The 50,784-nt window shown below is 70.0% G+C and carries 41 protein-coding genes and 1 pseudogene; 21 read left to right on the top strand and 21 right to left on the bottom strand.

Going from position 1 to position 50,784, the window contains the following annotated elements:
- From MKK67_RS05020 to MKK67_RS32530, 6 genes are all read right to left on the bottom strand, one after another.
- Positions 1 to 1,290, bottom strand: a 1,290-nt coding sequence (locus tag MKK67_RS05020) for a methyl-accepting chemotaxis protein (RefSeq protein ID WP_243962561.1), incomplete at its 3' end; no start/stop codon positions are given.
- A 69-nt stretch (positions 1,291 to 1,359) separates the two neighbouring features.
- Complete coding sequence (locus MKK67_RS05015; protein ID WP_243962556.1) at positions 1,360 to 3,285, bottom strand: methyl-accepting chemotaxis protein; 1,926 nt, start codon at positions 3,283 to 3,285, stop codon at positions 1,360 to 1,362.
- Between the two features lie 174 nt (positions 3,286 to 3,459).
- Complete coding sequence (locus MKK67_RS05010) at positions 3,460 to 5,628, bottom strand: methyl-accepting chemotaxis protein (RefSeq protein ID WP_243962555.1); 2,169 nt, start codon at positions 5,626 to 5,628, stop codon at positions 3,460 to 3,462.
- Positions 5,629 to 5,646: 18 nt separating this feature from the next.
- Complete coding sequence (locus MKK67_RS05005) at positions 5,647 to 6,108, bottom strand: chemotaxis protein CheW (protein ID WP_243962554.1); 462 nt, start codon at positions 6,106 to 6,108, stop codon at positions 5,647 to 5,649.
- Positions 6,108 to 8,186 carry a chemotaxis protein CheA gene (locus tag MKK67_RS05000; protein ID WP_243962553.1) on the bottom strand — a complete coding sequence of 693 codons (2,079 nt, stop codon included), beginning with the start codon at positions 8,184 to 8,186 and terminating at the stop codon, positions 6,108 to 6,110. Before MKK67_RS05000 ends, MKK67_RS05005 begins: the two co-directional genes overlap by 1 nt.
- 400 nt (positions 8,187 to 8,586) lie before the next feature.
- The gene (locus tag MKK67_RS32530; protein ID WP_313898999.1) at positions 8,587 to 9,666 is read right to left on the bottom strand and encodes a methyl-accepting chemotaxis protein; all 1,080 of its coding nucleotides are present in this window, start codon (positions 9,664 to 9,666) and stop codon (positions 8,587 to 8,589) included.
- Positions 9,667 to 10,151: 485 nt separating this feature from the next.
- On the opposite strand from MKK67_RS32530, the gene MKK67_RS04990 reads away from it, so the two are divergent.
- The 4 genes from MKK67_RS04990 (at position 10,152) to MKK67_RS04975 (ending at position 13,078) form a co-directional block, all read left to right on the top strand.
- Entirely contained in the window at positions 10,152 to 10,445 is a 294-nt protein-coding gene (locus MKK67_RS04990) for an STAS domain-containing protein (protein ID WP_243962552.1), read from the top strand.
- Between the two features lie 21 nt (positions 10,446 to 10,466).
- Entirely contained in the window at positions 10,467 to 10,832 is a 366-nt protein-coding gene (locus MKK67_RS04985) for a response regulator (protein WP_243962551.1), read from the top strand.
- Positions 10,833 to 11,458: 626 nt separating this feature from the next.
- On the top strand, positions 11,459 to 12,550 hold the full coding sequence (locus tag MKK67_RS04980) for a sensor histidine kinase (RefSeq protein WP_243962550.1): 1,092 nt from the start codon (positions 11,459 to 11,461) through the stop codon (positions 12,548 to 12,550).
- A gap of 96 nt (positions 12,551 to 12,646) precedes the next feature.
- On the top strand, positions 12,647 to 13,078 hold the full coding sequence (locus MKK67_RS04975; protein ID WP_243962549.1) for a SufE family protein: 432 nt from the start codon (positions 12,647 to 12,649) through the stop codon (positions 13,076 to 13,078).
- Between the two features lie 563 nt (positions 13,079 to 13,641).
- Here MKK67_RS04975 and MKK67_RS04970 read toward each other — a convergent pair.
- The 3 genes and pseudogenes from MKK67_RS04970 to MKK67_RS04960 all read right to left on the bottom strand — a co-directional run bounded on the left by MKK67_RS04970 (position 13,642) and on the right by MKK67_RS04960 (position 15,328).
- Positions 13,642 to 14,486: pseudogene (locus MKK67_RS04970) on the bottom strand (DUF6456 domain-containing protein).
- Between the two features lie 90 nt (positions 14,487 to 14,576).
- Positions 14,577 to 14,789 (bottom strand): hypothetical protein, encoded by a 213-nt coding sequence (locus tag MKK67_RS04965; RefSeq protein ID WP_243962567.1) that lies wholly within the window; start codon positions 14,787 to 14,789, stop codon positions 14,577 to 14,579.
- A 119-nt stretch (positions 14,790 to 14,908) separates the two neighbouring features.
- Positions 14,909 to 15,328, bottom strand: a complete 420-nt coding sequence (locus MKK67_RS04960) for a MucR family transcriptional regulator (RefSeq protein WP_243962548.1) — start codon at positions 15,326 to 15,328, stop codon at positions 14,909 to 14,911.
- 394 nt (positions 15,329 to 15,722) lie between these two features.
- Here MKK67_RS04960 and MKK67_RS04955 point away from each other — a divergent pair, with 394 nt between their 5' ends.
- The 3 genes from MKK67_RS04955 to MKK67_RS04945 all read left to right on the top strand — a co-directional run bounded on the left by MKK67_RS04955 (position 15,723) and on the right by MKK67_RS04945 (position 19,857).
- Entirely contained in the window at positions 15,723 to 17,858 is a 2,136-nt protein-coding gene (locus MKK67_RS04955; RefSeq protein WP_243962547.1) for a S9 family peptidase, read from the top strand.
- 317 nt (positions 17,859 to 18,175) lie between these two features.
- The gene (locus MKK67_RS04950; protein WP_243962546.1) at positions 18,176 to 19,135 is read left to right on the top strand and encodes an aminoglycoside phosphotransferase family protein; all 960 of its coding nucleotides are present in this window, start codon (positions 18,176 to 18,178) and stop codon (positions 19,133 to 19,135) included.
- Positions 19,136 to 19,218: 83 nt separating this feature from the next.
- Positions 19,219 to 19,857: a VOC family protein gene (locus tag MKK67_RS04945; RefSeq protein WP_243962545.1), complete on the top strand. Its 639-nt coding sequence runs from the start codon at positions 19,219 to 19,221 to the stop codon at positions 19,855 to 19,857.
- 258 nt (positions 19,858 to 20,115) lie between these two features.
- On the opposite strand, the gene MKK67_RS04940 is transcribed toward MKK67_RS04945, so the two are convergent.
- Positions 20,116 to 23,562, bottom strand: a complete 3,447-nt coding sequence (locus MKK67_RS04940) for an AsmA-like C-terminal region-containing protein (RefSeq protein ID WP_243962544.1) — start codon at positions 23,560 to 23,562, stop codon at positions 20,116 to 20,118.
- 175 nt (positions 23,563 to 23,737) lie between these two features.
- On the opposite strand from MKK67_RS04940, the gene MKK67_RS04935 reads away from it, so the two are divergent.
- The 7 genes from MKK67_RS04935 (at position 23,738) to MKK67_RS04905 (ending at position 31,151) form a co-directional block, all read left to right on the top strand.
- A complete protein-coding gene (locus MKK67_RS04935) occupies positions 23,738 to 26,101 on the top strand; it encodes an ATP-dependent helicase (protein WP_243962543.1) in 2,364 nt (787 codons plus the stop codon).
- A 1,021-nt stretch (positions 26,102 to 27,122) separates the two neighbouring features.
- Positions 27,123 to 27,839, top strand: a complete 717-nt coding sequence (locus MKK67_RS04930; RefSeq protein WP_243951244.1) for a PhoH family protein — start codon at positions 27,123 to 27,125, stop codon at positions 27,837 to 27,839.
- Positions 27,840 to 27,971: 132 nt separating this feature from the next.
- Entirely contained in the window at positions 27,972 to 28,193 is a 222-nt protein-coding gene (locus MKK67_RS04925) for a hypothetical protein (protein WP_243951246.1), read from the top strand.
- 145 nt (positions 28,194 to 28,338) lie between these two features.
- Complete coding sequence (locus MKK67_RS04920; RefSeq protein WP_243951248.1) at positions 28,339 to 28,623, top strand: accessory factor UbiK family protein; 285 nt, start codon at positions 28,339 to 28,341, stop codon at positions 28,621 to 28,623.
- 290 nt (positions 28,624 to 28,913) lie between these two features.
- Positions 28,914 to 29,423: a YbjN domain-containing protein gene (locus MKK67_RS04915; RefSeq protein ID WP_007569163.1), complete on the top strand. Its 510-nt coding sequence runs from the start codon at positions 28,914 to 28,916 to the stop codon at positions 29,421 to 29,423.
- The gene (proC, locus tag MKK67_RS04910) at positions 29,420 to 30,250 is read left to right on the top strand and encodes a pyrroline-5-carboxylate reductase (RefSeq protein ID WP_409568366.1); all 831 of its coding nucleotides are present in this window, start codon (positions 29,420 to 29,422) and stop codon (positions 30,248 to 30,250) included. Before MKK67_RS04915 ends, proC begins: the two co-directional genes overlap by 4 nt.
- A 94-nt stretch (positions 30,251 to 30,344) precedes the next feature.
- On the top strand, positions 30,345 to 31,151 hold the full coding sequence (locus MKK67_RS04905; RefSeq protein ID WP_243962542.1) for a TetR/AcrR family transcriptional regulator: 807 nt from the start codon (positions 30,345 to 30,347) through the stop codon (positions 31,149 to 31,151).
- 225 nt (positions 31,152 to 31,376) lie between these two features.
- Here the strand turns inward: MKK67_RS04905 and MKK67_RS04900 are convergent, their stop codons facing one another.
- On the bottom strand, positions 31,377 to 33,380 hold the full coding sequence (locus tag MKK67_RS04900; protein ID WP_243962541.1) for a methyl-accepting chemotaxis protein: 2,004 nt from the start codon (positions 33,378 to 33,380) through the stop codon (positions 31,377 to 31,379).
- 411 nt (positions 33,381 to 33,791) lie between these two features.
- A complete protein-coding gene (locus MKK67_RS04895; protein ID WP_243962540.1) occupies positions 33,792 to 34,229 on the bottom strand; it encodes a histidine kinase in 438 nt (145 codons plus the stop codon).
- Positions 34,230 to 34,459: 230 nt separating this feature from the next.
- On the opposite strand from MKK67_RS04895, the gene argJ reads away from it, so the two are divergent.
- From argJ to MKK67_RS04880, 3 genes are read left to right on the top strand one after another with little or no spacing between them, the layout of a single operon-like run.
- Positions 34,460 to 35,710: a bifunctional glutamate N-acetyltransferase/amino-acid acetyltransferase ArgJ gene (gene argJ, locus MKK67_RS04890; protein ID WP_243962539.1), complete on the top strand. Its 1,251-nt coding sequence runs from the start codon at positions 34,460 to 34,462 to the stop codon at positions 35,708 to 35,710.
- Positions 35,707 to 36,426 (top strand): SIMPL domain-containing protein, encoded by a 720-nt coding sequence (locus MKK67_RS04885; RefSeq protein ID WP_243962538.1) that lies wholly within the window; start codon positions 35,707 to 35,709, stop codon positions 36,424 to 36,426. Before argJ ends, MKK67_RS04885 begins: the two co-directional genes overlap by 4 nt.
- Complete coding sequence (locus MKK67_RS04880) at positions 36,423 to 36,851, top strand: (deoxy)nucleoside triphosphate pyrophosphohydrolase (protein WP_243962537.1); 429 nt, start codon at positions 36,423 to 36,425, stop codon at positions 36,849 to 36,851. The genes MKK67_RS04885 and MKK67_RS04880 overlap by 4 nt, the downstream gene beginning before the upstream one ends.
- Positions 36,852 to 37,208: 357 nt before the next feature.
- On the opposite strand, the gene MKK67_RS04875 is transcribed toward MKK67_RS04880, so the two are convergent.
- The 4 genes from MKK67_RS04875 to MKK67_RS04860 form a co-directional block, all read right to left on the bottom strand.
- Positions 37,209 to 38,186 (bottom strand): Gfo/Idh/MocA family protein, encoded by a 978-nt coding sequence (locus MKK67_RS04875; protein ID WP_243962536.1) that lies wholly within the window; start codon positions 38,184 to 38,186, stop codon positions 37,209 to 37,211.
- A 31-nt stretch (positions 38,187 to 38,217) separates the two neighbouring features.
- Positions 38,218 to 38,625 (bottom strand): DoxX family protein, encoded by a 408-nt coding sequence (locus MKK67_RS04870; protein ID WP_243962535.1) that lies wholly within the window; start codon positions 38,623 to 38,625, stop codon positions 38,218 to 38,220.
- A gap of 36 nt (positions 38,626 to 38,661) precedes the next feature.
- Positions 38,662 to 39,309, bottom strand: a complete 648-nt coding sequence (locus MKK67_RS04865) for an alpha/beta hydrolase (protein ID WP_243962534.1) — start codon at positions 39,307 to 39,309, stop codon at positions 38,662 to 38,664.
- A gap of 62 nt (positions 39,310 to 39,371) precedes the next feature.
- Positions 39,372 to 40,298, bottom strand: coding sequence for a ring-cleaving dioxygenase (locus MKK67_RS04860; RefSeq protein ID WP_243962533.1), 927 nt, complete (start codon positions 40,296 to 40,298; stop codon positions 39,372 to 39,374).
- A gap of 123 nt (positions 40,299 to 40,421) precedes the next feature.
- On the opposite strand from MKK67_RS04860, the gene MKK67_RS04855 reads away from it, so the two are divergent.
- Together MKK67_RS04855 and MKK67_RS04850 are read left to right on the top strand one after the other, a co-directional pair.
- A complete protein-coding gene (locus MKK67_RS04855) occupies positions 40,422 to 41,342 on the top strand; it encodes a LysR family transcriptional regulator (protein WP_243962532.1) in 921 nt (306 codons plus the stop codon).
- Between the two features lie 482 nt (positions 41,343 to 41,824).
- Complete coding sequence (locus MKK67_RS04850) at positions 41,825 to 42,517, top strand: GntR family transcriptional regulator (RefSeq protein WP_243962531.1); 693 nt, start codon at positions 41,825 to 41,827, stop codon at positions 42,515 to 42,517.
- A 715-nt stretch (positions 42,518 to 43,232) separates the two neighbouring features.
- On the opposite strand, the gene MKK67_RS04845 is transcribed toward MKK67_RS04850, so the two are convergent.
- The 4 genes from MKK67_RS04845 to MKK67_RS04830 are packed head-to-tail and all read right to left on the bottom strand — an operon-like array spanning position 43,233 to position 46,426.
- Entirely contained in the window at positions 43,233 to 43,811 is a 579-nt protein-coding gene (locus MKK67_RS04845; protein WP_243962530.1) for a GbsR/MarR family transcriptional regulator, read from the bottom strand.
- Positions 43,812 to 43,867: 56 nt separating this feature from the next.
- The gene (locus MKK67_RS04840) at positions 43,868 to 43,990 is read right to left on the bottom strand and encodes a DUF2474 family protein (protein WP_147856215.1); all 123 of its coding nucleotides are present in this window, start codon (positions 43,988 to 43,990) and stop codon (positions 43,868 to 43,870) included.
- Positions 43,990 to 44,997, bottom strand: a complete 1,008-nt coding sequence (cydB, locus tag MKK67_RS04835; protein WP_243962529.1) for a cytochrome d ubiquinol oxidase subunit II — start codon at positions 44,995 to 44,997, stop codon at positions 43,990 to 43,992. The genes MKK67_RS04840 and cydB overlap by 1 nt, the downstream gene beginning before the upstream one ends.
- 10 nt (positions 44,998 to 45,007) lie before the next feature.
- Positions 45,008 to 46,426, bottom strand: a complete 1,419-nt coding sequence (locus MKK67_RS04830) for a cytochrome ubiquinol oxidase subunit I (protein ID WP_243962528.1) — start codon at positions 46,424 to 46,426, stop codon at positions 45,008 to 45,010.
- Between the two features lie 237 nt (positions 46,427 to 46,663).
- Between MKK67_RS04830 and MKK67_RS04825 the strand changes: the two genes are divergently transcribed.
- Complete coding sequence (locus MKK67_RS04825; RefSeq protein WP_243962527.1) at positions 46,664 to 47,890, top strand: pyridoxal phosphate-dependent aminotransferase; 1,227 nt, start codon at positions 46,664 to 46,666, stop codon at positions 47,888 to 47,890.
- A gap of 262 nt (positions 47,891 to 48,152) precedes the next feature.
- On the opposite strand, the gene MKK67_RS04820 is transcribed toward MKK67_RS04825, so the two are convergent.
- Positions 48,153 to 49,079: a dihydrodipicolinate synthase family protein gene (locus MKK67_RS04820; protein ID WP_243962526.1), complete on the bottom strand. Its 927-nt coding sequence runs from the start codon at positions 49,077 to 49,079 to the stop codon at positions 48,153 to 48,155.
- 652 nt (positions 49,080 to 49,731) lie between these two features.
- Between MKK67_RS04820 and MKK67_RS04815 the strand changes: the two genes are divergently transcribed.
- Complete coding sequence (locus MKK67_RS04815; RefSeq protein WP_243962562.1) at positions 49,732 to 50,508, top strand: amino acid ABC transporter substrate-binding protein; 777 nt, start codon at positions 49,732 to 49,734, stop codon at positions 50,506 to 50,508.
- Positions 50,509 to 50,784: the final 276 nt, after the last annotated feature.

Below are 50,784 nucleotides of genomic sequence, written 5' to 3'. Positions count from 1 at the left end.
CGCCATCTCCTCCATGGAGGCCGAGGCCTCTTCGGTGGAGGCGGCCTGCTCGGTCGAGCCCTGCGACAGCTGCTCGGCCGAGGACGACAGCTCCTGCGAGCCGGCCGAGACGTTGCTCGAGGCGAGGATGACCTGGCCCACGACCTCGCGCAGCTTCAGGTTCATCGCCTGGACGGCGCGCAGCAGGTCGCCGATCTCGTCGCGGCTGGACGCGACCACGTCCTGCTTCAGGTCGCCCTCGGCGACCCGGCTCGCGGCGTCGACCGCCCGATTCAGACCCCGGGAGATCGAGAGCGACAGCCAGATCGCCATGGCGAGCCCGATCGCCACCGCGCCGGCGATGACGCCGACGAGCAGCAGCCGGGTGGTCTCGTAGGCGGCCTGGGTGTCGCGGACGAAGTTCTGGGCCACGTCCTCCTCGTAGGCGCGCAGCTTCGCGGCCTCGTCGGTGACCGCCGCCCGGGCCTGGGTGAACGGACCCACGATGATCAGCAGGGCCTTGGCGTCGGTGTTGGCCAGGCCGAGGGTGAAGATCCGCTCGCCGATCGGCTCCCAGGTCTTGACCGCGGCCGCGATCGCCTTGACCCCGTCGAGGAAGCCGTCGGCGCGGGCGGCCTCGGTGAGGCGGACGAGATCCTGATTGAGCTGGCGGCGATGCTCTTGGTACTCGCTGGCGAACTTGGCGAGCATCGCATCGTCGCTGATCATGACCTCGCGGTAGATTTCGGCCAGGAGGCGGGTCACCCGCAGCTCGATCGCGTCGACCAGGCGGCGGTTCTCCACCGACAGGTCCTGGCGGGCGGCCAGTTCCTCGATCCGGGCCATCACGGCCCCGTAGGCGGCCATCTGCTCATTGCCGGCGATGCCGATGGCATTGTTGTTGCCGTTCTTGGCCGACAACTCCAGGCTCTTGGCGGCGATCTCGTTCAGCTTGTTCCAATGATCCTGCAGGGTCTTGATCCGGGCGCGCTCCTCCGGCGAGGCCCGGTCGATGAACTCCGCCAGGAGTGCCCGGAACCGGCCGTCCTGGGCCTTGAAATCGAGGGTGAGCTGCGCCCGCCCGGCATCGGTCGGCTCCAGCAGGGTGCGGTTCATGATGCGCGCCGCCTCGACCGCCATGGTCTCGACGCGCAGGACGCGCTGGACCTGCGCGAACGGACCGGTCGCGAAGGCCTGCATGCGCTCGTTGGAAGCGCCGAGGCTCGCGATGGCGAGGTAGCCGGCCCCGCCCAGGAGGACGAGGATCAGACCGAAACTCAGAGCCAGTTTGGCTCGGATCGTGAAACGCATGGGTCAGCCTGCTGGGTGAAACTGGAACTGCGCCGCGCGGGCTGAACCCCGCGCGGGAAGCGGGGCCGCTCAGGCGGCCCGGATGAAGTCGGCGTCGCGGGCGTCGCCCTCGCCCATGTCGAGGGCGAAGCCGCCGCCCGGGGCTGCGGCGGCCCGGCTGCCGCGGGCCTTGCTGAGCTTGGCCTTGGCCGGAGCGGCCGCCGGCGCGCCCATCCGGGCCGCGGTCGCCCGCAGCTGCGTCGCCGCCACGTCGATCCGTGCCCCGGTGTCCTCGATGCGGAAGTAGGCGATGGTCGCCTGCAGCCGCTCGGCCTGGGTCGCCAACTCCTCCGAGGTCGCCGAGACCTGTTGAGAGGCGCTGGCATTCTGCTGGGTGACCTTGTCGAGCTGCTGGATCGCCTGGTTGATCTGCGTCGACCCGACATCCTGCTCCCGGCACGCCGCCGAGATCTCTTCCACCAGCAGCGCGGTCTTGCGGATATCCGGCACCAGCCGCCCGAGCATCTCGCCCGCCTGCTGGGCCGCCTTCACGGTGTCGACCGACAGGGTGCCGATCTCGGCCGCGGCAGCCTGCGAACGCTCGGCGAGCTTGCGCACCTCCGAGGCCACCACCGCGAAGCCGCGGCCATGCTCCCCGGCCCGGGCCGCCTCGACGGCGGCGTTGAGGGCCAGGAGGTCGGTCTGCCGGGCGATCTCCTGCACGATGGTGATCTTCTGGGCGATGGTCTGCATCGCCTCCACCGCCTGTCCGACCGCGATGCCGCTGGCCTCGGCATCCTTGGCCGATTGCCGCGCGATCGCCTCGGTCTGGCTGGCGTTCTCGGCGTTCTGCTTGACGTTGGCGGCCATCTCCTCGACCGAGGCCGAGGCCTCTTCGGTGGAGGCGGCCTGCTCGGTCGAGCCCTGCGACAGCTGCTCGGCCGAGGACGACAGCTGCTGCGCGCCCGCCGAGACGTTGCCGGCGGCGGTGGCGGACTCGGTCACCACGGCGCGGAGCTTGTCCAGCATCTGCTCCAGGGCGATGCCGAGGACGTCCTTGTCGGACAGGCGCTTCGCCTCGACGGTCAGGTCGCCCGCCGCGATCGCCGTGGCGACGCCGGCGAGCACCTGCAGGTTGTCGGTGGTCGCACGGAGATTGGCCTGGACCTCGCTGCTGAGGCCGCCGAAATCCTTCGACAGCGTCTTGGTGAAATCGCCCACCGAGGCGGCCGCCAGGACCTCCGAGATCTCCCGGAAGGCCTGCTCCACCGCCTGGGCGGTGCCCTGGATCCGGCCGACTTCGTCGAGGCGGCCGGTCTCGAACGGCGTCGCCAGGGTCGCCAGGCGGGCGCTGATCGCGGTCACGGGCTTCGCCACGGTGCGGACCAGAAGCAGGCCGATGGCGATGGCGATCACCAGGTTGGCCGCGATGCCGAGCAGGATCATCTGCGTCGAGGTATCGAAGGCGGCGTTCTGCGCGTCCTGGCGGGTGCGCATCAGCGTGTTCTCGACGCCGACCAAATCGGCGACCTCGGCGCGCAGGCCGTCCATGGCCTCCTTGCCGGCGCCGGCGATCTCGGTCTGGCGCGCGGCCTCGCGGGTCTCGGGGCTGGCCATGGCGGCGATGCCCTTCTCGGCGACGCCGTTGTGCCAGGCCTCGGCCTGCCGGTGGATCTTTTCCAGCCGCTCCTGCTGGGCCGGGTTGTCGGAGGTCAGCTCCTTGGCCTGCCGCCAGGCGGTGTTGAACGTCTCCCAGCCCTTCTGGTAGGGCGCCAGGAACTTGGCGTCCCCGGAGAGCAGGAAGCCGCGATAGCCGGTCTCCTGGTTGACCATGCCGGACAGGGCGCGGTCGGCGGCGTCGATCACCTTGATGGTGTGGTCCGTCCAGTTCACCGACTGACGGATCTCGGAGGATTTCCAGTAGACGACGCCGTTGATGCCGAGGCCGACCAGCAGCATCAGCGTGAAGGCCAGAAACAGCTTTCGCGGTATCGAGATGTTGTCGAGCATGTTCATGGCCTTGTCCTTCGAAGCGGGGATCTCGGTCGGGAGCACCCTGCGGCTGGTGTGGTCCGGGCGAACCCGGATGCGGATCGGATCGGGGCTGCGCCCATGGGCGCAGGTCGGTTGGTGCGAGGGCCATCCCGGAAACCAGATCCGGGACGGCGCCCTCGGTGTCGGGTCGGCCGCTCAGGCGGCGCGGATGAACTCCGCATCGCGGGCGTCGCCGTCGCCCATTTCGAGGGCGAAGCCGCCGCCCGAGGCCGGGAGAGCCCGGTCGGTGCGGAGTTTCGCCTTGGCCGGAGCGGCCGCCGGCGCGCCCATCCGGGCCGCCGTCGCCCGCAGCTGCGTCGCCGCCACGTCGATCCGGGCATCCGCCTCGTCGATGCGGAAGTAGGCGATCGTCGCCTGGAGCCGCTCGGCCTGGGTCGCCAGCTCCTCCGAGGTCGCCGAGACCTGCTGAGAGGCGCTGGCGTTCTGCTGAGTCACCTTGTCGAGCTGCTGGATCGCCTGGTTGATCTGCGTCGAGCCGACATCCTGCTCCCGGCAGGCCGCCGAGATCTCTTCCACCAGTTGCGCGGTCTTGCGGATGTCCGGCACCAGCCGCCCGAGCATCTCGCCCGCCTGCTGGGCCGCCTTGACGGTATCGGCCGACAGCGTGCCGATCTCGGTGGCCGCCGCCTGGCTGCGCTCGGCGAGTTTTCGGACTTCGGATGCCACCACCGCGAAGCCGCGGCCGTGCTCGCCGGCGCGGGCCGCCTCGACGGCGGCGTTGAGGGCCAGCAGATCGGTCTGGCGGGCGATCTCCTGCACGATGGTGATCTTCTGGGCGATGGTCTGCATGGCATCGACCGCCTTCCCGACCGCGACGCCGCTGGCCTCGGCATCCTGGGCGGATTGCCGCGCGATCGCCTCGGTCTGGCTGGCATTCTCGGCGTTCTGCTTGATGTTGGCCGCCATCTCCTCGACCGAGGCGGACGCTTCCTCGGTGGAGGCGGCCTGTTCGGTCGAGCCCTGGGACAGCTGCTCGGCCGAGGACGACAGTTCCTGCGAGCCCGCCGAGACGTTCCCGGCCGCGGCGTTCGCCTCCGTCACCACGGCGCGGAGCCGCGCCAGCATCGTCTGCAGGGCGAGACCCATCGTGTCCTTGTCAGAGAGCGGCTTGGCCTCGACCGTGAGGTCGCCCCCCGCGATCGCGTTGGCGAGGGCGGCGGTCTGCCTGAGATTGTCGGTCATCCGGTTCATGGCGGTGATCAGGTCGCCGATCTCGTCGTTCGATTTGACCGCGATCGTCTGGCCCAGATCGCCGACCGCGACGGCCTCGGCGAGCGACACGGCCCGCGCCATCCCCCGGGCGATCGAGACCGCGAGCCACCCGGCGATGCCGAGGCCGAGGAGGAGCGCGCCGGCCAATGTCGCCAGCATCAGCGTCTGGCTCTCCTGCGACGCCGTCTTCGCGTGCTCGACCGCCTCCGCCATCTGGCGGCCCTGGTAGTCGGACAGGAGGTCGAAGGCCTGGTTGGTGGCGATGGACGCGGCGCTGTACTCGCCCGACACGAGCTCGATCGCGTGGATGGGTGCGCCGGGCTCGATCGTGGCCAGGGCCCTCTGGAATGAGGCGGCCCAGGTCTCGAAGCTCTTCCGGACCGCATCGGTGGGAACCTTCAGGGCCGCGCCGACCCGGAGCAGGTTGTCCAGGCTGCGCCCGATCTCGTCGCGCAACTGCTTGGTCGCCGTCACGTGCTCGTCCAACCCGGCGACGCTGACCGCGCCCGTCGCGGCTTGCAGCCGGCCCCAGGCCCGTTCGAGGGGGATCTGGAAGGCCAGCACCGCCTTGATCAGATCGATCGAACGCTCGTCGGCCTTGGCCGTGAGCGCCTCCAGTTCCGTCCGCAGCACAGCCATGGCCGGGCGACCCACGCCGAGGATCTCCGCCCAGGCCCGGGCATTGGCATTCATCCGGGCCAGATCCACGATCCGGTTGCCCAGAGCGACCTGCTTCTCATACTTTTGGTCGAGATCCTGGACGAGCCGGGCACCCTCGTCGGTCGTGGCACCGACCTTGACCTTGGCGATGATCTCCTGCGCGCGCTTGCGGTTATCGAGGGCGCGCTTGAGCGAATCCGCGATCTGGGCGTCGTTGACGGTGATCACCGCCGTGCGCAGGTTGGAGGTGCTGCGGATGGTACTGCCCTTGGCTTCCAGCACCAGGGCCTGCGTCTCCGCGCGGCCGCGGAGGAACGCCTGGCTCCTGTCCGCCGCCACCAGGCCCTGGTAGCCCACCCCGCCGGCCAGGCCCGCGAGAATCAGCAAGGCGCCGAACCCGCCGGCCAGCTTGGCCTTGATCGAAACCCGCATCGCTTCAGTCCCTGCCGATCAATTCAAGATTGCTTGCATGTCCGGGATGATGACGAAGTCATCCCCGGACTTGACGATCGAGCGGATGTATTCGGGCCGCCACGACGTGCCGATCTTCGGCGCCGGCTGACGGGTCTCCAAGGCAACCGCGGTGACCTCGAACACCTTGTCGGCCACGAGCGCGACCAGGGTCGGATCGCCGTCGAGATCCAGCTCGATCACCACGAAGCGGGTGTCCGGCGTCGCGGCCTCCATCGGCATGCCGAAGCGCTCGCGGATATCGGCCAGCGGCACGACGTTGCCGCGCACGTTCACCACATGGCCGAGATGGGGCCGCGCCCCGGCGACCCGGGTGGTCGGGATCGGGTCGATGATCTCGCGCACCATCCCGGCCCCGAGCGCGAAGATCTCGGGGCCGATACGCATCATCACGACCTGCAGGGCGTGGCCCTGCTCGATGGCCTCGACGAAGTCGGTCATCACGCCACCTCACGGTAGTCGCGCAGCCCGTCCGGGGCGGCGCTGATCTGTCCACCGGCCATCAGCTGGGCCGGATCGATGATCAGGGCGGCGGTGCCGTCGCCCAGGATCGTGGCGCCCGAGAAGGTCGTGACGTCGGCGTGCAGCTTCGACAGCGACTTGATCACCGTCTGGTGGTTGCCGAGGATCTGGTCGGCCACGAGCCCGAACCGGGCCTCGCCCACCGAGACGATGATCACCTTCTGGTACGGGTCGGGCTCGCCGGTCGCCTCGAACAGGCTGCGCAGCCGCAGGAACGGCACGAGGTCGCCGCGGATATTGAGGAAGTCCCGGCCGCGCTCGCTGCGCCCGCTCGCGGGCAGCTCGACGCATTCCTCCACGGCCGCCAGCGGCAGCACGTAGCGGCCGTCGCCGACCCGGATCAGCAGGCCCTCGATGATCGCCAGCGTCAGCGGCAGGCGCAGCACGACGGCGGTGCCCGCCCCCGGCTCAGTGGTGATGTCGATCGAGCCGCGCAGGGCCTCGATGGTCTTCTTGACCACGTCCATCCCGACGCCGCGGCCCGACAGGGCCGAGATCTGCTGCGCAGTGGAGAAGCCGGGTGCGAACAGGAACTGGTAGACCTGCTGGTCGGTGAGCGGGATGCCGGGGGCGACCAGCCCGCGCTCCTCGGCCTTGGCGCGGATGCGCGCCACGTCGAGCCCGGCGCCGTCGTCGCGCACGGTGACGAGGACCTGGGCGCCGACATGCTCGGCGGCGAGCGAAATGCGCCCGGTCGCGTCCTTGCCGGAGGCGGCCCGGTGGGCCGGGTCCTCGATGCCGTGATCGATGGCGTTACGGATCAGGTGCACCAGCGGATCGGCCAGGCGCTCGATCACGGTCTTGTCGAGTTCGGTCTCCTCGCCGTCGGTGACGAAGGTCACGGGCTTGCCGAGATCCCCCGACAGGTCGTGGACCAGGCGCCGGAACCGGCTGAACAGCGCCCCGATCGGCACCATCCGGATGCTCATGGTGGTGTCGCGCAGCTGTGCCGACAGCCGCTCGATCTCCTCCGCGATGGTGTGGAGCCCGCCATCGGCGTGCAGGCCGGCGAGCTGGCTCAGCCGGGCCTGGGCGATGACCAGCTCGCCGACCCGGTCGAGCAGCTCATCGAGCCGCTCGGCCTCGACCCGCATGGTGCTGGACCCGCGCGGCTCGGAGTTGCGGGCCGGGCCCCGGCGCTCCGCCTCCGGCTTCGGGGCGGGCGGGGTCGCGGGCTTGACGGCGGGCGCCGGGGCGGACCGCTCCGGGGCCGGAACCGGCACGGGCGCCGCGACGATGGCAGGCGTGGGCGCGGGTTCGGGCGCCGGCTCGGGGGCGTCCAGCGGCGCCAGGCTCAGGACCATGTCGTCCCGGACGAACAAGAAGACGTCCTCGATCGCCTCCCGGGTCGCGGACCCGCGGAGCGTCACGTCCCAGCCGAGCGCCAGGCTCTCCGGGTCCAGGGCGGCGAGGTCGGGCAGGTCGGCCAGCCGCGGCACCACCGTGCAGGGGCCGAGATCGCGCAGCTCATCGAGCAGCGCCAGCGGGTTGGTGCCGTTGCGCAAGACCTCCGGGGCGAAGGCGATCCCGATCCGCCACCCTTCGGGCGCGGCGTCCAAGCTCGGGGCTTCGGGTTCTAGCTCTTGGGGTTCTAGCTCTTGGGCGATCTGGGGCTGGGCCGAGGCCCGGTTCACCAGGCGCTCGAGTTCGGCCAGGATCGCCTCGCCGATCACCGGGGCGGTGGACTCCGGATCCTCGATCAGCGTGCGGATATAATCCTTGGCCGAGAGGGACACGTTGACCAGATCGGCGCTGATCGGGACCTCGCCGCGCCGGACCAGGTCGAACGCGGTCTCGAAATCGTGCGTGAAGGCGGCGACCCGGTCGAAGCCGAACATCGCCCCCGATCCCTTGATCGTGTGCAGCGCCCGGAACGCGGTGTCGATCAGCGCCGAGTCGCCCGGCCGGTCGCCGAGGTCGAGCAGGGTGGTCTCCAGCCGGTCGAGAAGCTCGTTGGCCTCCGCCAGGAACACCTCTCGCGGATCATGGTCAGTCATCGTCGAGCAGATCCAGTTGTGCCGTCTTCCGAGGCATTCGGGCGATTACCGGCCCGTGAAGCCGCCGACCGGAGGCTAGATATCGCGATCAACCGGGTTGACGCCCGATCGGCACCAAACTCGGTCTACCGATCGGGAATCACCATACTTTAAACCCCTTAAGAAAAGAAGTCCTAACGTCGTTAAAAAATCCGCCTGATCGGAACTTTCCCGAAGAAACTTCGTAACGCACAGCGATAAGATCTGTACTTTTTCGCAAAGACTCGAAGTTTCTAGTTCGCCGATCCGGCACAATATCGATTGTGCACAAATGAACCACCGGATGTTCCGGTATTTGCGCTACAATACCTGAAGTAGATCCAACCAATAATGACGCCGGATGGCGAAAACTGGCACCGACCTAAAACAGATCGATCCCGGCGAGCGGGTCGTCGTCGTTTTCCTCGGCCGGCGCCGCCGTTCCGAGCAGGCGCCGGGACATCCGCTCCCGGACCTCCCCGAGGGTGCAGCCGGCGATGGTGGCGGCGATCCAGTCCAGTTCCGGCCCGGCGGCGTCGGCGGGGCGCTCCGGGGCGGCCCGCAGCGCCCGCAGGATCGCCTGGAGGTTCTGCATCCGCTGCTTGGCGAGATCCTGGAACTGCATGGCCACGATCGCGCCCGAGACGTCCTGGGTGATCGCCTCGGTGGTCTGCACGGTCTGGGTCAGCACGCCCGCGAAGCGCGAGCTCTGCTCGACCAGGGCCTGCATCACCAGGCGCACCCGGGCGTCGGCGTTCCGGCTCTCCTCCGACATGTCGATGGTGGCGATGTCGTGCAGGAGCGCGTGGCTGCTGCGCAGGCCGCCGGCGATCGAGCCGATCTGCTGCTTGATCACCCCGGAGAGCGTGTTGATCGTGCCGGCCAGGCTGCGCACCTCGTCGGCGACCACCGCGAAGGCTTTTCCGGCCTCCCCGGCCCGCGCCGCCTCGATCTTGGCGTTGAGCGCCAGCAGGTTGGTCTGGCGGTTGATCTTCTCGATCTCGGCGATGCTGCCATCCACCGAGGACAGTTCGCCCAGCACGCCGTTCAGCGCGTCCTCCATGGTGGCGCCGCGCGACGACATGAACCCGATCCTGTCGTTGAGCATCGCCAGGATCTCGCCGAGCGCCGCCGCGACCTCGGCCAGCGGCCGCTCGGCGCCGTCGATCCGCACCGATTGGATCGACGTCACCAGCCCCTGCACGATCTCGGACTGGCCGCGGGTGGTCGCCGCGATGCGCTGGAACCGCTCCGACAGGCCGTGCACGTCGGTCTCGACATCCGCCGAGATGATCCCGAGTTCGTCGATCAGCGCGTCCAGGGTCTTGCGCTGGACCTCCGACAGGCCGAGCCGGGCCTGAAGAATATCGGCGGCCCCGAGCGGGTGCTGCGGCGCAGCCGGCTCGGCGGCGGGCGGGACCCCGGCCAGGGCGAGCGCGCCGCGCGCATCCGATGCATCCACGTGCTCCGACTTCAGAGTCGCGCGCCCCCAAAAGACCATCGATCTGTATTCCTCGGACTCGGCCAGCTCTCGCCGGGGACAGGCTCGAATTGACGGCCGTGAGCCGCCGGTTTCTAAGCCGGGCATCTGAATGAACAGTTATGCCGCATTCTATATGTGGAGCGCGTGACGCGATTTCTGCGATCCACCGCGCGCAAACATCGCTCCTAGACTTCTACACGCGAATATAAATGCATATCGCATATCCGTTCGTACGTTCGATCGAATATCAGTTGTTTCCGATCCACGGTCTGAGCCGACCCCCGTACAATCTACTCAATACAAAAAGGCCTTCCGGCAGCCGACGAGCAGTTTTCAACAGGAAACGTTGGATAAAGCCTCGGACCTGCTGGGTCCTTATGGTCTCTCAAGGGAAACTTAACAGGACCGACTCTTAAAGCGGTCGACTGCAGCCAGTCTGGCCGCGCACCAGCAGCAGATTCCTCATGGCCGAACCTGTCACCCTCACGATGCCGCCGGATTGCACGCTCCGGACGGCGCAGGCGCTCCAGGCCGACCTGCTGGCGGCGCTCGACGGCGCGTCCGGCCTGGCGCTGGATTGCGCGGCGATCGAGACGGTGGACGTCACCTTCGTCCAGCTCGTCGTCGCAGCCGCCCGGTCGGCCGCGCCGCGCGGCGTCACACTCGACCTGATCAACCTGCCCGACATCGTGGCGGCGGCCTTCCGGCGCGCCGGCTTCGCGCCGCACGCGCCGTTCGAGACCGCACCCGCTCACTGATCCCAGAACCGGATTTTATTCATGGCCACTGTTCTCGCCGTCGACGATTCACCCAGCATCCGGCAGATGATCAAGATCGTCCTGGGCCCCGCCGGTCACACGGTGATCGAGGCCGAGGACGGCGCCCAGGGCCTGGCCAAGGCCAAGGCCGAGGCGATCAACTTGGTGATCACCGACCTCAACATGCCGGTTATGAACGGCATCGAGATGATCAAGCAGCTGCGCACGGTGCCGTCCTGCGCGGGCGTGCCGATCCTGTTCCTGAGCACGGAATCGGACGAGGCGATCAAACAGCAGGCGAAATCCGCCGGCGCCACCGGCTGGATCACAAAACCGTTCAAGCCGGAGCAGTTGCTGGCGGTGGTGGCGAAGCTGATCCGCGCCTGAGCGGGCGGCGCCGCAGCGCAGGAAACATCACGTCTCCCCTGTGCCGCGCGGGCTGCGATGTTCACGCATCGTCTTCGGCGAAGCGCGACGTGCTCGCCTCCCCTTGTGGCTACGGGCTACACAGGTTTGAGGCACAGGCGCTGTTGCAGGCCGCGACGCGCCCCCTCTCCCGTGCGGGAGAGGGTTGGGGTGAGGGACCAGGTCTTTCCGGAGAGGTCTTATCCCTCACCCTGTCCCTCTCCCGCACGGGAGAGGGGACCCGAGCCTTCTGCGCCTACGGTATGAAAGCGGCTACGGTCGAAACCTGTGTAATCCTTAGACCCTGTTGGGAGGGAAAACGCGTGGTGTTTCGAGCGCCTGCGGGCGAGCGAAAGCGCGCCCGCAATGCCGAAACCAAGAATCCGGTCCCGCCGCAGATGATCTGCAATAACCGGTGCAACCCACGCTACAGACCTCAAAATCCCCTCTCGAAACCCGGTCTCGTCCCTAAAATCAGATCCGCGTGTGGATGAGCACGGCAGCGGCAACGTGGGACCGGAACGGGACCCCCACCGGCACGTTGACCGGCGCCATCACGATGCAATCACGGCGTCTCACACAGTTCGGCACAGCGGGTCGGGTACAGAATGGGCGGTCAGCCACCAGGGTCCGGAACGGCTGCGCCGCAGGCGACGGCCCCGGCTGGGGAGTCGAGCCAGGGGCCTGGGGCGGCCGGGACCATCGCGCTGAGCGACAGCTTCCGGCGCTTCGCCGACGTGGTGCCGCTGATGCTGTGGCGCTCGGACGAGAACGGCCACGCCGTCCACCACAACGAGTGCTGGCTCGACTTCACCGGGCGTCCCCTCGAGGAGGAACTGCGCCTCGGCTGGCGCAGCGGCCTGCATCCCGAGGATTTCGAGCGCCACGCCCGGATCGTCGCCGAGGCCTTCGCGGCCCGGACGCCGTTCACCGTGGAGTTCCGCCTGAAGCGGCATGACGGCGTCTACCGCTGGCTGCTCGACACCGCCCGGCCGCTGGTCGAGGACGGGCGCTTCCAGGGCTATCTCGGCTCCTGCTTCGACATCACCGACCGCAAGCATGCCGAGGAGCATATCGAGCAGGCGCTCGCCGAGAAGGAGGCGCTGCTCGCCGAGGTCTACCACCGGGTGCGCAACAACCTCCAGGTGATGGTCAGCCTGATCGGCCTCTACGGCCGGGCCGCCCCGGACCCGTGCCGCGGCAGCTTCGAGGCGCTCGGGCAGCGGGTGCGGGCGATCGCGCTGGTGCAGCAGCACCTGCACGAGGCGCCCCATATCGCCTCGATCGACCTGCACGATTACCTCCACCGCCTGGCCTCGGGCCTCGGGCAGCTGCGGCGGGCCGGGCGGATCAGCGTCCAGGTCGGCGGGTCCGGAACCGGGCTGGTCGAGCCGCGCACCGCCAACGCGCTCGGCATGATCGTCGCCGAGATCGTGGCCGAGTGCCTCGACGCCACCGCCGAGCACGTCGCCTGCTCCATCGCCATCGAGATCGAATCGGCCGAGGGCCACCCGTTGCGCGTCTCGATCGTCTCCGGGGTCAGCGAGATGGCCGCCACCGGCCGGTCCAACATCCCCAAGCTCGGGCCGCGCCTGATCGCCGCCTATGCGGCCCAGGCCGAGATCCGGGTGAGCGGCGATGCCAGCATCGCCGAACCGCTGATGCTGATCCTGCCGCCGACGCAGCCCCCGGAGCCGTGAGCGCCGGCGCCGCGCCCCCTGGTGCTTCGCGATGGAGTCGCCAGATCTTTGCCGGGGCCTTATAGCGGCCCCGGCCCATTCCAGATCCGGTCCACCATGGTTCCCCCAATCGACACCATCGTCGAGAACTTCGCCTTCATCGACGATTGGGAAGAGCGTTACCGCTATCTCATCGAGCTCGGGCGCGCCCTGCCGCCCGCCGACCCGGCGCTGCATGCCGAGACCAACAAGGTCCAGGGCTGCGCCAGCCAGGTCTGGATCGACCTCGACGTCGACCGCTCGGATTCGGAGCCGCGCCTGCGCATGCGCGGCGACAGCGACGCCCACATCGTGCGCGGCCTGGTGGCGCTAATGATCGCGCTGTTCGACGGCAAGCCGCTCCGCGAGGCCGCCGAGACCGACGCCTTCGCGCTCTACACCAAGCTGGGCCTGGGCGAGCACCTGACCCCGCAGCGCTCCAACGGCGTCCGCGCCATGGCCGACCGGGTGCACCGGGACGCGGTGCGGTTTCTGAAGGTCGAGGGGTAGGAGGCGGGGCCAGACGGCGATCCGTTCGACGGGGTGCTCCCACCTACGCCCTCATCCCTACGGGCTACACAGGTTTGAGGGGGAGGCGTTGTTCCAGATCGCGACAGGCCCCCTCTCGTGTGCGGGCTAGCGGATTCACCCATCGGGGTCGGCACGATACGCTGGAGACACCGCGACTCTCCCTCCCCCCTCTGCGGGGGAGGGTGGCCCCCGAAAGGGGGTCGGGAGAGGGGAGCGACGGTGCAGGATCGGGCTTTGCCCGTCATGCCGGTCGCGCCTTGTCCTGAACCCGGGCTCCCCTCTCCCGACCCTCGCTGACGCGAGGCCCACCCTCCCCCGCAGAGGGGGGAGGGAGACGCGCCTGGATCCGACCGTTCCTTCCATCCGGCTACGATGTGTGAACGTCGTAGCCCGCACGGGATAGGGGACCCGCGCCTTCTGCGTCCACGGTATGATCGCGGCTACGGTCGAAACCTGTGTAGCCCGTAGCCCTCATTCTGGAGTGCCGCAGCGGAGGCCTCAGGGGATTGGGTTGGCGTGCGGCCGGACTCGGCCCCCTCCCCTCACGCCCGCCACAGCCGCAACCGCCCGTGATCCGGCCTGGTCGCCTCGCGCGCCAGGCCGTAATGCTCGGCGAGCCGCCCCAGGGCGATGCGGGCCACGACCTTGGCCGAGCGGGCCGGCCAGCGGCGCTCGGCCTCGATCCGCTCCAGGCCCTTGAGGAAGCCGCACAGGTCGATCAGCAGGCCCGACAGGTCGCTGCCGACCGCGTCGAGGGCGCCGCGGACCCGCTGGCGTGCGGCGATCACCTGATCGGAGGCGGCGGCCGGGTCGCGGGCGCCGCCGCCGTCGACCCGGGGGGCGCCGAGCTCGATCCCCATCCGGGGCAGCATGGCGGCCGTGGTCATGTCCCGGCGCAGCCGCTCGCCGGCCTCGAAGGCGGCCGGGTCGATCAGCGGCGTGCCGTCCCCGTTCCGGCGCCGGACCATCCAGGCCAGGGGATTTTCCGAGGCGTTCCGCAAAGCCGGCTCCGGGGCGCCCCCTGGATCACGGTCAGGTCGTGGTGCTGGGCGAGATAGGCCATCCCGTCCGGGGCCTGCTGGCGTCGCAGACGCGCCTGTCCCGCCGGGCTGATCGTCAGCTTCGCGCCGGCCGGGTCCCAGGCGGCGAGGTCGGCCTCGACCAGCGCCCGGCCGGCTCTGTCCGAAAACCGCCCGCTGCCCACCGAGACCCCGTCGCCGCCCCGCCGGACCAGCAGGCCGTCCTCGGTCAGGGGATCGGGTCGGGCATAGGCCCCCGCCTCGCCAAGCCGCGTCAGCAGCCGCGCCGCCTCCGGCGCCAAGGGCGCTCCGGCGGCCGCGCCTTGTGCCGCAGCCTTGGGCCGCCTCGCCTTCGCCGGTTTGTTCATGTTTTGTTCCAATCGCGATACGCGGCTTCGCAGCACCGGCGTAACGCAGGATCGGTCACGATGTCAAGGCTTTTTTACCTATAACCGGATTCAGGTCCGGCTCGGCCTGGTCGGTGGCTGGCGAAGGATTTCGGCGATCTCATCCTCGGACTTGCCGCGGACCGCGTAACCCAATTCTTCGAAGCGATCGATCAGCGCGGCGCTGTCGGCGGCAGACCGCGCGGCCCATTCGGAGAGCGCGGTGTTCATCCGCTGGATATCCTCCGCGGGATTACCATTCTGCGGGTCTGGAAACGCAGTCATGCTCAGCACCTCAGAGCCGGACGGAGTTGCGACCGCATCGCACGAAACGCGCCATCGCATCTCAACGCCCGACATCGTCCCGGTATCCCGCGACGCCCCGAGGGTCCGGTCCGGTACCGTCAGGCGGCGTCCCGGAGCCCGTCCGGACGGCCCAGCCCGATCGCCTTGGCGAGTTCGGAACGGGTCTTGGCGTAGTTCGGCGCCACCATCGGGTAATCGGCGGGCAACTTCCACTTTGCGCGGTATTGCTCGGGGCTCATCGCGTATTTCGACCGGAGATGCCGCTTGAGCGACTTGAACTTCCGCCCGTCCTCCAGGCAGACGATGTAATCCGCCGTCACCGAGCCCTCGACCGGCACGGCCGGCTCCGCTGGTTCCGCCGCCCCAGCGTGGCTCTCCGCGACCCGCTTCAGGGCGGCGTAGACGTCGCCGAACAGCGCCCGCAATTCGCTCACCGGAATGGCATTCTTACGGACATAGGCAGCCACGACGTCGGCCGTCGCACCGACGAGGTCGATCGTTTTCTCGTTCTCTCTCACTACAAGACCCCCCGGTTTCAGAAATAGCGTGCGTCCCGCTCCAGCCCTGATCGTTCCAAGCATTGTCCGACGCCCACATCGGGACAAAGTGGTACCCGGCGCGAGCAAGCGACCCCGAGCAGCGCGTGCACCAATCGATCCCGTGTAGACAGGTACAACAGGACGACTTGTATTACAAGTTAGAACGACATTACCGGGGATCGACGCCTCCGTCCGTACAGGGATACTTCCATCTCAAATTTTCTATCCATAAGTAGATGGAGATATCCTTCTTACTAACTTAAAGTTATGCCCCTCGGGGCTCCGGCCGGTTCCGGAGTCGCGGCGGCTTGCGTCGCGACCTCCGGCGGGACACATCCCCAGACCGGACGGAGAGAACCCGGCGGGAGATACGATGACGGAGATCGGGCGCGGCTTTCTTGCAAACCGGACCGGGGCACCGGTGGCCGAGATCCGGCCGCGGCGCTTCAGCGTCCACGGCCGGGAGATCGTCGACGACTACGCGTGGTTGAAGGCGGAGAACTGGCAGGCGGTCCTCAAGGACCCCGCCGCCCTCCCCGACGACATCGCCGCCTACCTCAAGGCCGAGAACGCCTACGCCGAGGCCGCCCTCGCCGGCGCCGCCGACCTGCGCAAAGCTCTGGTCTCCGAGATGCGCGGCCGCATCCAGGAGGACGAGAGCGGCGTGCCCGATCCCGACGGGCCCTACGCCTATTACACCCGCCACCGCGAGGGCGGGCAGCACCCGCTGGTCTGCCGGCGGCCATCGACCTCGCCGAACGTGCCGGATTCCGGCCCCGACCGGGACGAGACGATCCTGATCGACGGCGACCGCGAAGGCGAGGGTCTGCCGTTCTTCGAGATCGCCGCCGCGGTCCATTCCGACGACCACGGGCTGCTCGCCTGGAGCGCCGACACCAAGGGCTCGGAACTCTACACGATCAAGGTCCGCGACCTCGCCACCGGCCTCGACCGCGACGACCGGGTCGAGGCGACCTCCGGCGAGGCGGTCTGGGCCGCGGACGGGCACAGCTTCTGGTACGTGGCCCTCGACGCCAACCACCGGCCCGCCAAGGTGATGCGCCACCGCCTCGGCACCGCCCAGGCCTCAGACGAGACGCTCTACTCCGAGCCGGATGCCGGCTACTTCGTCCATATCGGCCGCACCCAGTCCGGCGCCTTCCTGGACGTGACCGCCAGCGACCACGAGACCTCCGAGGTCCGGCTCCTCGACCGGCACGCGCCGTCGGCCGCCCTACGGCTGGTGCAGCCCCGCGAGCCGCTGCTGATCTACGACGTCGAGCATCGCGGCGACCGGCTCTACATCCGCACCAACGCGGACGGCGCCGAGGACTTCAAGATCGTCACCGCCCCCCTGGACGATCCGGGCCGGGCCAACTGGACCGACCTCGTGCCCCACCGGCCGGGGGTGATGATCCGCCACCTGCACCTGCTGGCCGGCCACCTGATCCGCCTCGAGGTCGAGAACGCCCGGCCCCGGATCATCGTGCGCGACCTGACTGAGGGCGAAGAGCACGCCGTCGCCTTCGCCGAGGAGGCGTACGCGCTCGGCCTGCGGGGCGGGCACGAATTCGACACGGCGACGATCCGGTTCGTCTACTCGTCCATGACGACGCCGTCCGAGACCTGGGACTACGCCTGCGACAGCCGCGACCGGACCCTGCGCAAGCGCCAGACCATCCCGAGCGGGCACGACCCGGCCGCCTACGTCACCCGCCGGCTGTTCGCCACCACCCCGGACGGCGAGCAGGTGCCGATCTCGCTTCTGCACCGCCGGGATCTGGCGCTGGACGGCTCCGCGCCGCTGCTGCTCTACGGCTACGGCTCCTACGGGACACTGATGCCGGCCGGGTTCCGGACCAACCTCTTGAGCCTGGTCGATCGCGGCTTCGTCTACGCCATCGCGCATGTCCGCGGCGGCACCGAGAAGGGGTGGCGCTGGTATCTCGACGGCAAGCGCGAGAAGAAGCCCAACACCTTCACGGATTTCATCGCCTGCGGGCAGGCTCTGATCGCGGCCGGCTATACGGCGGAGACGCGCATCGTCGCCCATGGCGGATCGGCCGGCGGCATGCTGATGGGCGCCGTCGCCAACCTCGCCCCCGAGCTGTTCGCCGGCATCGTCGCCGACGTGCCGTTCGTCGACGTGCTCAACACCATGCTGGACGCGGAGCTGCCGCTCACCCCGCCGGAATGGCCCGAATGGGGCAACCCGGCCGAGAGCGTCGCGGCCTTCGAGACGATCCTGTCGTATTCGCCCTACGACAACGTCGCCGCCAAGGCCTACCCGGCGATCCTGGCGCTCGGCGGCCTCACCGACCCGCGGGTGACCTACTGGGAGCCGGCGAAATGGGTCGCCCGCCTGCGCGCCACCATGACCGGCGGCGGCCCGATCCTTCTCCGGATCAACATGGAAGCCGGCCACGGCGGCGCCGCCGGCCGCTTCGACCGGCTGGAGGAGGTGGCGCTGATCTACGCGTTTGCGCTGATGGCGGTGGGGAAGGCTTAGGGAGGCGTCTGACTAGCCTCTCCCACCCAAGCCCTCATCCTGAGGTGGCGTAGCGAAGCGAAGCCCTCGAAGGAGCCCTCCAGCCAGCCGCGCGATCCCTGGAGGGCTCCTTCGAGGCCCAGCGATCTTCGATCGCCGGGCACCTCAGGATGAGGGGAAAGTTGGGATACTCGTCGTCAGAGCCGTCATGCAGCAGGGATCGCGCGCACACATAGGCACTCAGAGCATGACATCCGACGCTCGACACCGTCCGCGGTGAGTGATTTGCTGCCGGTCCGCCCTCAGGTAGAGCGGAATGTCACGGCTGTAGATCAAAAATGATCGCGTTTCCCGTCATCGCCGACAAGCAGGCTTTCGCAAGCTGGCGTGCGGCGCCCAACAACTGGCACACCCTCGTCAACGCCATCGCGCGGGCGTCGAACGTTGTTGCGGACGAGATCACACCTTTCCAGACCGGAACAAATCTCGTCGTCGGCTTGAATGACAGCTTAATCCTGAAACTCTTTCCGCCGATCTACCACAGTCAATTCATCTCCGAGCGCGCGACGCTCCGTCTCTTGAGCGGAAAACTCTCCGTGCCCATTCCTCGGCTCGTCGCCGAGGGCGAGCGGAGCGGCTGGTCCTACCTCGTCATGACCCGCCTGCACGGGATTCTCGGGTCGGAGGCTTGGCCGACCCTGTCCGAGTCCGAGAAGGTGCGCGTCCTCGCGGAGATCGGCCGTACGATCGCGGAGATGCAGGCGGTCCCGCCCGGTGACCTCGCGGCCATCGAACCGACATGGCCGGACTTCGTCGCGAGGCAGGTGACGGGTTGTATCGAGCGGCATCGTCGGCAGGGCCTCGCCCCGAACCTCCTGGCCGATCTCGATGAACTCCTCCGGCAAGTCCCCTCTGTGGTCCCGCTCGATGCCCCGCCGGTGATCCTCACGGGGGAGTGGATACCCGAGAACTTTCTCCTGGCGGAAACAGACGGCCGATGGCATCTCGCGGCGCTGATCGACTTTGGCGACGTGATGACGGGCTGGCGCGAGTATGACCTCCTCGGCCCCAGTGCCTTCATGTGCGCCGGCCTGCCCGGTCGCGTGGCCAGCCTCATGCGCGGGTATGGCCTCCGACCGGATGCCCTGGATGCCGCCATGCGGCGGCGTCTGCTGACGCTGATGCTGCTGCATCGCGCGAGCGATTTGCGGCACATCGATATCGACGGGTGGGAGGCGAGGGCCGGCCGGTTGGTCGATCTCGAAAACGTCGTGTGGCCCGTGGACCGTGGACGTTAGAAGATTTGTTCTGAGGGAAGAGCTCACTCACGCAAGAACCGCGATGGATCGGAAGCGGATGCCGCCGCCCACGGTAAACAACGATGCTTAAGCTCGATCACCTCACCGTCATCGCTCCAACCTTGTCGGAGGGCGTCGAGCATGTTCGTGCCTGCCTCGACATCGACGTGCCATTCGGGCAGCGGCACCCCTCCATGGGGACCCACAACCATCTGTTACAACTCGGTGACCTGATCTACCTGGAGATCGTTGCGATCGATCCCGATGCCGAGCGTCCCGACCGCGCCCGTTGGTTCGGCCTCGACGACCGCCTGCGGGTCAGACGGGATTGGGATGCTGGCCGCCGCCTCCGTGGCTGGGTCGCGAGAACCGATGACATCGACCGTGTGCTCGAAGGCCGCGAAGCCATCTTCGGCCGCAAGGTCGGGCTGCCGATCGATGCCCCCGCGTTCGACTTCACGATCCCGGACGATGGCTCCCTTCCCATGGATGGCGGCGCTCCCTCCATCATCGACCGGCGGGGCAGGCCCCGCGCGATGGATGCCATCGCCGATCGCGGCGCGCGTCTAAAGGGGTTTACGCTCGAACACCCTGAGGCCGCTCTCATTGCAGCCCTGTTGCAGGACTTGGCCATCGATCGGGCGCCGGTTGTCACCCAGGAGGCGGTGCTTCGGTATCGTGCGCAGATCGAGACGCCGGGCGGTCTCAAGGAGTTGGCTTGAACCGTCCGCCTCGGACCACGGCACACGACAGGGGCTGGCTTGATCTTGATCGGCGCCGGTCCACCCCAACCCCTCATCCTGAGGTGCGTCCGCGCAGCGGACGCCTCGAAGGAGCCCTCCAGTCTGCTCGCGATCCCTGGAGGCCTCCTTCGAGGCTGCTGCGCAGCACCTCAGGATGAGGGGAGAGATTGGGATGTCCGTAACGTAGGCCGCTGCCCTTCGGGATTGCGCGCGTCCGTTACGCGGTCGAATGGCCTTTCAGGGCCTGGCCGGAGACGGCTGAGTCCCCTCCGTTCCGCCAGGCGTCGCCTCACCCTCGCTCTGGGCCCGCCCCCTTGCCTGCCGGGCAGCTTCCTCCGCGGCGGCCTTGTCGGCGGCGGCTTTGAGGGCGGCTGCGCGGGCGCGGTCCATCTCGATCCGGGCCCGGCGGCGCTGGCGCTCGACCTGGTCGGCCTCGGTCAGCTCGATGGTCTCCAGCTCGCGCTGGAGCACGAAGGCGGCGAGCCCGTTCGACAGGGCGCCGACATTGAGCACCCGCTCGGGCGCCCCGAGCGAGCCGGTGAAACCGAACTGGACGGACGGGGCGCCGGCGCTCCAGCCCCGCGGCACCGGGCCGCCGGACAGGAGCCCGCGGGCGTCGAGGCGCTGGCTGCGCAGATCGTAGCCGAGGGTTCCCGACCAGCGCGCGGCGCCGAAATCCAGGCCGAGGGGGCCGGCCCGCATCTGGCCGCCGACGATGGTGGCCGGGCTGCTCGCCGGGGCCTTGGCCTGCGCGCCCCCCTTGGCGAGTTCCTCGGCGACCAGCGCCTGGAGCCGTCCCTCCCGCAGGGGATCGTCGATCTCCACCGCCCGGGCCAGGGCACGGCCGAGGGCCGACGGATCGGCCTCCGGGACGCTCAGGTCCTTGAGGGTGAGGCTGCCGCTGCCGGAGAGGTTGTCGGTAAGGCCCGGGGCGGTCTCGGCCGTGGTGGCGAAGCGCAGGGAGGCGGTCAGGCGCCCGCCGATCGGGCCGCCCCCGGCCAGGGCGGCGAGCGCGGCATCGTCGAGGGCGCCCTCCCCGGAGACCGACGCCTCGGATCCCCGGCGGCTGATCGTGGCCGAGCCGGCGATCCGCCCGCCCGCGAGCTTGCCCGTGATGTTGCGCAGGGTCAGGGCGCCGTCGGCAAGACCCAGGGCGAGGCTCGCCTCCGTGGCCGTGAGCCCGCGGCCGAGATCGAGGCTGGCGATCCGGGCATCGAGCGCGACGGGTGCCAGCGCTTGCGGCGCGGGTCCGAAGCGGTCGACCTTGGCCGCGTCCGGCGGCAGCACGAGGGCGGCTGCCAGTTGCGGCACCGACAGGCGGTCGAGGCTGAGACGACCGCGTAGCGCCCCGCCCGGCGCCCGCAGCAGCCGGCCGGTCAAGGCCGCGCCCGCGATCCTACCCGCGGTGTCGGCGGCGATGTCGCCCCCGTCCTTGGCGAGCGACAGGGTCAGGTCGGCTGGCCAGGCGCCCGGGGCGAGGCGCGCGGCGCCGGCCAGGGTCAGGAAGGGGCTGAGGTCGGCGGTGTCGGCCCGGATCTCGCCGGCACGCGGCAGCGCGTCGGCGCCGACCAGGATCGGCCGGCCGGTGGCGAGCTTCAGGCCGGCGATGGTGCCGTTGATGGTCAGCGCGAGGGTGTCGGCATCCGGCCGCTCGGCGCCCAGGTGCAGCTCGGCGGGCTGTTGCAGGCCGGCGATGTCGGTGCGTCCGAACCAGACGCCCGCCCGGGGCGCGGTGAGCGTCGCGGTCCCGCCCTCGATCCGGGTGCCGCGGCTCGCGAGCGTCAGGTCGAGGGTGCCGCCGCCGGCATTGCCCCGGGCCTGGCTGCGCAGGGCATCGGCTGCGCCGCCCTCCCGGTCCAGGGTGACGGCGAGGTCGAGGGGCGCCTCGCGCAGGAAGGCGGGCAGCAGCCGGATCTCGCCGACCCAGACCCGTTCGAGCAGGCCGAGCAGCGGCGCCGCCACCGGGGCCTTCAGCCGCCCGGAGACCCGGCCGGTCCCGTCCGCGCCGATCCGCCCGGACAGTTTCGCGCTCGCCCCCGCGAGATCCGTCACGTCGAGGCTGTCGACCACGAGGCTCGACCCGTCCGACTGGATGCTCGCCGCGATCGTGCCGTTGCCCGAGCCCGCCGGCCCGTAACGCACGTCCTTGGCCTCGAGGGTCAGGGCGAGGTCGTGGTCGCGCAGGCTGCCGAGGGTGGTCCCAACCGGCGGCAGCGCGGCGATGTCGATGCCGCTGGCGCGGATCTGGGCGTCGAACCGCCCGCGCGCTCCCGCCTCCGCGGCGGTGTAGCGGGCGTTGCCGGTGATGCGCGCAGGCCCCAGGCCGAGGCGCAGGTTACGCAGGGACAGGCTGGAGGCCGCCGCGGACAGGTCGGCCGCCGCCTCGATCCGGCGCCCGTCGAGGAGCGCGGTCAGCGGCCCCTCCAGCCCGAGCCGGCGCAGGTAGCGCCCGAGGGGGTCCGAATCGGCGGCGGTCAGCGCCACCGGGCCGGTGAGGCGGAACGGCGCCGCCTCGATCTGCCCGCTGACATTCAGGGCCGCGTCGCCCGGCCCGACCGCCGATAGGCGGCGCAGCAACAGGCCGCCCGCGCGCTCGACGGTGCCGGCGAGCGCGAGGTTCGACCATTCCTCGCCGCCGAGCACCAGGGTGCCCACCGCGAGGTCGAGGTCGAGCATCGCCGGCAGGCCGCGCCCGAGATCCGGGACGCCGCGGGCGATCAGGTTCTGGCCCTCGGGCGAGGCCAGGAAGGCGTCGAGGTCGAGGCGGCCGTCCAGGTTCAGGCCGGCGCGCCATTGGCGCAGGTCGAGCCGGCCGGTGCCGCCGAAGCGGAGCGCGCGGCCGCCCGGATCGATCGCCAGCTCGACACCCTCGAACCGGACCTGGGTGCCGCGGGCCTTGAACGTGCCGCCGAGGGAGTACGGCAGGTAGGCGCCCGCCGCCTGGGTCGGCGGCCCGACCACCAGGCGGGCCGAGCCCTCGGATTCGATCAGCGCCGCCCCGTCGGCCTCGTTCGGCACCAGGCCGAGGCGGGCATCCGCCTCGAAGCGGGGATGCGCGTCGCCGCCGCCCGCGATCTTCACCGCGAGCCGGCCATCCGCCCCCGGCGTGCCGCTCACCGCCCGGAACGGGACGCCGCCGCTCGTGCCCTCCACCCGCCAGGGGCCGACCAGGGCGGGCGCCTGGAGGCGCAGGTCCTGGACGTAGAGCTGGTCGGTCCGGCCGGTGGCCGGCACCTGCGTGGTCACGAGGAATTGCTGGACGTGCAGGTCCTCGATGGCGAGGTCGCGGGCGCGCAGGGCCTCGCCGAGATCGGGGGGGATCCGCAGGGCGTCGCCCCCGGCCACCGGGAGCTTGATCTCGGCGCGGCCGATCCGTGTCTCGGTGAAGCGGAACTCGCCCTTCAGGAGCGGCGCCAGGGCGATCTCGGCCTTGACGAACCGGGCGTCCAGGCTCGGCCGGTTCGGGTCGGTGCCGAGATGCAGCCGGTCGATCCGCAGCCGCGGCGAGGGCAGGAGCCGGACCTCGATCCGGCCGTCGGTTCGGGCCGGCACGCCCAGGGACCGCGTCAGCCCCCGATCGACGAGCGCGCGCTGGGCCTGCCAATCGATGATGGGCGGGACGGCCAGAGCCGCGACGAGAACCAGGATGACGGCGCCCGCCAGCGCGGTCAGAAGATCACGCACGCTACCCGTTCCGCGAACCACCCCGCGCGGTCGCGGCACCGTGATGCCCCGCCGTCGCGTGCCCCCCTGGGCAAGCCGAGATGGGCCATAGCACGATAAGTCCCGGACGGCGCCAGACGCGGCACCGGGACCGAATGGCCTCGACGCCGTTCGCGATTTGGTCCAGGGAAGCGGAATGCAGAATGGCCCGCACGCGCAGCCCGCCGGGGACGGCGCTCCAACCTCCATCGCCGCCCGCGCCATGGGCGCCCTCCGGCGGGACGCCGCCGCCTATCTCGAAGGGCTCAACCCCGAGCAGCGCCGCGCCGTCGAGGCGACGGAAGGCCCGGTGCTGGTGCTCGCCGGCGCCGGCACCGGCAAGACCCGGGTGCTGACCACCCGGATCGCCCACCTGATCGCAACCGGCCGCGCCCGCCCCTACGACATCCTGTCGGTGACCTTCACCAACAAGGCCGCCCGCGAGATGAAGCTGCGGATCGGCGCGCTGATCGGCCCGGCCGGTGAGGGCATGCCCTGGCTCGGCACCTTCCACGCCATCGGCACCAAGATCCTGCGCCGCCATGCCGAGCTGGTCGGGCTGAAATCCGACTTCACGATCCTCGGCACCGACGACCAGCTGCGCCTGATGAAGCAGGTTATCGCCGACCAGAACATCGACGAGAAGCGCTGGCCGGCCCGGGCGCTCGCCCACACCATCGACGGCTGGAAGAACCGCGGCCTCTCGCCCGAGCAGGTGCCGCCGGGCGAGGCCTCGTCCTTCGCGTTCGGCAAGGGCGGCGCGCTCTACACCGCCTACCAGGCCCGGCTCGCGACGCTGAACGCCGTCGATTTCGGCGATCTTTTGCTGCTCTGCCTCAAGCTATGGCGCGAGAACCCGGACATCCTGGCCAATTACCAGGACCGGTTCCGCTACATCCTGGTGGACGAATACCAGGATACGAACGTCGCCCAGTACCTGTGGCTGCGGCTGCTCGCCCAAAGTCGAAAAAACATCGCGTGCGTGGGCGATGACGACCAGTCGATCTACGGCTGGCGCGGCGCCGAGGTCGACAACATCCTGCGCTTCGAGCACGATTTCCCGGGCGCCGTGGTGGTGCGCCTGGAGCGCAACTACCGCTCCACCGGCCATATCCTGGCCGCCGCCTCGGGTCTGATCGCCAAGAACGAGAGCCGGCTCGGCAAGACCCTGCGCACCGAGGACGAGCCGGGCGAGCGCGTCACCGTCACCGGCGCCTGGGATTCCGAGGAGGAGGCGCGCCAGCTCGCCGAGGCGATCGAGTCGCTCCAGGCCAAGCAGCATCCCCTGTCGGAGATTGCCGTGCTGGTGCGGATCTCGGCGCAGATGCGCGAGATCGAGGATCGCTTCGTCCAGCTCGGCCTGCCCTACCGGGTGATCGGCGGCCCGCGCTTCTACGAGCGGGCCGAGATCCGCGACGCGCTGGCCTATCTGCGCGTCACCATGAATGTCAGCGACGACCTCGCCTTCGAGCGGATCGTGAACACGCCCAAGCGCGGCCTGGGCGACGCCACCCTGCAGCAGCTCCACACCTACGGCCGGGCCAACCGCCTGCCGCTGCTGATCGCCGCCCAGCGCCTGTGCGAGACCGACGAGCTGAAGCCCCGGGTCCGCGCGACCCTGCGGGCGCTCACCGAGAGCTTTTCGCGATGGGCTCGGCTCATCGAGACACAGCCGCACAGCGAGGTCGCCCAGACCATCCTGGAGGAATCCGGCTACACCGAGATGTGGCAGAAGGATCGGTCCGCCGACGCTGCCGGCCGCCTGGAGAACCTGAAGGAATTCGTCCGCTCGATGGAAGAGTTCCCCGACATGGCGGCCTTCCTGGAGCACGTTTCCCTGGTGATGGAGGCCTCCGAGGCCGAGGGCGCCGAGCGCGTCTCGCTGATGACGCTCCACGCCGCCAAGGGCCTGGAATTCGACACCGTGTTCCTGCCGGGCTGGGAGGACGGCCTGTTCCCCAACCAGCGGGCGCTGGACGAGAGCGGCCGGGCCGGATTGGAAGAAGAGCGGCGCCTCGCCCATGTGGGGCTGACCCGGGCACGCAAGCGGGCCAAGCTGTCCTTCGCGGTCAACCGGCGGATCCACGGCCTGTGGTCCTCGACCATCCCGTCCCGGTTCATCGACGAATTGCCGGAGACCGCCGTCGACGTGGTCGAGGCGCCCGCGCATTTCTCGGCCGGCGCCTCCCGGTTCGACCGCAACCCGACGCCGTTCGGATCGAGCTACGGCACGCCCGGCTGGCAGCGCGCCCAGGCCAACACCGCCGCGGGCGCCGGCAACCGGTCCGGCTTCGGCAACGGGCCCGGCGGCCGGGCCGGCGGCCCGCGCCAGATCGAGGGCGAGCTGATCGCCAAATCGACCGGCGCGCCCTCCGCGTTCCAGGACGGCCAGCGGGTCTTCCACATGAAGTTCGGCCCCGGAACCGTCGCCGGCGTCGACGGCAACAAGCTCACCGTCGACTTCGACAAAGCCGGCCGGAAGATGGTTCTCGACAGCTTCATCCAGGCTGGATCAAGCTAGTCCCGCCGATCAAGCCCGGACGTTCCAGGGTGGCAGGGTCGGCCGGCTTCGCCCGTGCGGGCTTGCGGAGTCACGCATCGCAGTCCGGATCCTTCTCGGCGACAAGAGACGTCGCATCGCGGCAGACACGCGCTCTCCCTCCCCCGCAGAGCTACGATGTTCACACCTCGGCTAGCGAAAGCCGCGACGCGCCCCCTCTCCCGTGCGGGAGAGGGTTGGGGTGAGGGACCAGGGTCTTCCGGAGAGGTCGCATCCCTCACCCTGTCCCTCTCCCGCACGGGCTACGGGTTACACAGGTTAGAACTTTCATCTCTCCCCGGCGCGGAAAGCTCAGTCTTGTTCTTCAAGCGAAGGCTTGACCGATGCCGCCACGCACCGTCATCCCGGGGCCGCGCAGCGGAGCCCGGGATCCAGAGACGCCAACGTGCCAACCTCTTGCACCGACGGCCTTTCTGGATTCCGGGCTCGCCTGCGGCGCCCCGGAATGACGGCGCGGGTTCTCAGGTATGGAGTATCAATCCTCGGGAGATGAATCTTCCAACCTGTGTAGCCCCAAGCCCGCACGGGAGAGGGGACCTGCGCCTTCTACGGCTCACGAAACAACCACAACCCCGTATCGTCCGTCGCCACTGGGAAGGGGAGAGCGCGGTCCACCGTCCACCGGCCGATCTGTGAGGGAAGCGAGGTCGTGCCGGATGCTGCGCCCGCCCGTATCCCCGGTCATCGGCCTGATGCCATCTTGCCAGGGTCGCGGCTTTTTCCGCACCGCAGCACCAATCGTCACCCCCTGGTCACACCTGCCGCGCAATCGTCGGGTGCGAATCACGTTGGTGCGCCGCTTGCACTGCGTATTCGACCCCGGGCGAAGCGGCGTGACGCTCTCCACAGGCGAATAGCACGGGGCGGAACCTTCGGCATGGCGCCGGAATTAGTTTCGCAATAGAGTAGATCCGGGAGCAGTTAGGTAAACGGCAGTTCATCGACAGATCCAGGTTGGCAAGTCCCGTTGGAGTGTTGATCCATGAAGCGACGCCGCACACGACTTGAACTGGTTGAAGACCGCACGCCCCGTATTCACCGCACCCGCTTCGACGAAGAGCGCAACCTCAGCCCCATCCAACCCCTCACCGACCGCCAGGCCGAATATCTCGACGCCCTGGCCAGCTCCGCCCAGGTGATCGTCCTTGGCCCCGCCGGCACCGGCAAGACCTACATCGCCGGGACCCGCGCCGCCGACCAGCTCCGCCAGCGCCGCATCTCCAAGGTCGTGATCACCCGCCCGAACGTGCCCTCGGGCCGCTCGCTGGGCTTCTTCCCCGGCACCCTGGAAGAGAAGATCGCCCCCTGGGTCGCCCCGCTCACCGAGGCCATGAAGGAGCGGATGGGCCAGGCCGCCTTCGAGATCGCGCTCAAGACCGGCGATATCGAGATCGTGCCGTTCGAGGTGATGCGCGGCCGCACCTTCAAGAACTGCCTGGTGATCCTCGACGAGGCGCAGAACACCACCACGGCCGAGATCAAGATGTTCCTGACCCGGATCGGCGACGATTGCCAGGTCATCATCAACGGCGACGTCTCCCAGACCGACCTGCGCGAGACCTCGGGCCTGCGCACGGTGATGCACCTGATCAAGAGCCGGATGATGCCGATCCCGGTGGTCGAGTTCACCCGCGACGACATCGTCCGCTCCGGCATCTGCGCCGAATGGGTGAAGGCGTTCGAGGAAACGAATCTCTAATCCAGAAGTTGTTGGCGGCGGACCCTCACGGGTCCGCCGTGCCTTCACCGGCACGAGACGACTCTCCGAACCTCCCGTTTGGGAGGATGAACCGGGCTTCACGCCCGGCTACCAGAGAATTGGAGTCTCCTCGTGAGGAAACTGACCTTCGCCTTTGCCGTGCTGGCCTCGATCGGCGGCGCCGCCCTCGTCCAGCCCGCCAGCGCCGCCCCCGGCCTGCCCTCGGGGATCTCTGCACCCGACTCCGTCACGCAGGTCCGCATGCACCCGATGGAGCGGCGCATGATGCATCGGCGCATGCACCGCCGGATGATGCATCGGCGCATGCATCACCGCGGCATGCACCGGATGTGATGTTCAAGATGCGGGGCCTTCGGGCCCCGTTTCCTTGTGCGGATCGCTTTGGGCGTTGCTCCGCACCCCGCAGATTCCTATCTCGTCACCCTGAATCGCGCAGTCAGGCGGCCGAAGCGGCAGCCGGCCGATCCGGGAGACCACGATGCCCCCCTCGAACCGACTGTTCGACGATCTCGCCCGCCTGATGACCGACGCGGCCGGCGCCGCCCAGGGCGTGCGCCGCGAGGCCGAGACCGTGGTCAAGGCGCAGGTCGAGCGCCTCGTCCGCGATCTCGACATCGCCTCCCGCGAGGAGCTCGACGTGCTGCGCGATCTGGTCACCAATCTCCGGACCCAGAACGAGGCGCTCACCGCCCGGGTGGCCGCCCTTGAGGCGAAATCCGGCACCGCCGGGGCCGGCGCCGCGGGGCTCAGCGAAGCGATCTGAGTCCGCGCGGCAACGCATCAGGCTTTTGCACAGGAAGCACGACGGATGATTTCGTTTCCTGTTCACCGAGCGTGACCTGCACTTTGTGTCGCGAGTCACGGCCGGTCTATAGTCGGGCATAGGGTGATTCGACCGCTGCGGGGCGATGTCCGCGGAGCTTCGACAGTCGATCGCGTCACCCCCGGCCCGTCTCTGACGGTCGTATCAAGTTCTCGGAGTGTTCTCACACTCTCTCGCGCGTCCCCGTCACGTCGGGCTGGATCGATTCCGGACCGTCCTTTTGGATCGTCATGCCGCTTCTCCACGTCGACTTCCACGACCCTGACCGGAACGAGCATCCGCTCGACGTCGTCGAGCGTCTGGCGTCCCTGCGCGACTGGATCTTCGACCGGGCCGAGACCGACGAGATGTCGATCACAAGCCCCGGCCGCTGGACCGACTACCATGTCGCCTTCACCTGGATCGAGGACGTGGAGGCCCTGCACGTGGCCTGCGCCTTCGACCTCAAGGTGCCGGAGCGGCAGCGGACCGAGGTGCTTCGGCTGATCGCGATGATCAACGAGCAGCTCTGGATCGGCCATTTCGACCTGTGGTCGAGCGACAGCGTGGTGATGTTCCGGCACGCCCTGCTGCTGGCCGGCGGCGCGGTGCCGACCCATCCGCAATGCGCCACCATGATGAAGACCGCCGTGGATGCCTGCGAGCGCTACTTCCAGGCGTTCCAGTTCGTGCTCTGGGCCGGCAAGAGCGCCCGGGAGGCGCTGGACGCCGTGCTGTTCGAGACCGAAGGCGAGGCGTGACGGCGGCCCCGAACGCGGCACGGATGCCGGCCTCCCTGGTTCTCGCCGGGGCCGGCAAGATGGGCGGCGCGATGCTGGCGGGCTGGCTCGATGCCGGCCTCGACCCCCTTTCCACCACGATCGTCGACCCGGTGCCCGCCCGCGCGATCGTGGACCTGTGCGCGCAAAGCGGCATCCGACTCAATCCGACGGATCCCGACCCCGGGGCGGTGTTGGTCCTGGCGATCAAGCCGCAGGGTCTGGAAACGGCAGCCCCAGGACTCGATCGGCTCGTCGGCCCCGACACGCTGCTGGTGTCGATCCTGGCGGGCAAGACCATCGCCGACCTGCGCACCCGGCTGCCCCGGGCCCGCGCTGTGGTCCGGGCCATGCCGAACCTGCCGGCGAGCATCGGCCGGGGTGCCACCGGCGCCTGCGCGAGCCCCGAGGTGACGCCGGCCCAGCGCGACGCGGCCGATGCCCTGTTCTCCGCCAACGGCACGGTGGCCTGGCTCGCCGACGAGGGGCAGATCGACGCCGTGACCGCGGTCTCGGGCTCCGGGCCGGCTTACGTCTTCCTTCTGGTCGAGGCCCTGTCCGAGGCCGGGATCGCCGCTGGGCTCGAGCCGGCGGTGGCGCGGACTCTGGCACGGGCCACGGTCGCGGGCGCCGGAGCACTCCTCGACGCCAGCCCGGAAGAAGCCGCCGACCTGCGCCGCAACGTCACCTCCCCGGGCGGGACCACGGCGGCGGCCCTCGACGTGCTGATGCGCCCGGACGGATTGACGCCTCTGATGCGTGAGGCCGTGACGGCGGCCAAACGCCGGGCGGCCGAACTCGCCGGCTGACATCCGTGCGGCATCGCCGCGCGACGGGTCTGCCCATCGCCGCCCACATCCCTACATGAGGCTCGGACGACCGACAGGAGCGGGCGACAGACCCATGACCGACAGCAGAGCCCCGTCGAAGCGCACCCGCAAGGCTGCGGGTGCCGTGCAGGACGACGCGACCCAGGCCGGGCCGGCCCGGGAGACGCCGACCCCGGAGTCGCCGGCCCAGGCCGAGAGCCCGCCGAAGCTGCCGCCCCGGGAGGCCGCGGTCGAAGCGCTGATGCGGCTCGCCGCCGAGCAGCCCTGGAACGACATCGAGATCGGCGACATCGCCCGCGAGGCCGGCCTGTCGCTTGCCGAGTTGCGCGACCTGTTCCCCTCAAAGGGCGCGGTGCTCGGCGGCCTCACCCGGATCATCGACCGCAAGGTGCTGGAGGGCGACAGCGCCGGCCTCGAAGAGGAGCCGACCCGCGAGCGCCTGTTCGACGTGCTGATGCGCCGGCTCGACGCGATGACGCCCTACAAGCCGGCGCTCCGCCGGATCGCCTACGCGCTGCGCGGCGAGCCGCTGTCGATGCTGGCCCTGAACGGCGTGATGCTGAATTCCCACCGTTACATGCTGGCGGCGGCCGGGATCGACACCGAGGGGCCGCTGGGCCAGCTCAAGCTTCAGGGCGTGGTGATCGCCTTCGCCCGCGTCACCCAGGTCTGGCTGGACGACGACGATCCGGCCCTCGCCCGGACGATGGCCAAGCTCGACAAGGAGATCCGCAAGGGCGAGCGCCTGATGGAGCGCGCCGAGGATGCCCGGCGGCTGACCGCGCCGCTGCGCGCCCTGGGACGCTCGCTCCTCGACCGCCGCCCCCGCAGACGCCGCGAGCCCGACGGCGACGAGACGGATCCCGCAGCAGCGATTTAACGCTTAGGACACGACGCGTCTCCGCGGCCCCCACGCCTATCCCATCTCTCCCCTCATCCTGAGGTGCACGCGTTAGCGGGCCTCGAAGGAGCCCTCCAGAGATCGCGCGTTTCCTGGAGAGCTCCTTCGAGGCGTCCGCTGCGCGGACGCACCTCAGGATGAGGTGGAGGGAGGGATAGACCCAGCAGGATGGGCGCGCCGTCCCCCACCTCCGACACTGGCGCGTCAGGCCGCCTGAATATCCCGCAGGAAGCCATCGACCTCCTGGCGGACTTTCTGGGATTGCGTCGCCAGCTGGGAAGCCGCGTTCAGCACCTGCGTGGCGGCGCTGCCGGTCTCGCTGGACGAGGCGAGCACCTGGGCGACGTTGGCCGACACGTCCCGGGTACCCCGGGCCGCCTCGCCAGCGTTGCGCGAGATCTCGCTGGTGGCCGCCGTCTGCTGAACCACCGTCGAGGCGATCGAGCCGCTGATCTCGTTCACCGCCGCGATCGTGCGGGCGATCTGCTCGATCGCGTCCGCCGCCTGACCGGTGGCCGCCTGGATCGCCGCGATCTGGCCGCCGATCTCTTCCGTCGCCTGGGCGGTCTGGCCAGCCAGCTCCTTCACTTCGGACGCGACGACGGCGAAGCCGCGCCCGGCCTCGCCGGCCCGGGCCGCCTCGATGGTCGCGTTGAGCGCCAGGAGATTGGTTTGCCCGGCGATGCCTGAGATCGTCGTCACCGCCGCGCCGATCTGCTCGGCCGCGAGCCGCAGGCTAGCCATGGCGGCGTTGCTCGCCTCGGCCTCGTGGGCGGCGTGGCCGGCGACCTCGTTCGAGCGGATCACCTGCCGCTCGATCTCCTGCAACGAGGCGACCATCTCCTCGGCCGCCGCCGCCACGGTCTGGACGTTGGTCGAGGCCTGTTCCGCGGCCGCACTGGATGCGACGGCCTGATTGTTTGTGTCGTCGGCGACATGGGTCATCGAGCGCGCCGTCGCATCGAGTTCGGTGGCGGCTCCGGTGACGACGTCGAGGGAGGCGGCGACGTTCCGCTCGAAGGCCTTGACCAGCTGGTCGACCCGCTCGGCCCGGCTCAAGCGGGCTGCCTGCGCGGCGGCCTGGGCGGCCTCCAGATCCGCCCGGGCGATGGCGTTCTGGCGAAAGACGTCCACCGCCTCGGCCATCTGATGCATCTCGTCGCGGACCTCCGGCAACGGCACCGCGATCGTGGTGTCGCCCTCGGCCAAGCGCTTCATCGCGTTCGTCGTGCCGATGATCGGCCGGATGATGCTGCGAGCGGTCAGGAAGGCCAGCAGACCGCCGAGGATGACGGCCAAGCCGATCATCGCGATCTGCACACGCTCGACGCTCGCCACCGTGGACGCGGTCGCGTCCGACAGTTGGGCGACGATGGCCAGGACCTTCTCGCGCACCGTCGCGGTGGTGCGCTCGATCTTGTCGGAGAGCGGCTTGATCCCCGTCTCCAGCACCGCCTTCGACGCGCCGAACGCTGTGTCATACGCTCCGATATCGCGGGCATAGGCTTCCAGCGCCTCGCCGACGACCTTGGCCTGCTCTGCGAAGATCGCTCCGCTTTCGCCCTTCCGGAACGCCTCCAGGACGGTGCGGGCCCGGTCGATGCTGGGCGGGAACGCGGCACGATCCTCTGCCCCCATCCGGATCGTGAGGCGTGCGGCGGCGAGCCGGGCATGCAGCATGGCGTTCTCGATGGCCTGGGCGCGGACGAGGAGGCCGTCGTCGGCGCGGGCTCGCACGCCGCCGATCAGGGCCTCCGTCGCGCGGGTGAGCCCGTCGCCGGCCTTGAACATGTCGATCTTGGCTCGGCCCAGGTCGCCGCCCGCCGCCGTGAGACGCTCCAGCTCCGGCTTCAGAGCCCGGGCGTCGTCCCGCATCTCCCGGTAGAGCTTGCGCCGATCTTCACTCAGTGCGCGCGCGACATACGAGTCGCTCATCTCCTCGATCGCAGCCCGCGTCTGCTCCATCTCGGTGATCTGCTTGGGATCCGGGTCGAGACGGTAGTATTCGGCCGCCGCCGTCAGGCGAGCCGCCAGGTTGCTGATCGTGAGGATCGCCCGCGCGCTCGCTTCGAAACGAGAGCGCAGCGCGTATTGCTCGTTGAGAACGCTCTGCTGGTAGAGCGAGAACACGCCGATGCCGGCGGCAATCAGCACGAGCAGGGCGAAGCCGGCATAGAGCCGGTAGCGGATTCCCAGTTTCACGAACATCTGACTCATACAAGGCCGTGCCATCGACAGGCACGTCGCCCTTAGAAATCCGCTCGATGACGCCAATATGTCAAAAAGCGATCAGTTTTTCGAAGTAGATTTTTCGAAAACAAGCTTCCGATCAAGACATCGAGCGACGATTACGCGATGATGGACTGGTTCGAGGGCCGCAAATGAATACCGGCTCCGGGCAGGAGCCGCAATCGCGGCGATGAGATCTCAATCCCCCTGCCTGCGGCGCGGCGGCATGATTCCGGCCGATTCGGTCGAGGCGGCTGCGGCTCAACCGATGTCCCGGCCTTTCCCCTCAGCCTCAGCTGCTGCGCAATTGCCTTAGATGAGGTCGAGAATGGGAAGGACTCGTCTCACAGGCTCTCAAGCCGTTGTCTCGAGCTCGGCCCAAAAAGGCTCTCAGGCCACGCGATTCGCCAGCGCTTCGCGCATCAGGGTCGCGACCATGCCGTTCTGGAACTGCTCGCGCTGGATGAACAGCGCGTCCGGGACCAGCACCGAGGCCTCCTGCTCCGGCGGGTCGAACGGATCGCTGGAGAGGACGATGCGCAGGCCCGGGCGCAGGGCCCGCGCCTCGACCGCGAGTTGCGCGCAGCACAGGCCGCCGCCCTGCAGCGCGGCATCCACCACCATCACGTCCACGGGGAGCCCGAGCGCCAGAACCGTCATGGCATCGACGCCCCGGTCGCAGGCGGTGACCTGGTAGCCCAGCATTCGGATCTCGGCGGAGATCTCGTCGCGCCAGCGCTTGTGGCGGCCGACGACGAGCACCTGAATCCGGTAGCAGACGCCCTGGGGCAGCCTGCTCGAGGCCGTCTCGACGTCGGTTGTGGGCATCGTCCGCACTCGACCTCGCTCTGGCATTGCGATGCAGCATGCTATGCCGGGAACCAAGGCTCGCGCAAGCCTGAGACCGCGAAGACGCCGCATTCGGCGCCGTTTCTGCTCAAAACGCATGCAGCCTTCTGCTTGGGCAGGGCGGAGGCGTATGGTTGACGGCGCCGGGGTCGCGCGGGCAACACCGGGCCGCCGCGGGAGGCCCCGCGCGCTGCCGGAGCTTTCAGCCGATGTCGTCCGCGAAATCCCCGCCCGTCTCCCCGCTGGCGCCGCGCGCGGTGCCGGAGCTGCCGCCGCTGCCGGGGGTGCGAATCGCCACCGCCCAGGCCGGCATCCGCTACAGCGGCCGGACCGACGTGCTCTATGTCGACCTCGCCGCCGGCACCCGCGCGGCCGGGGTGTTCACCCGCTCGAAATGCCCCTCGGCGCCGGTGGATTGGTGCCGCGAGGCCCTGGCGCACGGCACGGCCCGAGCCGTGGTGGTCAATTCCGGCAACGCCAACGCCTTCACGGGCCGGCTCGGCCGCGACGCCGTCGCCAAGACCGTGCAGATCGCCGCGCAGGCGGCCGGCTGCCACGACCGGGAGGTCTACGTTGCCTCCACCGGGGTGATCGGCGAGCCGCTGCCGGCCGAGCGATTCGAGGGCGTGCTGGCCGATTGCGCGGCCCGGGCCACGGACGGACCGGCCGCCTGGGCCGAGGCCGCCCGGGCGATCATGACCACCGACACCTTCCCCAAGCTCGCGACCCGCACGGCCGAGATCGACGGCGTGCGCGTCACCATCAACGGCATCGCCAAGGGCGCCGGCATGATCGCCCCCGACATGGCGACGATGCTGGCCTTCGTGTTCACCGACGCCGCCCTGCCCCAGGCCGCGCTCCAGGCGCTGCTCTCGGCGGGCACCAAGACCAGCTTCAACTGCGTGACGGTGGACGGCGACACCTCGACCTCCGACACCCTGCTGCTGTTTGCCACCGCCAAGGCCGGCAATGCCGAGATCGCCGACGCCGCCGACCCGCGTCTCACCGGTTTCAAGGCGGCGCTCGACAGCCTGCTGATCGAGCTGGCCGAGCTCGTCGCCAAGGATGGCGAGGGCGCGCGCAAGTTCGTCACCGTGCGGGTCACGGGGGCCGAGAGCGACGCCTCCGCGCACCGGATCGCCATGTCGATCGCCAACTCGCCGCTGGTGAAGACCGCGGTGGCCGGCGAGGACGCCAATTGGGGCCGGGTGGTGATGGCGGTCGGCAAGGCCGGCGAGCCCGCCGACCGGGACCGCCTGGCGATCTGGTTCGGCGACGTGCGCGTGGCCGTCCAGGGCGCCCGCGACCCGGATTACAGCGAGGACGCCGCCAGCGCGGTGATGCGCGAGCCGGAGATCGAGATCCGGGTCGATCTCGGATTGGGCGAGGGGAAAGCCCGCGTCTGGACCTGCGACCTGACCAAGGCCTACATCGAGATCAACGGGGATTACCGCTCGTGAGGGCGGGTCTCGCGGGGATTCTCCTGCTGGCGCTGCTGCCCATCGGGGCACGGGCCGACGATGCGGAGTGCAAGCGGCGCATCAGCGTGGTCGGGCGGGCCGCGGAGACGCGGGCGCCGGACTTCGCCGAAATCACCGTCGGGATCGAGGCCCGGGGCACGACCCCGGCCGCGGCCCTCGACGCCGCCTCGAAGGCGGTGGCCGGGGTCTCGGCGCAGGCGCGCGCCTTGGGCGTGCCGCCCGCCGATATCGGCACCGCCGCGGTGACGCTCCAGGCCGGCTCGCGCAGCGTGACCCGGCCGGGGGGCTTGGTCACCGAGGAGCCCGACGGCTACCGGGCCGGCAACCTCGTGACCGTCCGCCTCACCGACATGGACCGCCTCGGCGACCTGCTGCGCCAGGCCCTCGATTCGGGCGCGAACCGGATCGACGGGGTGAGTTTTGGCCTGCGCGATCCGGACAAGGCCGAGGCCGCGCTCCAGGTCGCGGCGGCCCGCGATGCCCGGACCCGGGCCGAGGCCCTGGCTGAGGCTTTGGGCGCCAAGCTCGGGCCGCTCTGCACGCTGGGAAACCCGGGCGCCGCGGTCCCGCCGCCGCCGGTCTTCGGCCGCGCCCTCGCGGCCCCGATGGCGGCCAAGGGCCGGCGCGTCCCGATCGAGGCCGGCACGATCCAGCTCTCCTCCGAGGTCTCGGCCACCTTCGCGGTGGCGCCGTGAGCGGGCCCGAGACGCCCGCCCTGCGCCTGTTGCTGGTGGTCGCCGTGGCGCTGGTCGACGTCGACGGCCGGGTCTTGGTGAGCGAGCGCCCTGCGGGCAAGCAGCTCGCCGGCCTGTGGGAGTTTCCCGGCGGCAAGGTCGAGGCGGGCGAGCGCCCGGAGGAGACCTTGATCCGGGAGCTCTCCGAAGAGCTCGGCATCCGGGTCGAGGATCCGTGCCTGGCGCCCCTGACCTTCGCCAGCCACGCCTATCCGGACTTCCACCTGCTGATGCCGCTCTACGTCTGCCGCCGCTGGTCGGGCACGCCCCGCTCGATGGAGGGCCAGGCGCTGAAATGGGTCCGCCCCAAAGCCCTGCGCGACCTCGCCATGCCTCCGGCCGACGCGCCGCTGATCCCGTTTCTGGTCGAGCTGTTGGGAAACTGAGGCGGGCTTGAAGCGGAGGGTTATCGCCGTCCTTGCACGCCGCAAATCGGTGACGGCACAGGATATCCGGTGCGTACAGGGCGCGCGCCTCCTCACCCCTGCGGGCTACTGGCTTCACAGATCTGCGGAGACCCGGCGCCGGGACGGGGCACGTGTCCCCTCTCCCGCACGGGAGAGGGGGCAAGTCGCGCCGCTTCGCCGGCGGCGGTGCTCAACGGAGATATGTGAACCTCTTAGCCCGCGAGGGGGGAAAGGGAGAGGCGCGCGTGTCGGGCTTCCGCCCTCATCCGCCGACGGGGTGCGGATTGGCGAACATGGCGCCTCTCCGGGCCTATCGGGGCGGCGGCGCCTGAAACCTCACAGCGCCAGAATCCCCTCCACCATCTCCTGCACGGCGAGCGCTTCGGCGAGGGTGGCGAGGTGGTGGGGTTCGCCGCGGGTCATACGGGCGACGCCGTCGAGCTGGCGGCGCAGCGCGATCGGGCGGGCCTCCGCGTTGGGCAGCGCGTCGGGAGCCGGGACGAAGGTCCCGTCCGCGGCGCGGCGCTCGGCGATGGCCCAGTCGCGCAGGCGGATCGCGCCGGCATCGCCCTCGAGCGTCCAGGTGTTGCGGTCGTCCTCCGCGACCCCGCCGACCTGGCCGGTGAGCGTGACCGGGACGTCGCCCGCCGTGAGCGTCACGTCGATCGCCCGCTCCGAGCGGCCGGGCTTCGGGAACGCGATCGTGCCGGCGAGCCCGTGGAGCGGCCCGCACAGGCGGTGGCTGAGGAACAGGAAGTGCGAGACCACCTCGCGGGTGAAGCCACCCTCGGCCCGGGCATCGAGCCAGCGCGCCGCGTCGGCCTGCCAGGGGCGCGGCCAGCGGGCGAAGGCCACCGCGATGGTGAGCCGCCGGGGCGTCCCGACCGCGCCGTCAGTGATCCAGCGCTGCAGCGCCGCCACGCCGGGCGAGGAGGCGAACGGGAAGTTCACCGCCCCGGCCGCCCCCGCGGACGCCACGAAGGCGCGGGCCTCGGCGAGGTCGATGGCCAGGGGCTTCTCGCAGAACACGGTCCGGCCGGCGGCCAGCGCGGCTCGGGCATAGCCGAGATGCGAGGCCGGCGGCGAGGCGACGTACACGCAGGCGCTCGCCGCCACGACCGCGGCGGAATCGGCGACCTGCGGCACCGCCGGGAAGGCCGCGCCGACCCGGGCCATTGCCTCCGGCGACGGATCCCACAGGGCGGCGACCCGCACGGGCGAATCCGGCGCCCCGTGGAGGGCGGCGATCAGGCGCTCGCCCATGATGCCGGCGCCGATGATCCCGAGGGCGAGCGGCGCGTCGGTCGTGGTCATTCCTGGTCCCTGTGCTGGTGACGGCGCCCGGTCAGGCCCGGCCCTGCCGGGCGTCGAGGCTGAACGGGCCGGCCCCGAAGGCCGCGACCTGAAGCAAGCCGCCCGCCACGGCGAGGTTCTTCAGGAAGTGGAACATCTGGTTCGGGTCGGCCAGCGCCGTGTGGAAGGTGAGCGCCGTGGCTACCGCGAAGCCGGCGAGCGCCAGGGCGACGAGCCGGGTCCGGTAGCCGAGGATCAGCAGCAGGCCGCCCAGGATCTCCACCAGCGCTGCCACCGCGAAAGAAACCTCCGGCAGCGGCAGGCCGGCGGCCCGGATGGTGGCGAGCGTCGCGGCCGGGGCGGCGAGCTTGCCGACCCCGCTCACCAGGAACAGCGCGCTCATCAGGACCCGGCCGGTGACCGGCAGCAGCGTCAGCGCGGGGGCGATCGGGGATGCCATGGGAAGACTCCGTTTCAGCGTGCAGAGGTTCGACGATCAGGCCGCGTCGGGAAGCGCGAGGCCGCGGACCCAGTCCGCCGCGAGGCTGACATCGGCCTGCGACAGACCATGGCCGACAGGAAGAATCCGGTGTGTGACCGCGGCGCCGGCGGCCGTGAGCTGCTGGGCCAGCCGGCTGGCGTTCTCGGCCGGGACGATCGGGTCCATGGCTCCGGACAGGATCAGCACCGGCTTGCCCGCGAGGTCCGCCGCGGGCGGCTCGGCCAGCGGCACCATCGGGCGGATCAGCACCGCGCCGGCCAGCACCTCCGGGTGCAGCATCAGCAGGGCGGCGGCGATGTTGGCGCCGTTCGAGAAGCCGAGCGCCAGCGGCGCGGCCAGGCCGTAGCGCGCCCGCGCCGCCGCCACGAAAGCCGCGAGATCCCGGGTACGGCGGCGCAGGTCGGCCTCGTCGAACACGCCCTCGGCCAGGCGCCGGAAGAACCGCGGCATGCCGTTCTCCAGCACCGCCCCGCGGGGCGACAGCAGGGCTGCGCCCGGGGCCACGATCCGGCCCAGCGGCAGGAGATCGTGCTCGTTGCCGCCGGTCCCGTGCAGGAGCAGGAGCGGCGGCGCACCGGCGGCGCCGGGCTCGAAACGGTGGATCAGGCCGAGGGCATCGGGGGTCAGAACGTCTTGGTTCATGGCGACCTCGCTGGTGGCAATCTTTGCACCTCCGTCCCGTTCGTCCGGGGCGGAGGCGTGGGTCAGGCGACCTTCGGCAGCACCGCCTCGATCTGGGCCCGGTGCGGCTCCAGTCCGGCGGGCAGCTTCAGGGCGCTGCCGAGGGACTCCACCGGCTCGTCGACGGCGAAGCCGGGGGCGTCGGTGGCGATCTCGAACAGCACGCCGCCGGGCTCGCGGAAGTAGACCGACCGGAAATACTGCCGGTCCCGCTGCTCGGTGACCTGGAGGCCGAGCCCGGCGAGTTTTTCGGCCATCGCGGCCTGGGCGGCGTCGTCCGCCGCCCGGAACGCGATGTGGTGGACCGAGCCCGCTCCCTGCCGACCGCGTAGGAAGCCGCCCACCGCCCGGATCGTCACGAAGCCGCCGAGCTCAGCGCTGCCGGCGAACCGAGTCAGGTTGCCCTCGCGGGCCTCCTCGCGCAGGCCCAGCACCTCCGTGAGGATCGCGGCCGTGGCCTCGGCCGTCTCCAGGAGCAGCGTCACCCCGTGCAGGCCGCGGATCGCGTGCTCGGCCGGAACCTCGACCGAGGCCCAGCCAGCCTCCGCCTCAGCACCGTCGACGCCGACCAGCGCCAGCATCATCCCGTCCGGGTCGCGGAACCGCAGGGTCGGCGCGCCGAACACCTGGACCAGGGGCTCGTGGGCGACGCCCTTCTCGATCAGCCGGTGGGTCCACCAGCCGATGGAGCCGCGGGGCACCCGGAACGCGGTCTCCTGGGTCTCGCCGATCCCGACCCGGCCGGGGGCCGCGTGCTCGATCGGGAAGAAGGTCAGGATCGTGCCGGGCTGCCCGGCCGCGTCGCCGTAGTAGAGGTGGTAGGTGCCCGGATCGTCGAAGTTGACGGTCTTCTTCACCAGCCGCTGTCCGAGCACGCGGGTGTGGAAGTCGAGGTTGCGCATTGCCGGGCCGGAAAAGGCCGTGACGTGGTGGAGGCCGGACTGCACCATGACGCTGTCTCCCGAGAAGCCGCCGCGGATGCCGCGGGGCGTTTGCGATGACGGCAATCTGGCCCTTGCCATCGCTCGCGAAAATAGAAACGCTGGAAACCCATCATTTCCGGAATGCGACTCATGCGGCTTCCCGATTTCGAGGCCTGGGCGGTCTTCGCCAAGGTGGTGGAGGTGGGCTCCTTCGGCCGGGCCGCGGAGGAGCTGGGCCTGTCGAAGGGCACCGTCTCGAAGGCTGTGGGCCGGCTGGAGGCCCGGATCGGCGCCCGGCTGTTCAACCGCACCTCGCGCAAGCTGGCGCTGACGGAGGCCGGGCACGCCGCCAAGGCCGGCGCCGCGCGGATCCTGGCGGAGGGCGAGGCCGCGGAGGCGCAGGCCGTGGCTGGGGCCGCGGAGCCGCGCGGCCTCGTCCGCCTCGCGGCGCCTATGACCTTCGGGGTGATGCATGTCGCGCCGCTGCTGCCGGATTTCCTGCGCCAGCACCCGGCGGTCTCGGTGGACCTGCACCTGTCCGACGCGGTGGTCGATCTCGTGGGCGGCGGCTTCGATATCGGCCTGCGGATCGCTGCGCTGCCGGATTCCTCCTTACGCGCCCGGCGGCTCTGCACGATCCGGCGCTCGCTGGTGGCCACGCCCGCCTATCTCGACCGGCACGGACGGCCTACGCATCCGGACGACCTCGCCCGCCACGCCTGCCTGGGCTACGCCTACCTGCCGACCCCCGACCGCTGGCGGTTCATCGACGCGGCCGGCGCGGAGGCCGTGATCGTGCCCGGCGGCCCACTGCGGGCGAACAACGCCGAGGCGCTGGCGCCGGCGCTCCGGGCCGGGCTCGGCCTCGCCCTGCAGCCGGACTTCATGATCTGGGACGACCTCGAATCCGGGCGCCTGGAACGGGTCCTGCCCGGCTGGTCGCCGCCGCCGATCGCGCTCCACCTCGTGACGCCCCCTGGCGACCCGCGGCCGGCCCGGATCACCGCCCTGATCGGCTATCTCGGACAGACGCTCGCCCAGGCCCCCTGGGCCGGGCCGGCGCCGCGATAGGGCAGGACCGGGATTCGTCGGATCCCAACCAGGCGTTACAGATCTCTGGGGGTTCGACGTCCAGTTCAGAGACTGACGGCACGGCGCTTGCGGTCAAAGATCGCGTTCCTATCGGAAGCGTACGGTCTTTACCTTTTGAATGATTTTATACAAATATTCTTGACTTGCTCGATGGTATCTGGCCAGGTCCGTAAAGCTTGGATACCTTACCTCTCTTGAAGGAGGGTGTCCGGCATCGGTCGTTACATGTCCGATCCTGGCGTCCGTGAGGCTGGCCCTGGACGCTCCATGGGGATGGATGAGGTGTTGACCGACCTTGGAACCGTCGCGCGGGCAGGCCCTCGGTCGTGCGGCCGTATTCCCCCGGCAAGACGGACCGGCAGCCCCCTGCCCTGCACGCGCCGGCGAGCGCAGCACCCGCCCGAGAGCCGTGCGCGCCGCCCTTGGCATAAGCCCCTTAGACCCGTCCGTTCGAGGCCTTGATGTTGACTGCGGTTCCCGTCCGATCCGCGCCCGATCGGCTGGTCCATAAGACCGTGGCCGCCGCCGTCGCCGAATCGTTGCGCCAACGGATCCTCACCGGCGAGTTCCCGGCCGGCACGCAGCTGCGCCAGGACGCGCTCGCGGAGGCATTCGGGATCAGCCGGATCCCGATCCGCGAAGCCCTGCTGCAGCTCGAAGCCACCGGCCTGATCAAGATCATGCCGCATCGCGGCGCCGTGGTCTCGGGCCTGTCGGTGGAGGAGGTGGAAGACATCTTCACCCTCCGAGTCCAGCTGGAGCCGGAACTTCTAGCCCTCTCGGCGCGGCGTTTTTCCGAGGCGAACATCCTGGAGCTGCACAGCCTCACCGAGGACTACAGCGCCGCCCTGGCGGCCGGCGAGATCCTGCGCTGGGGCGAGCTGAACCGCCGCTTCCATCTCGATCTGTTGCGGCACGCCGAGCGCCCGCGCTCGCTCAGCATCGTCGCCGGCCTGCTGCAGGATTGCGACCGCCCGACCCGGCTCCAGCTCTCGGCATCCGGGGACGTCGCCCGGGCCGACCGGGAGCACCGGGAGATCCTCGCCCTGTGCGAGGCCGGCGAGATCGACGCGGCAGCCGACATGCTGCGCAGCCATATCGAGCATGCCGCGCGATCCCTGATCGCGATCTACCGGCGCGCGCTCGGCGCGTGAGGCGGGGCGCGCGGCCGGCGCTGAACCGAGGGCTGCTGCCGTCACGGACGGGCCCAAGCCCCCGAAAGCAGGCGCGGGTCCCCTCCTCCCGTGCGGGCTGGCGGCTTCACAGAACGCGGTCCGGATGGCTTTCGGCTGCAAGAGAAGTCTCCCCGAGGCAAACACGCGCTCTCCCTCCCCCCTTTGCGGGGGAGGGTGGCCCCCGAAGGGGGTCGGGAGAGGGGAGCGACGGTGCAGGATCGGGCTTTGCCCGTCATGGCAGTCGCGCCCTTCTCTGAACCCGGGTTCCCCTCTCCCGACCCGGCCTGACGGCCGGCCCACCCTCCCCCGCAGAGGGGGGAGGGAGTCGCGCTTGGAGTTAGCCTTAGCCCACATCCGGCCGCGATGTGTGAACATCGGGGTCGGCAGGATACGCTGGAGACACCGCGGCTCTCCCTCCCCCGCAGAGCTCCGATATTCACACATCGGCTTGCGAAAACCGCCACGCGCCCCCTCTCCCGTGCGGGAGAGGGTTGGGGTGAGGGACTAGGTCTTTCCGGAAAGCGCGCATCCCTCACCCTGTCCCTCTCCCGCACGGGAGAGGGGACCCGCGCCGCATCCGGAGATGTGAGAGTCCGATAGCCCGCAGAGGGAGAGGGAGCCTGCGGCGCCCCGGGGTGACGGGGTTGGGCGCTGCGACCTGTGCGTCACGTCCGCAGCACGGGAAGAACGCCCCTCACTCGCCCTTGTCCGTGCGCCCCGCGAGCCGACCAGGCAGGCCGGTCAGGCGGTCCTTCATCGCCAGCACCTTCTGGACCTTGGCGCCGAGGGTGAGGAGCTGGACCAGGCGCTCGGTGTCGAGGCGGCGCACGTCGGCGTACCAACCCGCAAAGAGCTCGAACAGGTCGTGCATCTCCCGTAGCCGGCCTTGCGCGTGGCGCTCCGCCTCGGACTCGGCGTCCTGCATCAGCAACTCGCGCAGCAGGGTCAGGGTCGGGTCGATCTCGCGCTTCTTGCGCTCCTCGACCAGGGTGCGGACGATCTGCCAGATGTCCTCCGGGGTGGCGAAGTAGTCGCGCCGGTCCCCGGGCACGTGCAGAAGCCGCACGAGGTTCCAGGCCTGCAACTCCTTGAGCCCCATGCTGACGTTGGAGCGCGAGACGCCCAGACGCTCGACGATCTCGTCGGCGTTGAGCGGCCGCTCGGCCACGAACAGCAGGGCGTAGATCTGCCCCACGGTCCGGTTGATGCCCCAGCGCGAGCCCATCTCGCCGAAATGCAGCACGAAGGTCTGGATCAGGGGAGGCAGGTGCACGGCGGCGATCCGTCGAACGGTAAGGCCCCCGGGAGAGCCGGGGTGTTGCCGGCTTATCAGCTCTTGAGCCAGAACCGGAGGAGCGTCGCCACGGCGCCGAGGCCGAGGATGCTCCCGGCCCAGAGCCCCACGAACCAGGCGAGGCGCTTCCAGAGCGGGAGCGGGGTTGCGGGCGCCATCAGTGATACCCGTGCGCGTCGACCTTGCCGCGGAACACCCAGTAGGAATACGCGGTGTAGATCAGGATGATCGGGATCAGGACCGAGGCGCCGACCAGCATGAACATCTGGCTCGCCTCGGGTGCGGCGGCCTGCCAGATCGTGATCCGCCCCGGCACCACGTCGGGGAAGATGCTGATCCCGAGCCCCAGGAACGACAGGGCGAACAGGCCGAGCGCGATCAGGAACGGCGCCCGCTCGCCCCCGCCCCGCAGGGTCCGCCACAGGGCGACGGCGGCCAGCGCCACCAGCAGCGGCACCTGCGCCGAGACCAGGACGTTCGGCATCGCCAGCCAGCGCTCGAAGTAGCGCCCCTGCAGGAACGGCGTCGCGGCGCTGACCAGCGCGATCGCCGCCACGGTGGCGATGGTCAGGCGCTGGGCGAACCGGCGGGCCTGGAGCTGGAGCAGCCCCTCCGTGCGCATCACCAGCCAGGTCGCCCCGAGCAGCGCGTAGGCGACCACGAGGCTGACGCCGACCAGCAGGCTGAACGGGGTCAGCCAGTCCCACCAGCCGCCGGCATAGGCCCGGCCCTCGACCGCGATGCCCTGGAGCAGCGCCCCGAGCGCGATCCCCTGGGCGAGCGCCGCCACCACGGAGCCGCCCGTGAAGGCGACATCCCAGGCGGCGCGGTGGCCGGGATCGCGCCAGCGGAACTCGAAGGCGACGCCGCGAAAGATCAGCCCGAGCAGCATGGCGATGATCGGCGCGTAGAGTGCCGGCAGGATCACCGCGTAGGCCAGCGGGAAGGCCGCGAACAGCCCGCCGCCGCCCAGCACCAGCCAGGTCTCGTTGCCGTCCCAGACCGGGGCGACCGAGTTCATCGCGGTGTCGCGCTCCGGCCCCGGCCGCAGGGCCGGGAACAGGATGCCGATGCCGAGATCGAAGCCGTCCATGACGATGTAGGCGAAGACCGCGAAGGCGATCACGAACGCCCAGATCACGGTGAGATCGACGCTGTAGACCATGGCTGCTGCCTCACTTGGCCGGCTGGAGGTGGCGGTCGGGATCGACCGACGGGGCGGGGGTGATGCCGGCGGTGCGGATCGGCGCGCCGGGCTCGATCCCGGACTCGCCAGCATGGGGCGGCTGGGCCATCAGGCGCAGGATGTACAGAACCCCCATGGCGAAGACGGAAAAATAGATCACCACGAAGGCGGTGAGCGAGGCGGCCACCGCCGGGCCGTGAAGCGGCGAGGCGGATTGCGCTGTCCGCAGCAGGCCGTAGACCGTGTAGGGCTGGCGCCCGACCTCGGTGGTGATCCAGCCGGCCAGCACCGCCACGAAGCCGGCGGGGCCCATGGCGACCGCGAAGCGGTGCAGCGGGCGCCACCGGTAGAGCGCCCCGCGCCAGCGGGCGAGCAGGCTGATCGCGCCGAGGAGCAGCATCAGCATGCCGAGCCCGACCATGATGCGGAACGACCAGAACACGATCGGCACCGGCGGCCAGTCCTTCCGGGGCAGGCTGTCGAGGCCGGCGAGCGGCGCGTCCAGGCTGTGCTTGAGCACCAGCGAGGACAGCTTCGGGATCTCCACCGCGTAGCGGACCGTGCCGGCCTCCTGGTCAGGCAGGCCGAACAGCACCAGCGGCGCCCCGTCCGGATGGCTCTGGAAGTGGCCCTCCATGGCCATGACCTTGGCGGGCTGGTGCTCCAGGGTGTTGAGCCCGTGCGCGTCGCCCGCAAAGATCTGGACCGGCGCCACCAGGGCGGCCATCCACATCGCCATCGAGAACATCGTCCGGGCCGCCGGGTTGGCCCGGTCGCGCAGCAGGTGCCAGGCGCCGACCGCGCCGACCACCAGGGCGGTCGTCAGGTAGGCCGCCAGCACCATGTGGACGAGGCGGAACGGGAAGGACGGGTTGAACACGATCGCCCACCAGTCCAGCGGCACGAACTGGCCCTCGGCGTTGGTGCCGTAGCCCGCCGGCGTCTGCATCCAGGAATTCACCGACAGGATCCAGAACGCCGAGAAGAAGGTCCCGAACGCCACCATCAGGGTCGCGGCTAAGTGCAGCCGCGGCCCGACCTTGCTCATCCCGAACAGCATCACCCCGAGGAAGCCCGCCTCCAGGAAGAAGGCCGACAGCACCTCGTAGGCCATCATCGGGCCGAGCACCGGCCCGGTCTTGTCGGAGAAGACCGACCAGTTGGTGCCGAACTGGTAGGACATCACCAGGCCGGAGACGACGCCCATGGCGAACGCGATGGCGAAGATCTTCAACCAGTACTTGAACAGGTCCATGAAGACCTGCCGGCCGGTCGCGAGGAACAGGCCCTCCAGCACGGCGAGGAAGCTCGCCAGCCCGATCGAGAAGGCCGGGAACACGATGTGGAACGCCACCGTGAAGCCGAACTGGATGCGGGCGAGGATCAGGGGATCGAGGGTGTCGAGCACGATGGGTCTCCCGGCTCGGGATCTGCGACTCGGTTTATAGCAATTTCAGAAATTTCTGAAAAGTCGATAATTACAGGAGAACCGTGGTGGCCGTGCAGGCCTGGACGCGCGCGGCCGGACACGGCAGGTTCGGGGCGATTCCCCGAACGATCGGGCGCTTGCAAGCACGGTGCCCGCCCTCGGGCCACCGCGCCGCGCGACACGCCGCTCCCCGGACACCACGAGACCCGTCGCCCCATGGCCGAACCCGTTGCCGCCGCCTTCCTCGACGCGCCCGTCGACCTCGCCGCCGTGCTCTCGGAGCGCATCCGCGGCATCGGGACGAGCCAGATCGGGCTGGTGGCGGATCGCGGCCGCGACGACCCGGACGTGGTCAAGCTCTGGATCGGCGAGGGCGACCTGCCGACGCCGCCCTTCATCGTCGAGGCGGCGCACCGGGCGATGCAGGCCGGGCATACCCGCTACACCACGTCCCTCGGCCTGCCGGCCCTGCGGGCAGCGCTCAGCGCCTATCACGCCCGGCACTGGGGCGTGGACGTCCCGGCCGACCGCTTCGCCGTCACGGCCGGCGGCATGAACGCGATCATGCAGGCGGCGCAGGCGCTGCTGGAGCCGGGCGACGAGATCATCATCCCCTCCCCGGCCTGGCCGAACCTCGCCGAGGCAGTCCGCATCACCGGCGGCGTGCCGGTGACGGTGCCCTACCGGATCCAGCCGGACGGGCGATTCACGCTGCCGCTCGCCGACATCGAAGCGGCGCTGACGCCGCGCACCCGGGTCATCATGGTCAACTCGCCCTCGAACCCGACGGGCTGGACCATGCCGCTCGCCGAGATGACAGCGTTGCGCGACCTCGCCCGCACCCGCGGCCTGTGGATCCTCTCGGACGAGGTCTACGCGCACTTCACCTACGGCAACCAGATCGCGCCGTCCTTCCTGCAGATCTGCACGGAGGACGACCGGCTGATCGTCACCAACACCTTCTCGAAGAACTGGGCGATGACCGGCTGGCGTGCCGGCTGGGTGATCTTCCCCCGGGGCCTGGCGCCGACCTTCGCGAAGCTCGGCCAGTACAGCACCACCTCGATCCCGACCTTCATCCAGCACGCCTGCGTCACGGCCCTCGACGAGGGCGACGGCTTCATCCGCACCATGGTCGACCGCTGCGCCGAGGCGAGGGGGATCCTGGTGGAGGGGCTGGCGCGCCTGCCCGGCGTGACCGTGGCGCCGCCGGACGGCGCCTTCTACCTCATGCCCCGGATCGCCGGCGACGAGCCGAGCCTCGAACTCGCCTACCGCCTGCTGCGCGACGCCAAGGTCGGCGTCGCCCCGGGCACCGCCTTCGGCCCCGCGGGCGAAGGCCTGGTCCGCATCTGCTTCGCCATCAGCCCGGACCTGGCGCGGGAGGCGGTGCGGCGGTTGTCGGGGGTGTTGGGGCGGGGTTCGGCCGGACGGGCGAACTGATCCGGAGGGCGGCGTTTCAGCTCCGGCGTAAGCGTGGGGATCCCCTCGCCTCGATTGTCGGATGAAGCGCGGGTCCCCTCTCCCGTGCGGGAGAGGGACAGGGTGAGGGATGCGCCGTATCCGGACAGACCTGGCCCCTCACCCCAACCCTCTCCCGCACGGGAGAGGGAGTCCCTCGCGTCTCACTGACGCCGATGTGAGCCTCACAGCGAGGGAGGACCGCGCGTCTGTCAGACCGCCGCCCGCCCCCAGCAAATAACCCTCACCGCCCCCAGCGCAGCACCAGCGCATCGTTCCGCCGCGCCAGCTCGATCAGCGCCGCGCGCGTGTCCGGATGGAGCGGCTGGAGCGGCAGGCGGGCGGTTTCGTTGGCGATGATGCCGCCCTCGGCCATCAGCGCCTTGCAGGCGAGCAGCCCGCATTGCCGGTTCTCGTGGTTGATCAGCGGCAGCCAGCGCGCGTAGGCGTCAAGCGCCTCGCTCCGGCGGCCGGCCGCGTAGGCGTCGGTGATCTTGCGGATGCCGTCCGGATAGGCGCCGCCGGTCATCGCCCCGGTGGCGCCGGCATCGAGATCGGCCATCAGGGTGATCGCCTCCTCGCCGTCCCAGGGGCCGACCACCGCGTCGCCGCCCTGCGCGATCAGCTCGCGCAGCTTGCCCGCCGCCCCGGGGGTCTCGATCTTGAAGTAGGAGACGTTTTCGATCTCCCGGGCCATGCGCGCCAGGAACGCGGCCGAGAGCGGCGTGCCCGCCACCGGCGCGTCCTGGATCATGATCGGGATCGCGATCGCGTCCGAGACCCCGCGGAAGAAGTCGTAGACGCCGAGTTCCGGCACCCGGATCGTGGCGCCGTGATAGGGCGGCATGACCATCACCATGGCGGCTCCGGCTTCTTGCGCCCGGCGCGAGCGCTCGGCGCAGACCTGCGTGGCGAAATGCGTGGTCGTGACGATCACCGGCACCCGGCCGGCGACGTGGTCGAGCACCGCGTCCATCACGGTCTCGCGCTCGGCGTCGGTGAGCACGAACTGCTCGGAAAAGTTGGCCAAGATGCAGAGGCCGTGGCTGCCGGCGTCGATCATGAAGTCGATCGCCCGGCGCTGCCCGTCGAGATCGAGGTTGCCCGCGGCGTCGAACACCGTGGGGGCGACCGGGAAGACGCCCCGGTAGGGCTGGGCAGGCGAACTCATGCGCGATCCTCCACCGGGGCGGGCCGCGCGCGCCGGCTCACAGGAAAAGACCGGTCCGGGCCGCTCCGGGGCCACGCGGCCGCCCCGGATCGGCGACACGCCGGCACTGTGCCGAAGGATCATCCGAGATCAACGCCCGTCCCGGCGCGGGCTCGACAAAAGCCGCGATGTGTTTGCGCGAACCTGAGCGAGGTCGTCCAAGCCTTGCGCCATCCCAACAACCCGAAATGGGCGCAAGAAATATTATTCCCTACCAACAGCTTGAATGTCCGGTCGACGCCAGATCATCCCCCCATCAATCCGAGGTCGCGAAGCAGAGCCGAGCACTCGGAAAACACCAGCCGATCAAGGTCTTGCCCCATCGGCGGCTCACGCTGCCGGACCGGTTCGCCCCGCGCCGAATGCCGGGCCGGTTCACGGACCGGAAGAACCAATCCGCGGGAATCCCGCAGGATCTTGGAAAACCTTGCTTTCCGGCGATGGACCCGCCCCGGGGCGGCGTAGGCGCCAACGGCCAAGCTTGGTATAGGACACGTGGCTTGGCGCCGTCGGTGACGACTCGCCCCGTTTTCCCGTCCCGACCCAGTCTTCGCGGCCTTCCGAACAGGTTGTCCGGATGAGGTTCGAGACGATCGATCTGGAGTTCATCGTGATGCGTATTGTTTCCGCCTCCGTCGCGGCCGTTTTCGCCGCAGCCGCGCTTCTTCTCGGCGCGCCGGCGCGGGCCGACGACCTCGACGCGATCCGCGCCGCCAAGACCCTGCGGATTGGCACCGAGGGGACCTACGCGCCGTTCAGCTTCCACGACGCCTCCGGGGCGCTGGTCGGCTTCGACGTGGAGATCGGCCGCAAGGTCGCCGAGAAGCTCGGCGTCACGCCCCAGTTCGTCGAGGGCAAGTGGGACGGCCTGATCGCCGGGCTCGACGCCAAGCGTTACGACGTGGTGATCAACCAAGTCAGCATCACCAAGGAGCGCCAGGCGAAGTTCGACTTCTCCGAGCCGTATATCCGCTCCCGGGCCGTGGTGATCACCCGGGCCGACAACACCGCGATCAAGTCTTTCGCCGACCTGAAGGGCAAGAAGTCCGCCCAGAGCCTGAGCAGCAACTTCGCGCGGCTGGCCACGGAGGCCGGGGCCGAGCTGGTCGGCACCGACGGGTTCGACCAGTCGATCCAGCTGGTCGTCACCGGCCGTGCCGATGCCACCCTCAACGACAACGTGTCGTTCCTCGACTTCCACAAGAAGCAGCCGAACGCCCCGGTGAAGGTCGTCGGCCAGAAGGACGACGCGGACGCCTCCGGCATCCTCCTGCGCAAGAACAACCCCGCCCTGAAGGCGGCGCTCGACAAGGCGCTCACCGAGATCAAGGCCGACGGCAGCTATGCGGCGATCGCGCAGACATATTTCGGGGCGGACGTTTCGCAGTAGGCGGGTCTTCGCGGGGTAAGGGTAACATCCGAACCCGCGGCTCTCCCTCCCCCCTCTGCGGGGGAGGGAGGCCCCCGAAGGACGTCGGGAGAGGGGACCCACGGTGCAGGAGGGGGCTTTGTCCGTCGTGCCCGTTGCGTCATTTGCTGAACCCGGGTTGCCCTCCCCCGACCCCTGCTGACGCAGGGGCCACCCTCCCCCGCCGAGTGGCGCAGGAGCGCGCGTGGAATCTCCGGTCGCGGTGCCTTGCTGCGCCCCGCGCGATCCGCAGCTGGC

The organism is Methylobacterium sp. J-072 (assembly GCF_022829425.1).
Lineage (GTDB): Bacteria > Pseudomonadota > Alphaproteobacteria > Rhizobiales > Beijerinckiaceae > Methylobacterium.
Note: the sequence above shows the minus strand (reverse complement) of the source record. Positions and strands in the feature narration are given on the sequence as shown.

Excerpts from the sequence above, each read along its gene's own strand:
- MKK67_RS04990 (WP_243962552.1), top strand. The coding sequence starts at position 10,152 with ATGGCCGAACCTGTCACCCTCACGATGCCGCCGGATTGCACGCTCCGG.
- MKK67_RS04900 (WP_243962541.1), bottom strand. The coding sequence starts at position 33,380 with ATGTTCGTGAAACTGGGAATCCGCTACCGGCTCTATGCCGGCTTCGCC.
- cydB (WP_243962529.1), bottom strand. The coding sequence starts at position 44,997 with ATGGTCTACAGCGTCGATCTCACCGTGATCTGGGCGTTCGTGATCGCC.
- MKK67_RS05010 (WP_243962555.1), bottom strand. The coding sequence starts at position 5,628 with ATGCGGGTTTCGATCAAGGCCAAGCTGGCCGGCGGGTTCGGCGCCTTG.
- MKK67_RS04985 (WP_243962551.1), top strand. The coding sequence starts at position 10,467 with ATGGCCACTGTTCTCGCCGTCGACGATTCACCCAGCATCCGGCAGATG.
- MKK67_RS04865 (WP_243962534.1), bottom strand. The coding sequence starts at position 39,309 with ATGAACCAAGACGTTCTGACCCCCGATGCCCTCGGCCTGATCCACCGT.
- MKK67_RS05000 (WP_243962553.1), bottom strand. The coding sequence starts at position 8,186 with ATGACTGACCATGATCCGCGAGAGGTGTTCCTGGCGGAGGCCAACGAG.
- MKK67_RS04955 (WP_243962547.1), top strand. The coding sequence starts at position 15,723 with ATGACGGAGATCGGGCGCGGCTTTCTTGCAAACCGGACCGGGGCACCG.
- MKK67_RS05005 (WP_243962554.1), bottom strand. The coding sequence starts at position 6,108 with ATGACCGACTTCGTCGAGGCCATCGAGCAGGGCCACGCCCTGCAGGTC.
- argJ (WP_243962539.1), top strand. The coding sequence starts at position 34,460 with ATGTCGTCCGCGAAATCCCCGCCCGTCTCCCCGCTGGCGCCGCGCGCG.
- MKK67_RS04905 (WP_243962542.1), top strand. The coding sequence starts at position 30,345 with ATGACCGACAGCAGAGCCCCGTCGAAGCGCACCCGCAAGGCTGCGGGT.
- MKK67_RS04920 (WP_243951248.1), top strand. The coding sequence starts at position 28,339 with ATGCCCCCCTCGAACCGACTGTTCGACGATCTCGCCCGCCTGATGACC.
- MKK67_RS04930 (WP_243951244.1), top strand. The coding sequence starts at position 27,123 with ATGAAGCGACGCCGCACACGACTTGAACTGGTTGAAGACCGCACGCCC.
- MKK67_RS04965 (WP_243962567.1), bottom strand. The coding sequence starts at position 14,789 with ATGACTGCGTTTCCAGACCCGCAGAATGGTAATCCCGCGGAGGATATC.
- MKK67_RS04935 (WP_243962543.1), top strand. The coding sequence starts at position 23,738 with ATGCAGAATGGCCCGCACGCGCAGCCCGCCGGGGACGGCGCTCCAACC.
- MKK67_RS04840 (WP_147856215.1), bottom strand. The coding sequence starts at position 43,990 with ATGGCGCCCGCAACCCCGCTCCCGCTCTGGAAGCGCCTCGCCTGGTTC.
- MKK67_RS04875 (WP_243962536.1), bottom strand. The coding sequence starts at position 38,186 with ATGACCACGACCGACGCGCCGCTCGCCCTCGGGATCATCGGCGCCGGC.
- MKK67_RS04975 (WP_243962549.1), top strand. The coding sequence starts at position 12,647 with ATGGTTCCCCCAATCGACACCATCGTCGAGAACTTCGCCTTCATCGAC.
- MKK67_RS05015 (WP_243962556.1), bottom strand. The coding sequence starts at position 3,285 with ATGAACATGCTCGACAACATCTCGATACCGCGAAAGCTGTTTCTGGCC.
- MKK67_RS04860 (WP_243962533.1), bottom strand. The coding sequence starts at position 40,298 with ATGGTGCAGTCCGGCCTCCACCACGTCACGGCCTTTTCCGGCCCGGCA.
- MKK67_RS04950 (WP_243962546.1), top strand. The coding sequence starts at position 18,176 with ATGATCGCGTTTCCCGTCATCGCCGACAAGCAGGCTTTCGCAAGCTGG.
- MKK67_RS04980 (WP_243962550.1), top strand. The coding sequence starts at position 11,459 with ATGGGCGGTCAGCCACCAGGGTCCGGAACGGCTGCGCCGCAGGCGACG.
- MKK67_RS04945 (WP_243962545.1), top strand. The coding sequence starts at position 19,219 with ATGCTTAAGCTCGATCACCTCACCGTCATCGCTCCAACCTTGTCGGAG.
- MKK67_RS04825 (WP_243962527.1), top strand. The coding sequence starts at position 46,664 with ATGGCCGAACCCGTTGCCGCCGCCTTCCTCGACGCGCCCGTCGACCTC.
- MKK67_RS04915 (WP_007569163.1), top strand. The coding sequence starts at position 28,914 with ATGCCGCTTCTCCACGTCGACTTCCACGACCCTGACCGGAACGAGCAT.
- MKK67_RS04895 (WP_243962540.1), bottom strand. The coding sequence starts at position 34,229 with ATGCCCACAACCGACGTCGAGACGGCCTCGAGCAGGCTGCCCCAGGGC.
- MKK67_RS04870 (WP_243962535.1), bottom strand. The coding sequence starts at position 38,625 with ATGGCATCCCCGATCGCCCCCGCGCTGACGCTGCTGCCGGTCACCGGC.
- MKK67_RS04850 (WP_243962531.1), top strand. The coding sequence starts at position 41,825 with ATGTTGACTGCGGTTCCCGTCCGATCCGCGCCCGATCGGCTGGTCCAT.
- MKK67_RS04855 (WP_243962532.1), top strand. The coding sequence starts at position 40,422 with ATGCGGCTTCCCGATTTCGAGGCCTGGGCGGTCTTCGCCAAGGTGGTG.
- MKK67_RS04820 (WP_243962526.1), bottom strand. The coding sequence starts at position 49,079 with ATGAGTTCGCCTGCCCAGCCCTACCGGGGCGTCTTCCCGGTCGCCCCC.
- MKK67_RS04815 (WP_243962562.1), top strand. The coding sequence starts at position 49,732 with ATGCGTATTGTTTCCGCCTCCGTCGCGGCCGTTTTCGCCGCAGCCGCG.